Annotated in this window: 58 protein-coding genes, 1 tRNA gene and 2 pseudogenes (2 of these 61 cut by a window edge); 54 read left to right on the top strand and 7 right to left on the bottom strand. The window is 63.0% G+C overall.

Annotated features, from left to right (window positions below; all coding sequences use genetic code 11):
- Together Q9451_RS08335 and Q9451_RS08330 are read right to left on the bottom strand one after the other, a co-directional pair.
- Positions 1-1,136, bottom strand: partial view of a sensor histidine kinase gene (locus Q9451_RS08335; protein ID WP_060514034.1) — the 5' portion only. It extends 244 nt beyond the left edge of the window; 1,136 of the gene's 1,380 nt are visible here — the first part of the coding sequence; its start codon is at positions 1,134-1,136; the stop codon falls past the left edge of the window.
- A complete protein-coding gene (locus Q9451_RS08330; RefSeq protein WP_012273941.1) occupies positions 1,129-1,800 on the bottom strand; it encodes a response regulator in 672 nt (223 codons plus the stop codon). Before Q9451_RS08330 ends, Q9451_RS08335 begins: the two co-directional genes overlap by 8 nt.
- A 200-nt stretch (positions 1,801-2,000) precedes the next feature.
- On the opposite strand from Q9451_RS08330, the gene Q9451_RS08325 reads away from it, so the two are divergent.
- The 5 genes from Q9451_RS08325 (at position 2,001) to Q9451_RS08305 (ending at position 7,502) form a co-directional block, all read left to right on the top strand.
- Positions 2,001-3,290 (top strand): OprD family porin, encoded by a 1,290-nt coding sequence (locus tag Q9451_RS08325; protein WP_012273942.1) that lies wholly within the window; start codon positions 2,001-2,003, stop codon positions 3,288-3,290.
- Between the two features lie 46 nt (positions 3,291-3,336).
- A complete protein-coding gene (locus Q9451_RS08320; protein WP_012273943.1) occupies positions 3,337-4,317 on the top strand; it encodes a tripartite tricarboxylate transporter substrate binding protein in 981 nt (326 codons plus the stop codon).
- A gap of 184 nt (positions 4,318-4,501) precedes the next feature.
- Positions 4,502-4,960 (top strand): tripartite tricarboxylate transporter TctB family protein, encoded by a 459-nt coding sequence (locus Q9451_RS08315; RefSeq protein WP_012273944.1) that lies wholly within the window; start codon positions 4,502-4,504, stop codon positions 4,958-4,960.
- Positions 4,961-4,963: 3 nt separating this feature from the next.
- Entirely contained in the window at positions 4,964-6,478 is a 1,515-nt protein-coding gene (locus Q9451_RS08310; RefSeq protein WP_012273945.1) for a tripartite tricarboxylate transporter permease, read from the top strand.
- Positions 6,471-7,502 carry an AbrB family transcriptional regulator gene (locus Q9451_RS08305; protein ID WP_012273946.1) on the top strand — a complete coding sequence of 344 codons (1,032 nt, stop codon included), beginning with the start codon at positions 6,471-6,473 and terminating at the stop codon, positions 7,500-7,502. Before Q9451_RS08310 ends, Q9451_RS08305 begins: the two co-directional genes overlap by 8 nt.
- A gap of 58 nt (positions 7,503-7,560) precedes the next feature.
- On the opposite strand, the gene ung is transcribed toward Q9451_RS08305, so the two are convergent.
- Positions 7,561-8,253 carry a uracil-DNA glycosylase gene (ung, locus tag Q9451_RS08300; protein WP_012273947.1) on the bottom strand — a complete coding sequence of 231 codons (693 nt, stop codon included), beginning with the start codon at positions 8,251-8,253 and terminating at the stop codon, positions 7,561-7,563.
- Between the two features lie 126 nt (positions 8,254-8,379).
- Here ung and Q9451_RS08295 point away from each other — a divergent pair, with 126 nt between their 5' ends.
- Positions 8,380-9,486: an enoyl-CoA hydratase/isomerase family protein gene (locus Q9451_RS08295; RefSeq protein WP_012273948.1), complete on the top strand. Its 1,107-nt coding sequence runs from the start codon at positions 8,380-8,382 to the stop codon at positions 9,484-9,486.
- 45 nt (positions 9,487-9,531) lie between these two features.
- Here Q9451_RS08295 and Q9451_RS08290 read toward each other — a convergent pair whose 3' ends face one another.
- Positions 9,532-9,981 (bottom strand): hypothetical protein, encoded by a 450-nt coding sequence (locus Q9451_RS08290; RefSeq protein ID WP_012273949.1) that lies wholly within the window; start codon positions 9,979-9,981, stop codon positions 9,532-9,534.
- A 212-nt stretch (positions 9,982-10,193) separates the two neighbouring features.
- Here Q9451_RS08290 and Q9451_RS08285 point away from each other — a divergent pair, with 212 nt between their 5' ends.
- The 32 genes from Q9451_RS08285 to Q9451_RS08130 all read left to right on the top strand — a co-directional run bounded on the left by Q9451_RS08285 (position 10,194) and on the right by Q9451_RS08130 (position 39,751).
- Positions 10,194-11,675, top strand: a complete 1,482-nt coding sequence (locus Q9451_RS08285; RefSeq protein WP_012273950.1) for a sensor domain-containing diguanylate cyclase — start codon at positions 10,194-10,196, stop codon at positions 11,673-11,675.
- On the top strand, positions 11,668-11,880 hold the full coding sequence (locus tag Q9451_RS08280; RefSeq protein WP_012273951.1) for a cysteine-rich CWC family protein: 213 nt from the start codon (positions 11,668-11,670) through the stop codon (positions 11,878-11,880). The genes Q9451_RS08285 and Q9451_RS08280 overlap by 8 nt, the downstream gene beginning before the upstream one ends.
- An 8-nt stretch (positions 11,881-11,888) precedes the next feature.
- Positions 11,889-12,581 carry a 16S rRNA pseudouridine(516) synthase gene (locus Q9451_RS08275; RefSeq protein ID WP_012273952.1) on the top strand — a complete coding sequence of 231 codons (693 nt, stop codon included), beginning with the start codon at positions 11,889-11,891 and terminating at the stop codon, positions 12,579-12,581.
- 448 nt (positions 12,582-13,029) lie between these two features.
- Entirely contained in the window at positions 13,030-13,917 is an 888-nt protein-coding gene (gene phaG, locus Q9451_RS08270) for a (R)-3-hydroxydecanoyl-ACP:CoA transacylase (RefSeq protein WP_012273953.1), read from the top strand.
- A 111-nt stretch (positions 13,918-14,028) separates the two neighbouring features.
- Positions 14,029-14,102: transfer RNA gene (locus Q9451_RS08265), tRNA-Gly, on the top strand.
- A 240-nt stretch (positions 14,103-14,342) separates the two neighbouring features.
- Positions 14,343-16,271: an integrase arm-type DNA-binding domain-containing protein gene (locus Q9451_RS08260; protein WP_014596114.1), complete on the top strand. Its 1,929-nt coding sequence runs from the start codon at positions 14,343-14,345 to the stop codon at positions 16,269-16,271.
- A 564-nt stretch (positions 16,272-16,835) separates the two neighbouring features.
- Entirely contained in the window at positions 16,836-17,591 is a 756-nt protein-coding gene (locus Q9451_RS08255; RefSeq protein ID WP_012205951.1) for a hypothetical protein, read from the top strand.
- 118 nt (positions 17,592-17,709) lie between these two features.
- Positions 17,710-17,922 carry an AlpA family transcriptional regulator gene (locus Q9451_RS08250; RefSeq protein WP_012205952.1) on the top strand — a complete coding sequence of 71 codons (213 nt, stop codon included), beginning with the start codon at positions 17,710-17,712 and terminating at the stop codon, positions 17,920-17,922.
- Between the two features lie 42 nt (positions 17,923-17,964).
- Complete coding sequence (locus Q9451_RS08245) at positions 17,965-18,840, top strand: ParA family protein (RefSeq protein ID WP_026383885.1); 876 nt, start codon at positions 17,965-17,967, stop codon at positions 18,838-18,840.
- Positions 18,824-19,072 (top strand): hypothetical protein, encoded by a 249-nt coding sequence (locus tag Q9451_RS08240; protein ID WP_026383886.1) that lies wholly within the window; start codon positions 18,824-18,826, stop codon positions 19,070-19,072. Before Q9451_RS08245 ends, Q9451_RS08240 begins: the two co-directional genes overlap by 17 nt.
- Complete coding sequence (locus Q9451_RS08235; RefSeq protein WP_345960899.1) at positions 19,065-20,657, top strand: ParB family protein; 1,593 nt, start codon at positions 19,065-19,067, stop codon at positions 20,655-20,657. The genes Q9451_RS08240 and Q9451_RS08235 overlap by 8 nt, the downstream gene beginning before the upstream one ends.
- A gap of 15 nt (positions 20,658-20,672) precedes the next feature.
- Positions 20,673-21,233 carry a DUF2857 domain-containing protein gene (locus tag Q9451_RS08230; RefSeq protein ID WP_026383888.1) on the top strand — a complete coding sequence of 187 codons (561 nt, stop codon included), beginning with the start codon at positions 20,673-20,675 and terminating at the stop codon, positions 21,231-21,233.
- Between the two features lie 3 nt (positions 21,234-21,236).
- Positions 21,237-22,481 carry an STY4528 family pathogenicity island replication protein gene (locus tag Q9451_RS08225; protein ID WP_026383889.1) on the top strand — a complete coding sequence of 415 codons (1,245 nt, stop codon included), beginning with the start codon at positions 21,237-21,239 and terminating at the stop codon, positions 22,479-22,481.
- Positions 22,482-22,798: 317 nt separating this feature from the next.
- Complete coding sequence (locus Q9451_RS08220; RefSeq protein WP_026383890.1) at positions 22,799-23,599, top strand: PFL_4669 family integrating conjugative element protein; 801 nt, start codon at positions 22,799-22,801, stop codon at positions 23,597-23,599.
- The gene (locus Q9451_RS08215) at positions 23,596-24,123 is read left to right on the top strand and encodes a DUF3158 family protein (RefSeq protein WP_026383891.1); all 528 of its coding nucleotides are present in this window, start codon (positions 23,596-23,598) and stop codon (positions 24,121-24,123) included. Before Q9451_RS08220 ends, Q9451_RS08215 begins: the two co-directional genes overlap by 4 nt.
- Positions 24,124-24,196: 73 nt before the next feature.
- Positions 24,197-24,637 (top strand): single-stranded DNA-binding protein, encoded by a 441-nt coding sequence (locus Q9451_RS08210; protein WP_012205959.1) that lies wholly within the window; start codon positions 24,197-24,199, stop codon positions 24,635-24,637.
- Positions 24,638-24,905: 268 nt separating this feature from the next.
- Positions 24,906-26,918 (top strand): DNA topoisomerase III, encoded by a 2,013-nt coding sequence (locus tag Q9451_RS08205; protein ID WP_026383892.1) that lies wholly within the window; start codon positions 24,906-24,908, stop codon positions 26,916-26,918.
- A 523-nt stretch (positions 26,919-27,441) separates the two neighbouring features.
- Positions 27,442-27,687, top strand: coding sequence for a hypothetical protein (locus Q9451_RS08200; protein WP_026383893.1), 246 nt, complete (start codon positions 27,442-27,444; stop codon positions 27,685-27,687).
- A gap of 330 nt (positions 27,688-28,017) precedes the next feature.
- Positions 28,018-28,230, top strand: coding sequence for a hypothetical protein (locus Q9451_RS08195; protein ID WP_003158617.1), 213 nt, complete (start codon positions 28,018-28,020; stop codon positions 28,228-28,230).
- A 21-nt stretch (positions 28,231-28,251) separates the two neighbouring features.
- The gene (locus Q9451_RS08190) at positions 28,252-28,644 is read left to right on the top strand and encodes a hypothetical protein (protein ID WP_026383894.1); all 393 of its coding nucleotides are present in this window, start codon (positions 28,252-28,254) and stop codon (positions 28,642-28,644) included.
- Positions 28,645-28,855: 211 nt separating this feature from the next.
- Positions 28,856-29,593, top strand: coding sequence for a hypothetical protein (locus Q9451_RS08185; RefSeq protein WP_026383895.1), 738 nt, complete (start codon positions 28,856-28,858; stop codon positions 29,591-29,593).
- A gap of 94 nt (positions 29,594-29,687) precedes the next feature.
- On the top strand, positions 29,688-29,966 hold the full coding sequence (locus tag Q9451_RS08180) for a hypothetical protein (RefSeq protein ID WP_026383896.1): 279 nt from the start codon (positions 29,688-29,690) through the stop codon (positions 29,964-29,966).
- 280 nt (positions 29,967-30,246) lie between these two features.
- Complete coding sequence (locus Q9451_RS08175) at positions 30,247-31,059, top strand: hypothetical protein (RefSeq protein ID WP_012205965.1); 813 nt, start codon at positions 30,247-30,249, stop codon at positions 31,057-31,059.
- A gap of 378 nt (positions 31,060-31,437) precedes the next feature.
- Complete coding sequence (locus Q9451_RS08170; RefSeq protein ID WP_026383897.1) at positions 31,438-32,352, top strand: DUF3577 domain-containing protein; 915 nt, start codon at positions 31,438-31,440, stop codon at positions 32,350-32,352.
- A gap of 150 nt (positions 32,353-32,502) precedes the next feature.
- The gene (locus Q9451_RS08165; protein WP_026383898.1) at positions 32,503-33,330 is read left to right on the top strand and encodes a DUF932 domain-containing protein; all 828 of its coding nucleotides are present in this window, start codon (positions 32,503-32,505) and stop codon (positions 33,328-33,330) included.
- 95 nt (positions 33,331-33,425) lie between these two features.
- Positions 33,426-34,124: a DUF3275 family protein gene (locus tag Q9451_RS08160; protein WP_026383899.1), complete on the top strand. Its 699-nt coding sequence runs from the start codon at positions 33,426-33,428 to the stop codon at positions 34,122-34,124.
- A gap of 94 nt (positions 34,125-34,218) precedes the next feature.
- On the top strand, positions 34,219-34,626 hold the full coding sequence (locus Q9451_RS08155) for a hypothetical protein (protein WP_026383900.1): 408 nt from the start codon (positions 34,219-34,221) through the stop codon (positions 34,624-34,626).
- 83 nt (positions 34,627-34,709) lie between these two features.
- Positions 34,710-35,360 (top strand): hypothetical protein, encoded by a 651-nt coding sequence (locus tag Q9451_RS08150; protein WP_026383901.1) that lies wholly within the window; start codon positions 34,710-34,712, stop codon positions 35,358-35,360.
- Between the two features lie 64 nt (positions 35,361-35,424).
- Entirely contained in the window at positions 35,425-36,546 is a 1,122-nt protein-coding gene (locus Q9451_RS08145; RefSeq protein WP_033936261.1) for a DUF6094 domain-containing protein, read from the top strand.
- Between the two features lie 102 nt (positions 36,547-36,648).
- On the top strand, positions 36,649-36,960 hold the full coding sequence (locus tag Q9451_RS08140) for a hypothetical protein (protein ID WP_026383903.1): 312 nt from the start codon (positions 36,649-36,651) through the stop codon (positions 36,958-36,960).
- Positions 36,961-37,029: 69 nt separating this feature from the next.
- Entirely contained in the window at positions 37,030-37,335 is a 306-nt protein-coding gene (locus Q9451_RS08135) for a hypothetical protein (RefSeq protein WP_026383904.1), read from the top strand.
- 136 nt (positions 37,336-37,471) lie between these two features.
- Positions 37,472-39,751: a helicase-related protein gene (locus tag Q9451_RS08130; RefSeq protein ID WP_033936264.1), complete on the top strand. Its 2,280-nt coding sequence runs from the start codon at positions 37,472-37,474 to the stop codon at positions 39,749-39,751.
- A 451-nt stretch (positions 39,752-40,202) separates the two neighbouring features.
- Here the strand turns inward: Q9451_RS08130 and Q9451_RS08125 are convergent, their stop codons facing one another.
- A complete protein-coding gene (locus Q9451_RS08125; protein WP_026383907.1) occupies positions 40,203-40,991 on the bottom strand; it encodes a hypothetical protein in 789 nt (262 codons plus the stop codon).
- A 6-nt stretch (positions 40,992-40,997) separates the two neighbouring features.
- Positions 40,998-41,900 carry a WYL domain-containing protein gene (locus tag Q9451_RS08120; protein WP_026383908.1) on the bottom strand — a complete coding sequence of 301 codons (903 nt, stop codon included), beginning with the start codon at positions 41,898-41,900 and terminating at the stop codon, positions 40,998-41,000.
- 89 nt (positions 41,901-41,989) lie between these two features.
- On the opposite strand from Q9451_RS08120, the gene Q9451_RS08115 reads away from it, so the two are divergent.
- From Q9451_RS08115 to Q9451_RS08100, 4 genes and pseudogenes are all read left to right on the top strand, one after another.
- Entirely contained in the window at positions 41,990-43,183 is a 1,194-nt protein-coding gene (locus Q9451_RS08115; protein ID WP_026383909.1) for a hypothetical protein, read from the top strand.
- Positions 43,180-45,435: a ThiF family adenylyltransferase gene (locus tag Q9451_RS08110; RefSeq protein WP_026383910.1), complete on the top strand. Its 2,256-nt coding sequence runs from the start codon at positions 43,180-43,182 to the stop codon at positions 45,433-45,435. The genes Q9451_RS08115 and Q9451_RS08110 overlap by 4 nt, the downstream gene beginning before the upstream one ends.
- A 45-nt stretch (positions 45,436-45,480) precedes the next feature.
- Positions 45,481-46,551, top strand: a complete 1,071-nt coding sequence (locus Q9451_RS08105) for a hypothetical protein (RefSeq protein WP_026383911.1) — start codon at positions 45,481-45,483, stop codon at positions 46,549-46,551.
- An 87-nt stretch (positions 46,552-46,638) separates the two neighbouring features.
- A pseudogene (locus Q9451_RS08100) lies at positions 46,639-46,752 on the top strand (IS4 family transposase); the annotation flags it as partial.
- Here the strand turns inward: Q9451_RS08100 and Q9451_RS08095 are convergent.
- A complete protein-coding gene (locus Q9451_RS08095; protein ID WP_162176126.1) occupies positions 46,708-47,076 on the bottom strand; it encodes a hypothetical protein in 369 nt (122 codons plus the stop codon). The pseudogene Q9451_RS08100 and the gene Q9451_RS08095 sit on opposite strands and share 45 nt — an antisense overlap.
- A gap of 178 nt (positions 47,077-47,254) precedes the next feature.
- Between Q9451_RS08095 and Q9451_RS08090 the strand changes: the two genes are divergently transcribed.
- From Q9451_RS08090 to Q9451_RS08035, 12 genes and pseudogenes are all read left to right on the top strand, one after another.
- The gene (locus Q9451_RS08090) at positions 47,255-47,833 is read left to right on the top strand and encodes a PilL N-terminal domain-containing protein (RefSeq protein ID WP_026383913.1); all 579 of its coding nucleotides are present in this window, start codon (positions 47,255-47,257) and stop codon (positions 47,831-47,833) included.
- Complete coding sequence (locus Q9451_RS08085; RefSeq protein WP_026383914.1) at positions 47,830-48,471, top strand: hypothetical protein; 642 nt, start codon at positions 47,830-47,832, stop codon at positions 48,469-48,471. Before Q9451_RS08090 ends, Q9451_RS08085 begins: the two co-directional genes overlap by 4 nt.
- A gap of 14 nt (positions 48,472-48,485) precedes the next feature.
- Positions 48,486-49,223, top strand: coding sequence for a TIGR03759 family integrating conjugative element protein (locus tag Q9451_RS08080; protein ID WP_026383915.1), 738 nt, complete (start codon positions 48,486-48,488; stop codon positions 49,221-49,223).
- Positions 49,205-49,810 (top strand): transglycosylase SLT domain-containing protein, encoded by a 606-nt coding sequence (locus tag Q9451_RS08075; RefSeq protein WP_026383916.1) that lies wholly within the window; start codon positions 49,205-49,207, stop codon positions 49,808-49,810. Before Q9451_RS08080 ends, Q9451_RS08075 begins: the two co-directional genes overlap by 19 nt.
- The gene (locus Q9451_RS08070; RefSeq protein WP_026383917.1) at positions 49,807-50,355 is read left to right on the top strand and encodes an integrating conjugative element protein; all 549 of its coding nucleotides are present in this window, start codon (positions 49,807-49,809) and stop codon (positions 50,353-50,355) included. Before Q9451_RS08075 ends, Q9451_RS08070 begins: the two co-directional genes overlap by 4 nt.
- Positions 50,356-50,359: 4 nt before the next feature.
- Positions 50,360-52,543 (top strand): type IV conjugative transfer system coupling protein TraD, encoded by a 2,184-nt coding sequence (gene traD / locus Q9451_RS08065; RefSeq protein WP_026383918.1) that lies wholly within the window; start codon positions 50,360-50,362, stop codon positions 52,541-52,543.
- Complete coding sequence (locus tag Q9451_RS08060) at positions 52,540-53,301, top strand: TIGR03747 family integrating conjugative element membrane protein (RefSeq protein ID WP_012205979.1); 762 nt, start codon at positions 52,540-52,542, stop codon at positions 53,299-53,301. The genes traD and Q9451_RS08060 overlap by 4 nt, the downstream gene beginning before the upstream one ends.
- Positions 53,302-53,399: 98 nt before the next feature.
- A complete protein-coding gene (locus Q9451_RS08055; protein ID WP_012251136.1) occupies positions 53,400-53,783 on the top strand; it encodes an RAQPRD family integrative conjugative element protein in 384 nt (127 codons plus the stop codon).
- Positions 53,780-54,013, top strand: coding sequence for a TIGR03758 family integrating conjugative element protein (locus Q9451_RS08050; protein ID WP_012205981.1), 234 nt, complete (start codon positions 53,780-53,782; stop codon positions 54,011-54,013). The genes Q9451_RS08055 and Q9451_RS08050 overlap by 4 nt, the downstream gene beginning before the upstream one ends.
- Positions 54,014-54,029: 16 nt before the next feature.
- Complete coding sequence (locus Q9451_RS08045; protein ID WP_012205982.1) at positions 54,030-54,389, top strand: TIGR03745 family integrating conjugative element membrane protein; 360 nt, start codon at positions 54,030-54,032, stop codon at positions 54,387-54,389.
- 13 nt (positions 54,390-54,402) lie between these two features.
- Positions 54,403-54,813 (top strand): annotated as a pseudogene (locus tag Q9451_RS08040) (TIGR03750 family conjugal transfer protein).
- Positions 54,810-55,141: the start of a PFL_4703 family integrating conjugative element protein gene (locus tag Q9451_RS08035; protein ID WP_012205984.1), read on the top strand. 361 nt of this gene lie beyond the right edge of the window; 332 of the gene's 693 nt are visible here — the first part of the coding sequence; its start codon is at positions 54,810-54,812; its stop codon lies beyond the right edge, outside the window. Before Q9451_RS08040 ends, Q9451_RS08035 begins: the two are co-directional and overlap by 4 nt.

The following is a 55,141-nucleotide window of genomic DNA, read 5'->3' as shown; positions in this document are numbered from 1 at the left end:
GCTGGCGTATGCGCCAAGGCGTTGTCCACCAGGTTGCTCAACAGCTCGTTCAACAGTGTCGGCTCACCCTTGAGCCACACGGGTGCCTCGGCTTCCAGCGCCAGCGCCACTCCACGCTTGTGCGCCAGGGGCGCCATGGCCATGCCCAGCTCGCGCGCCAACTGGCTTAGGTCCAGGCGTTGCGCGCCACCTTCGGCAATTGCCCGTGCGCCATTCTCGACCCGCGCCAACGACAGCAGCTGGTTGGCCAGATGGGTCAACCTGTCGGTGCCCTGGGCCGCTGACTCCAAGGTCTGTCGCCACTCCTGCGGCTCGGACGAGCGCAAACCCAACTCGACCCGCGCCTTCAGCGCTGCCAGCGGCGTACGCAGTTCGTGGGCGGCGTCGGCAATGAACTGCGCCTGGCGCTCGAACTGGCCACGCAAGCGCTCGGTAAAGTGGTTCAAGGCCCGCACCAGCGGGCTCAGCTCGCGCTGCACCTGCACCACCGGCAAGGCGCGCAAGTCGTCAGGCTGGCGCTCTTCTACCGCTGTGCGCAGGCGCTCCAACGGCCGCAAGGCGGCACTCACGGCAAACCACACCATCACCAGCGCAGCCAACGCCAGCATGCCCAGGCGCAGCAGGGTATCGGCCATCAATCCACGGGCCATGCGCACCCGCGCTTCCTCGGTTTCGGCCACGCGGATTTCCGCCATGCCGTTCATGTTCGGCTCGCTTACCGGCTTCAGCAGGCTCACCACGCGCACGTCCTGGCCCAGGTAAGTGGCGTTGTAGAACCGCGCCAAGGCCGGGTAGTCGTCGGTGCGCGGCGTGCCGGGCGGTGGCGGCGGAAGGTTCTCGTAGCCGGAAATCAGCCGCTGCTTGATGTCCAGTACCTGGTAGTAAATGCGGCCGGCACTGTCGTAGGCGAATGTGTCCAAGGCTACGTAGGGCACATCCGCGCTCAACGAGCCATCGCGTTGCGACAGGCCTGCGGCGATGGTTCGTGCCGAGGCCAGCAAGGTGCGGTCGTAGGCGGTGTCGGCGGCTTCGCGGCCGTTCCAGTAGGCACTCAGGCCGCTGGCCAGCATCAGTACCACCAGCAGCAACGCCAGGTTGCCCAGCAAGCGCCCGCGCAGGCTACCGTTGTCACGCATCGCGGTGCTCGAGCAGGTAGCCAAGGCCACGGAAAGTAACGATAGCCACCGGGTGGCCGTCGAGCTTCTTGCGCAGCCGGTGGATGTAGATTTCGATGGCGTCGGGGCTGGCCTCTTCGTCCAGGCCGAACACCTGGGCAGCCAGTTGCTCCTTGCTCATCACCCGGCCCGGCCGGGCGATCAGCGCTTCCAGCACGCTTTGCTCGCGCGAGGTGAGGGTCAGGTTATCTGCACCGAGGGTAAAGCGCCGGGTGTCCAGGTCATAGACCAGCGGCCCGCAACGCTGCTGGCGCTCGCCACCGAGCACGCTGCGGCGCAGCAAGGCCTTGACCCTTGCTTCCAGCTCAGTGAGCTCGAACGGCTTGGCCAGGTAATCGTCGGCGCCAAGGTTCAGGCCATGAACACGGTCCTTGACGTCGCTGCGCGCGGTCAGCATCAGCACTGGCAAGGTCTTGCCACGGCCGCGCAGACGCGCCAGCACCTCGAAGCCGTCCATGCGCGGCAAGCCGACATCCAGCACGGCCACAGCGTATTCCTCGCTGGCCAGGGCCAGGTCGGCAGCCACGCCATCATGCAGCACATCCACGGTCAGGCCGTGGCTTTTCAAGGCCAGGGCCACGCTTTCGGCCAGTTGCAGGTGGTCTTCGACCAGCAGTACACGCATCGGATTCTCCCTGCTCGGGTGGGGCAGTGGCGCGGAGTGTACCGCTGTCACCCCGCCTGTGAAGCCCCTTGTAACAAACCTTTCTCGCTGAAAGGTTAGCGAAAGGTTCGTTGCCTAGCATCGCACCACGGTCGCCCTTCGCGCCGAAAAAAGCACCAGCAAGGTGCAACGAATAAGAACAATAAACGGAGTCATCGACGATGCTGTCATCGCAGCCGCAGGCGTTCGCGCCTACCCGTTCCTTTGCCGCACGCCCCTCTGCCATCGCCAGCGCCCTCGCGCTTGCCGGTGTCGCCCCGATGAGCCAGGCCGCCTTCTTCGAAGACAGCACGGCCACCTTCGAAACCCGCAACATGTACTTCAACCGCGACTTCCGCGACGGCACCAGCGCGCAGCAGTCCAAGCGCGACGAATGGGCCCAGGGCTTCATCCTCAACTTCGAGTCCGGCTACACCGATGGCACCGTGGGCTTTGGCCTGGACGCATTGGGCATGCTCGGCATCAAGCTCGACTCCAGCCCCGACCGTACCGACACTGGCCTGCTGCCGACCCACGATGACGGCAAGGCTGCCGATGAGTATTCCAAGCTGGGCCTGACCGGCAAGGTGAAGATCTCCCAGACCGAGCTCAAGATCGGCACCCTGATCCCCGAGCTGCCAACGCTGCAGCCCAACGACGGGCGTATCCTGCCGCAAACCTTCGAGGGCGGCCTGCTTACTTCCAAGGAGATCAAGGGCCTGACCTTCACCGGTGGCCGCCTGGACAAGGCCAAGGACCGCAACGACACCAACTGGGAAGACTTGGCGCTGAACAACAAGAACGGCCGCTTCGGTGGCACCTTCAGCGCCGACAACCTGGCCCTGGGCGGGCTCGACTACCAGTTCACCGACCGTATCACCGGCAGCTACCACTTCGCCCAGCTCGACGATATCTACCGCCAGCACTTCATCGGCATGGTCGCCACCCAGCCATGGGGCCCAGGCACCTTGGGCGCCGACCTGCGCCTGGCGGTGAGCGACGACGCCGGCGCCGCCAAGGCCGGCAACATCGACAACACCACCTTCAACGGCATGCTCAGCTACGCCTTGGGCGGGCACAAGGTCAGCGCCGCCTGGCAGCAACTGTCTGGCGACAGCGCCTTCCCCTATGTCGATGGCGCCGACCCGTACCTGGTCAACTTCGTCCAGATCAACGACTTCGCTGGTGCCGACGAACGCTCCTGGCAGGCGCGCTACGACTACAACTTCGCCGCGCTCGGCGTGCCCGGCCTGACCTTCATGACCCGCTACATCAGCGGTGACAACGTCAGCCGTGCGGCCGGCGGTGAAGGCAAAGAGTGGGAACGCAACACGGAACTTAAGTACGTGGTACAAAGCGGCCCGTTGAAGAACGTCGCCGTGCGCCTGCGCAACGCCACCTTCCGCTCCAACTTCGCCCGCGACGCCGACGAAGTGAGGCTGTTGGTCAGCTACAGCGTGGCGCTGTGGTAACCCCATAGCGGTAATCCAATAACAACAACGCTCACGGAGATAGACGATGACCTTTTCACTGCGCCGCCTCGTCCTCGCAACCGGTTGCCTGCTGTTGGCCGGCAACGCCCTCGCTGCAGAACCCAAACGCCCCGAATGCATCGCCCCCGCCTCACCCGGCGGAGGCTTCGACCTGACCTGCAAACTGGTGCAAAGCGCCCTGGTGCAGGAAAAGATCCTCAGCAAGCCCATGCGCGTCACCTACATGCCCGGCGGTGTCGGCGCGGTGGCCTACAACGCCGTGGTCGCCCAGCGCCCAGCCGACGCCGGCACTTTGGTGGCCTGGTCCAGCGGCTCGCTGCTGAACCTGGCCCAAGGCAAGTTCGGCCGCTTCGACGAAAACGCGGTGAAATGGTTGGCTGCTGTCGGCACCAGCTACGGTGCCATTGCGGTGAAAAGCGATTCGCCTTACAAAACCCTCGATGACCTGGTCGCGGCACTGAAGAAAGACCCAAGCAAGGTGGTGATCGGCTCGGGCGGTACGGTCGGCAGCCAGGACTGGATGCAGACTGCGCTTATCGCCAAGGCCGCCGGCATCAACCCGCGTGACCTGCGCTACGTGGCCCTGGAAGGCGGTGGCGAAATTGCCACGGCGCTGCTGGGCGGCCATATCCAGGTCGGCTCTACCGACATCTCCGACTCCATGCCGCACATCCAAAGCGGCAACATGCGCATCCTCGCGGTGTTCTCGGAAAACCGCCTGGACGAGCCGGAAATGAAAAACATCCCTACCGCCAAGGAGCAAGGCTACGACATCGTCTGGCCGGTGGTGCGCGGCTTCTACCTGGGGCCGAAAGTGAGCGACGAAGACTACGCCTGGTGGAAGGCTTCGTTCGACAAGATGCTGGCCTCGGAAGACTTCGCCCAGCTGCGTGATCAACGTGAGCTGTTCCCGTTCGCCATGACCGGTGAAGAGCTGGACGGCTATGTGAAAAAGCAAGTGGCCGACTACAAGGCACTGGCCAAGGAATTTGGCCTGATTCAGTAAGCCTGTCGGACTCACCACCACCCCTGTGGGAGCAGCCTAGTGTCGCGATGGGCCGCACAGCCGATGCAATGCTTCGGACACATCGCAGTGGCAGGTTTTGCGGCCGCTTCGCGCCCGATCGCGACGCAAGGCCGCTCCCACAGGATTTGCATCTCACTTGAGCAATCCCAACGAGGATTCCCCAATGATCCTGCAACGCATCTTCGCCCTGGCCCTGCTGGCGGTGTGCGCCGCCCTGGCCGTGATGGCCTGGCCCTACCAGGCAGCGTTTTCCTATGAACCGGTAGGCCCGCGCGCCTACCCGCTGCTGATGCTCGGCCTGATGAGCCTGGGCCTGCTGTATCTGGTGTTCCGCCCCACCCCCATCGTGCGCAAGGACGACGAGCCGGAGCTGGACCGCGAGACCCTGACCAAGATCGCCGCCTGCGTAGGCCTGCTGATCGTCTTCGCCGCCACCTTCGAGACCCTGGGCTTCATCCTCAGCGCCATCCTCGTTGGCCTGCCCATGGCCCGCCTGTATGGCGGCCGCTGGCTGTACAGCGCCATCGTGGTGGTCGGCATGAGCGTCTTCCTCTACTGGCTGTTCGACCGCGTGATGGATGTGCCCCTGCCCCTTGGCCTGCTGAGCGTACTGGAGAACTGACACATGGATACCTTGAGCTACCTGGGCCAGGGCTTCGGCGTTGCCCTGACCCCCTACAACCTGGTCACCGCCCTCTCCGGCACCCTGATCGGTACCGTGGTCGGCCTGTTGCCGGGCCTGGGGCCAATCAACGGCGTGGCCCTGCTGATCCCCATCGCCTTTGCCCTCGGCCTGCCGCCAGAGTCGGCACTGATCCTGCTGGCCGCGGTGTACCTGGGCTGTGAATACGGCGGGCGCATCAGCTCGATCCTGCTGAATATCCCGGGCGAAGCCTCGACCGTGATGACCACCCTCGACGGTTACCCGATGGCCCGCCAGGGCCTGGCCGGCGTGGCCCTGTCGCTGTCGGCCTGGAGTTCGTTCATCGGCGCCTTCATCGCCACCTGCGGCATGGTGCTATTCGCCCCGCTGCTGGCGAAATGGGCCATCGCCTTCGGCCCGGCGGAGTACTTCGTGCTGATGGTCTTCGCCATTGTCGCGCTTGGCGGCATGGCCGGTGACAAACCCCTGAAAACTTTCATTGCCGCACTGATCGGCCTGTTCCTGTCGGCGGTCGGTATCGACGCCAACAGCGGCGTGTACCGCTTCACCGGTGACAGCGTGCACCTGGCCGACGGTATTCAGTTCGTGGTCCTGGTGCTGGGTCTGTTCTCCATCAGCGAAATCCTCCTGCTGCTGGAAAAGACCCACCATGGCCACCAGGCGGTCAAGGCTACCGGCCGCATGCTGTTCAACTTCAAGGAAGCGGCCTCGGTGTTCGTGGTCAACATCCGTTGCGGCCTGCTCGGTTTCATCATGGGCGTGCTGCCGGGCGCCGGCGCGACGTTGGCCAGCGCCGTGGCCTACATGACCGAGAAGCGCCTGGCGGGTGAAAGCGGCAAGTTCGGCAAGGGCGATGCCCGTGGCCTGGCCGCGCCGGAAACCGCCATTGGTGCGTCCTGCTGTGGCGCCCTGGTACCGATGCTGACCCTGGGTGTACCAGGTTCCGGCACCACCGCCGTGATGATCGGCGCCCTGACCCTGTACAACATCACCCCCGGCCCACTGCTGTTCGAACAGCAGCCGGACATCGTCTGGGGCCTGATCGCCTCGCTGTTCATCGCCAACATCATGCTGGTGATCCTCAACATCCCGATGATCCGCATCTTTACCCGCATCCTCGCCGTGCCGAACTGGGCGCTGGTGCCGGTAATCGCCATCATCACCGCGATCGGCGTGTATGCCGTGCATGCCACCACCTTCGACCTGTTCCTGATGGTCGGTATCGGCATCATGGGTTACATCCTGCGCAAGCTGGACTTCCCGCTGTCGCCAATCCTGCTCGGCTTCATCCTCGGCGGGTTGATGGAGCAGAACCTGCGCCGGGCGCTGTCGATCTCCAACGGTGAACTGGGCATCCTCTGGTCGAGCCCGATCAGCATGGGCGTCTGGGCACTGGTCATGGTCATGTTCGCCCTGCCGCTGCTGCGCATCTGGCGCAAACGTAGCCAGCAGCGCCGGGCCCTGGCTGATGCCTGATCGTTCGTTGCCGTTGTTTGTCGCGACCGGGCTGGTCGGCCTTGCTGGCGGTTTTGCCGCCAGCAAGGTCGGCTGGCCTTTGCCGTGGATGGTCGGCTCATTGCTGGCGATCATCCTGGTGCGCTGCCTGACCCCCTGGCAGCTGTCGGAAATACCCAATGGCCGCAAGTGCGGGCAGTGGATCATCGGTATCGGCATTGGCCTGCATTTCACGCCGGCGGTGATCGAGCAGGTGGCCAGTCATTTCGCGCTGATCTTTTTCGGCGCGTTGTTCACCACCCTGTCCAGTGTGATCAGCGTATGGTTGCTGCGGCGAACCGGCGAAGACCGCGCCACGGCGTTCTTCGCCAGCATGCCCGGCGGTTCGGGGGAGATGGTCAACCTTGGCGCGCGCAATGGTGCGGTGCTCAGCCAGGTCGCGGCAGCGCAGAGCTTGCGCGTGCTGGCTGTGGTGCTGTGCGTGCCTGCGCTGTTCAAGTTTTTGCTGGGTGACGGGGTGCCGCTGAACCACACCGGTAGCGTGAGCTGGGGTTGGTTGGCCTTGATTGCCCCGCTGGGCGTTGCCGTTGCGTTGCTCTGGCAGCGTTTGCGCCAGCCTAACCCGTGGCTGTTCGGGCCATTGCTGGTGGCGGCCACGGTCAGCCTGGCCGGTAACCTGCAGATCGCCCTGCCCAATGGCGCCAGCCAAATCGGCCAGTGGCTGATAGGCAGTGGCCTGGCCTGTCACTTCAACCGCGCGTTCTTCCGCCGCGCACCGTCGTTCCTCGGGCGCACCCTGGTGGCCACGGCATTGTGCATGGCGATTGCCGCCAGCGCCGCATGGGTGCTGAGCGTGATGACTGCGCTGGACTTGCGTTCGCTGACACTGGGGATGATGCCGGGTGGGATTGCCGAGATGAGCCTGACGGCGGAGACACTGCAGTTGTCGGTGCCTTTGGTGACGGCACTGCAGGTGATGCGCTTGCTGTTCGTGCTGTTTCTGGCGGAGCCTTTGTTCCGCTTGTGGAATGCGAACCCGCAATAATCACGTTGCCTTCTGTGCGGGCTTGCCCGCTCAGAAAGCAACGCGGTAGTTCAGGTGATCACAGCGGTGGCAATGCCCAGTTGATCGGCGCCATGCCCCGTTGTTCGAGGAAGCTGTTGGTCCGGCTAAAATGCCCACAGCCGAGGAACCCACGGTAAGCCGACAACGGCGAAGGATGCACCGACTTCAGCACCAGGTGCTTGGTCCCGTCGATCAGCTTCTGCTTGCTCTGCGCATGCGCGCCCCACAGCAGGAACACGACATTCGGGCACTGCTCGCTGACCACCTGAATGACGCGATCGGTGAAGAACTCCCACCCCTTCTTGGCATGCGATGCCGCATTGGCACGCTCCACGGTCATGGTGGTGTTGAGCAGCAGCACGCCCTGCTCAGCCCAGCTCTGCAGGTAGCCGTGGCTGGCAATCGGGATGTTCAGGTCGCGCTGCAGCTCTTTGTAGATATTGACCAGCGACGGTGGCGTGGCCACGCCCGGTTGCACCGAGAAGCACAAGCCATGTGCCTGGCCCGGCCCGTGGTAAGGGTCCTGACCGAGGATCACCACCTTCACCTGGTCCAGCGGCGTCGAGTTGAGCGCGTTGAAGATCAGCGGCCCTGGTGGGTAGATCTCCTTGCCGGCAGCATACTCACCCCGCAAGAACTCGCGCAGCTGATGCATGTAGGGTTGGTCGAATTCGCCGCGCAATGCGGCCTTCCAGCTGGGTTCGAGTTTGATGCGATCGTCGTCAGTCATGGGGCCTTCCGTAAACAATGGCGCGACACTAGGTAAGCCCTTCCCGCTTGTCAAACGATCCGACCGACGACCGGCATGATCGGCCAGGCCAGCCATACTTGAGCGATGACTTGCGAGAGGTAGTCCATGGCCATTCATTGCGAGGTACTTACCGGCGTCGATGGCGCCCGCATCGGCATTGCCACCCTGGATGCGCCCAAGGCGCTCAATGCCCTGAACCTGCCGATGATCGAAGTACTGGGCGAACAACTGCATGCCTGGGCCCGCGACCCGGGCGTCGTCTGCGTGCTGCTGCGCGGCAACGGTGCCAAAGCCTTTTGCGCGGGTGGCGATGTACGGGCGCTGGTGCAAGCCTGCCGCGACCACCCCGGCAGCGTGCCACCGCTGGCGGCCTCTTTCTTCGCCGCCGAATACCGCTTGGACTTTGCCCTGCACACCTACCCCAAACCATTGCTGTGCTGGGGCCATGGGCATGTGCTGGGCGGTGGCATGGGGCTGCTGCAGGGCGCCAATGTGCGTATCGTCACACCCAGTAGCCGCTTGGCCATGCCGGAAATCAGCATCGGCCTGTACCCGGACGTCGGTGCCAGCTGGTTCCTGGCCCGGCTGCCAGGCAAGCTGGGCTTGTTCCTCGGCCTGACCGGTGCGCCGATCAATGCGCGCGACGCCCTGGATCTGGGCCTGGCCGACCGTTTTTTGGGTGAGCACCAGCAGGAAGCCCTGATCGAGGAATTACTGCAACTTAACTGGCAAGAACAGACTGCCGTGCAACTGTACAGCCTGCTCAAGGCCGAGCAGCATCGAGCTTGCGCCGAGCTGCCAGAGGCCCAGTGGCTGCCGCGACGGCAGGAGATCGATCAGTTGCTCGACGTGCCCGATGCGGCCTCGGCCTGGTGTGCGCTGGAAAGGCTCAAGCAGCATGACGACCCCTTGCTGGCAACTGCCGGCCAACGCCTGCACGAAGGCTGCCCGCTGACGGCACACCTGGTGTGGGAGCAGATCCGCCGGGCGCGGTACCTGTCGTTGGCGCAAGTGTTCCAGATGGAATACCGCATGAGCCTGAACTGTTGCCGCCACCCTGAATTCAGCGAAGGCGTGCGCGCCCGCCTGCTGGACAAGGACAACCAGCCGCGCTGGCACTGGCCGGATGTGGCGCAGGTGCCGGCAGCGGTGGTCGAGGCGCATTTTGCCAAGGCGTGGGAGGGGCGGCACCCGTTGGCAGACCTGGCATAGCCTTGTGTCGCGACAGGGGCGCTAGGCGCCCCCGCTTCGATTTACCTACCGCTGCCAGTTTCCTCCCCGGCCCTGCCCCCGCTGCCCCTCCCAGCGCCCGCCGTCATTTCTCTGCCCATTGGAGTGCCAGTCGCCATGCTGGTAACGCTGGCTGTTATTGCGATAGTCATGGCGATCGCGGTCCTGACCGTAGTCTTGCCGCTGGCGGTTGCCATAGTCATAACGCGGGTTACCGTGCCACTGGTTCATCCCTGGCTGCGGATGCGGTCGATAATAAGGCGCCGGTGCCGTCCGATAGTAATAACGTGGTGCCGGCTGGTAGTAGTAGCGCGGCTGTGGCGTCACGTAGTAGCGGTCGTAGCGGTAATACCCCGGCGCTACATAGCGATCGGTGGAGTAGTAGTCCGAACGGTAATAGCCCCCGCTCTCGTAATAAGGGGCGCAGGCAGAAGTCATCAGCCCCAGCAGGGCGATCAACAGAATTCGATAGGACATGGCGGCCTCCTGGACCGCTGGAGTGCCCGAACAGCGGCGCTGGCGAGCGTCGATGCGAAATGCGTTCATCGACACTGAATAAGACAGTGGCGCCAAGGTGCAGTGCCATTTCTGCAACAATTTGATACAGGTGAAATACCCCTGAAAAACTTGCAGTCATTTGCCGGTCATCTCACTAGAATGGGCGGCTGGGCACACATCACGGGAAGATCATGCCATTACGTTCCGCTCTGTTCTCGCAGCGCTCGCTGATCTTTACCCTGTTGCTGCTGCTTGCCTGCGGCTTCCTCGCCACTTCACTGCTCAGCTACTTCGCCTCGCGCAGCGCCATCCGCGACGGCATCGTCAATACCGAATTGCCACTGACCTCCGACACGGTCTACTCGGAAATCCAGAAAGACCTGATTCGCCCGGTGCTGATTGCCTCGATGATGGCCCAGGACACCTTCCTGCGCGACTGGGTGCTGTCCGGCGAGCAGGATACCGGGCGCATGACCCGCTACCTGGGCGAAGTCATGGGCAAGCAGGACACCTTCACCTCATTTTTCGTGTCCGACCGCACGCTGACCTATTACCAGGCCAAGGGCGTACTCAAACATGTCGAGCCGGGCACCTGGCGCGATGCGTGGTATTTCCGCCTGCGTGACCTCAAGGCCCCCTATGAGATCAATGTCGACCTGGACATGGCCAACCACGACAGCTTGACCGTGTTCATCAACTACCAGGTGCATGACTACCAACAGCGCTTCATCGGCGCCGCAGGCGTAGGGCTGAGCGTATCGTCGGTGGTCAAGCTGATCGACCAGTATCAACGCCGCTACCAGCGGGCGGTGCTGTTCACCGATGCCAAAGGCAAGGTGCTGCTGACCGGCTCCGAAGGCGGCCCGCATGGCTTGCGGGTCGGCCAGTCACTGCGCGACAACCCCGAACTGAATGACGTGCTGGCCGAGCAGCGAGTGCCAGGCGAAGGCAGCCACGAGTACCGTGACAGCGAAACCCAAAGCCACTTTCTCAACGTGCGCCACCTGCCCGAACTGGACTGGTACCTGCTGGTGGACAAACGCGAAACCGGCGTCCTCGACCGCATTCGTCACTCCCTGTACCTGAACCTGGCGATCTGCGCCATGATCACCTTGGTGGTGCTGGCGCTGGTGCATGCCATGGTCCGCCGCCACCAGGCCAGCACCGAAGCCTTGGCTACCCTCGACAGCCTCACCGGCCTGCCCAACCGGCGCAGCTTCGACCTGCTCGCCGCCCAGGCACTGCACGAAGCCCAGCGCGACAGTGGCCCGCTGGTGGCCTTGCTGATCGACCTGGACCACTTCAAGGCACTGAACGACACCCACGGCCACCTGGCAGGCGACGAAGTGCTGCGCCAATTCGCCAATGTGCTGCAAGGCAGCCTGCGCCAGTCGGATATACTGTGCCGCTGGGGCGGTGAGGAATTCATCGTACTGCTGCGTGAAGCCGAAGGCCGGCAGGCGGTCGAGGTGGCGGAAAAGATCCGCCGACGCACCGAACAACTGACCTTCAGCTACGACGACCAGCCGTTGCGCCTGACTACCAGCATCGGGCTGAGCAGCCTGCAACCGGAGGATACCCTGCACGCCCTGCTGACCCGCGCCGACCGTGCGCTTTATCGTGCCAAGCAGGCAGGCCGCAACCGTGTCTGCAGTGATGCCAACCATGAATGACAGCCTACACTGCCCCGCTTGCGGCGCTCTCAACCAATGTGCCCTGGCCGACCCGCGCCGCGCCACACAGGCCTGCTGGTGTTACAGCGTGAGCATCGACCCGGCCGTGATCCAGGCCCTGCCTGACGCATTGCGCAACAAGGCTTGCCTGTGCCCGCGCTGCGCCGCTGTCGAAGACCAGCTCCGCTCACCCGCTGACCACTGACTGTTTCCATGCGCCTTGACCGTTTTCTCGCCAACCTGCCCAGCCACAACCGCCAGCAAGCCCGACTGATGCTGGCGCAACGCCGCGTGCGGGTGGACGGCCAGGTTGTCAGCGACCCACTGGCCGAAGTGCGTGAATTCAGCCGCGTGGAGCTGGACGAGCAACTGCTGCAGGCCGGCCGCCCGGCCCGCTACCTGATGCTGCACAAGCCCACTGGCTGCGTCAGCGCCACCCAAGACCCACAGCACCCGACCGTGCTCGACCTGCTGCCCGCAGCGTTGCGGGATGACCTGCACATAGCCGGGCGCCTGGACTTCAACACCACCGGCCTGATGATCCTGACCAACGATGGCCAGTGGTCAAGGCGCCTGACCCAGCCTGCCACCAAGTTGCCCAAGCATTACCTGGTGGACACCGAGGACGAAATTGGCGAGCACTATGTGGCCAGGTTTCGCGAGGGGTTCTATTTCGCCTTCGAAAACCTCACCACCCAACCTGCCCTGCTGGACATCCTCGGCCCGCGCCAGGCCCGGCTGGCGATCGTCGAAGGGCGTTATCACCAGGTCAAGCGCATGTTCGGGCACTTCAACAACAAGGTGGTGGGGTTGCACCGGGAAAGCATGGGCGCAATCTGTCTGGACCCTGGTTTGGCGCCCGGGGAGTTTCGTGAACTGACGGCTGATGAAATAGCCACTGTCTAGACTGCCTGTTCTGGCCTCTTCGCGGGTAAACCCGCTCCCACAGGAGGTCCACTGTCATTGGGTACAGTGTAATACCTGTGGGAGCGGGTTTACCCGCGAAGAGGCCGGAACAGACGGCGCGGAGTCGTCATACGACCGCTCAGCGACAAAAGTCACATTTCTCCCCGAACGGCACTTGCGCGATCCACGACCCACTGCTTGAATCCAAATCGTCAGTCTGCATGTGACTACCAAGTCACGCCCGCAGTCGAAGACACCTTTTTGCCGGCCACCCAAGGCCTCGATGCCTTGGGGCACGGCGAATTGCCCGCCAAAAACAATACCGTCGACGCACGTGCCAAGGATCGACACAGGGCCCCCGGTTTCTCTTCAGGCAAATGCCTACCTGTCATAAAGAACGTGCACCCTAGGTGACGCGAATACCCTTTTTGCGCCAGGAGTCGATGACATGAGGCCAGAAATCGCTGTACTTGATATCCAAGGTCAGTATCGGGTTTACACGGAGTTCTATCGCGCGGATGCGGCCGAGAATACGATCATCCTGATCAACGGCTCGCTGGCCACCACGGCCTCGTTCGCCCAAACGGTACGTAACCTGCACCCGCAGTTCAACGTAGTACTGTTCGACCAGCCGTATGCCGGCAAGTCCAAACCACACAACCGTCAGGAACGGCTGATCAGCAAGGAGACCGAGGCGCATATCCTCCTGGAGCTGATCGAGCACTTCCAGGCCGACCACGTGATGTCCTTCTCATGGGGAGGTGCAAGTACGCTGCTGGCGCTGGCGCACCAGCCGCGGTACGTGAAGAAGGCCGTGGTGAGTTCGTTCTCGCCCGTGATCAACGAGCCGATGCGCGACTACCTGGACCGTGGCTGCCAGTACCTGGCCGCTTGCGACCGCTATCAGGTCGGCAACCTGGTCAACGACACCATCGGCAAGCACCTGCCGTCACTGTTCAAGCGCTTCAACTACCGCCACGTCAGCAGCCTGGACAGCCACGAGTACGCGCAGATGCACTTCCACATCAACCAGGTGCTGCATCACGACCTGGAACGTGCACTGGATGGCGCGCGCAATATCAACATCCCGGTACTGTTCATCAACGGCGAACGCGACGAATACACCACGGTGGAAGATGCACGGCAGTTCAGCAAACACGTGGGCAGAAGCCAGTTCAGCGTGATCCGCGATGCGGGCCACTTCCTGGATATGGAGAACAAGGTCGCCTGCGAGGATACCCGCAGTGTGATGCTGGGGTTCCTCAAGCCAGCCGTGCGTGAACCCCGTCAACGTTACCAGCCTGTTCAACAGGGGCAGCATGCATTGGCCATCTGAGCAGCTCGGCGTCCTGTAGCTGACACCCGCAAGCCATGGGGCGCCGACAAGCTTTTTTATAACTTGGGCTTCTAATTCGTTGAGGGTTCTGGTAAAAAGTCGAGCTCAGATGCGGGTATAGTTTAGTGGCAAAACGAAAGCTTCCCAAGCTTTAGTTGAGGGTTCGATTCCCTCTACCCGCTCCACTTCGACTTTCCAGGGACTTCCACCGAACGCCAGGGAACGTCGTAAGTCATTGTCAGGATTGAGATTTTTACCTGATCTCAATCCACTGACATCCAGCGAAATCCACTCCCAGCCGGTTCTAACTGGTACGTTGAGCGGTACACTGGCAATACGGAGGTCCCCAAAACCGTATTGTTGCTGGAGGAGCCGGGGTTCCGTCGGGAACATGGCATCCAACTCGCTTCGCAGGAGTTGGACTCATGCTTTCAGACCTCCAGGTTCGACAGGCCAAGGTGACCGGCAAGGCGTATTCGCTTGTCGATTTCGACGGTCTCTACTTCTACATCTCCGCCACCGGCTTCAAGGCCTGGCACTTCCGCTTCACTTGGGGCGGCAAGCGCGAGCGCATGTCCTTCGGTGGCTATCCCGCGCTTTCCCTGAAAGACGCTCGCAATCTGCGCGACGAGGCCCGGGCCATGCTGGCCAAGGGCATCAACCCGCATTCGGAGCGCAAGCGCAAGCGCCACGCCATCGTCCTGGCGGGCGAGCACACCTTCCAGGCCATCTACGACAAATGGCTGGCCCACCGCAGCCTCTCTCTGGAAAATGAGGGCCGCCAAAGTACGCCCAAGCAGATCGGGCGCGTCTTCGCCAAGGACGTGTTTCCCGTATTGCGCCACCTGACCATCTACGACGTCACCCGCGCCCACCTGCTGGACATCATCGGCAGAGTGGAAAAGCGTGGCTCGCTGTCGGTGGCCGAGAAGCTGCGCACCTGGTTCAGCCAGCTATTCACCTACGCCTCGGTGGTGGTGCCCAACATGGGCGACAACCCGGCCAAGGATTTGGACGTGGTGGCGATGCCGCTGCCCCCGGTGGAGAACAATCCCTTTTTGCGCATGCCCGAGCTGCCGGCAATGCTGCAGACGTTGCGCAAGTACAGCGGTCGCCTGAATACGCAACTGGGTCTACGTCTGCTGCTGCTCACGGGCGTGCGCACCGGTGAATTGCGCTACGCCACGCCCGATCAGTTTGATCTGGAGCGCGGTCTGTGGATCATCCCGGTTGTCAGGCTCAAGCAACGCAAGCAGCTCACCAAGAAGAAGCGCCAGCGTTTCGCCGACATCCCGCCATACATCGTGCCACTGTCGTTGCAGGCACAAGAGGTCGTTCGTCATTTGCTGGGAAATCTGAAGCCAGCACAGGTGTATCTCATCCCCGGTGATTGGTGCCTGAAAAACCCTCTGAGCGAGAACACGCTCAATGGCGCGCTCAAGCGTATGGGCTATGAAGACCAACTCACTGGGCATGGCGTTCGCGCCACCATCTCGACTGCGCTCAATGAATTGGGGTATCCGCCCAAGTGGGTAGACGCCCAACTTTCGCATGCCGATCCGGATCGGATCAGCGCGACCTACAACCACGCCGAGTACGTCGAGCAACGCCGCGTCATGATGCAGGACTGGGCCGACCGGCTGGACTTGTTCGAGCAGAATCAGGTCGAAGTTGCCAGCACGCACTTGACCATCACGTTGCAGGGCCTGCCCACAATCGCCGGACAGGCGGCAGCGCAGCCGCCCGCCCTGAATCCAAACGCCCCTCAGTTGATCGTTGCGCCTGCACCCGATGCACCAGCGGTTCCAGCTTCCGTCTATCGACTTTCGGCGGTGCATCTGCCCGAGTACGCGCGACCCACGCTGTCAGAGGTGCAGCGCGAGCGCTTGCAATTGCTGGAGATATTCGAGGCATCCCACAACCTGTCGGTGGCCGATTACGCCAAGCTGGTTGGCAAGTCCCGCCGCTGGATCACTTACGAGATTCAGGCCGGCAATCTCCTGTCGATCCATCTGGGTCACCGTGGGCAGCGCGTCCCGGACTGGCAACTCGACCCCATCAAGCGCAAGCTGATTCAGGCTGTCCTGAAGCTGGTGCCGCGCGGTATCGACACCTGGCACATCTATCACGCACTGCTGCGGCCATACGATGCCCTGGGCAAGTGTCCAGTCATCGAGGCCGTCGATCCGACCAACCTGCATCTTGCAGCTCGACTGGTCGCCGCACATGCCATAGAAACCGATGAGCTTGCAGAGCAATCGGAGGCGTCTCCGGTGCTGGCCAGGCAGACTGTAGAGCGCCTGGTAAAAACGGCAATGTTGGTTGATATGCCCGAAGATCCCGTCGCCCGTTGAGCTGAGGCCGGGCGGCAGCACCGTCCGGTCAAGGTCAAAGGAGGGAACGTCGATCGCTTCGCATGGCCGCCCATCCGTCTTCTGCGCGGCCAACTCGCAATTTCCACGTTTTGGCAGGCAGCGTTTAGCGTCGGATCAGCGCTCGGCAGTCACCATAGGCGACTTCTCGGTAATGCTATCTCGCTATATCAGTATCTCGATCGGATATGACACCAGCGGATTTTCGTTGCCAATCTCAAGCCCCGATCAATAGATTCCGAGCGTTCGCCGCTTTTTGAAACCGCTGGCGCATCAGACCATACCGATACGGTTTTGCGAGAGCAGCCACTTCTCACGATCCTGATAGCGCAAGCGTCACTGTCGAGCAGCGACAGACGCTCGGTTTTCTTGTGCCCGATGGATTTTTGCACATCGAGCACACAACGCCTACTCGTTGCGCGAACTGATCAGAAGTCATCAAAAGCGGGCGTCATCACTCGCGTCTTGCGCGGACAACAGGCCGACCATGAGGACGGCTGCAAAAGCAGTCGGCCCTGTAGTTCTTCTCCTGGAAGGAGACGGAGCATGCACGAGAACAAAAATGATGCACCAACATCAAAGGTGTTCTACCGCCCGCTCGAAGCGTCCATCCGCTGGGCCGGACTGCTGCGATACGAGCAGGTGATCCTGGCTTCGGTCTCGTCGCCTATGGATCTGCCGCAGTCGCTGGACTGCCCGCGTTTGGGCGAACTGCGGCTGTACACCGACCGCATCTATGACGGCATCCTCAACGGGGAACTGCCCTTCGGGCAGCATGGCATCACGACACGCGACACCGCGTTGATCGAATCGCCTGATCTGACGGTACGTCATGTCGATCTGAAGTGCTGGATGCGCCAGCACTACCCCGAGCAGCGGCCCGGCTTTCTCTTCTCCCGCAGCGAGCGCATCATCCATCCCTTCATCTCTCTGGAAACAGGGCAAGCCATGCTGGTCGAACGCCAGGGTTTGAAATCCGCCCTGGAACAGACCAAACGTCAGCTTCGCGAGTTGCAGGACAAGCATGACGCGCTGCTCAAGCAGTCCACGGTGATTTCGGCATGCGCGCAGTGTCCGATCAGTGATCGGGCCGAGGCCACCTACCTGAACATCGTTGGCGGCCTGTTAGAGCTGATGCTCGGCCAGTCGCCATCGGGCACGCCGTACTCCAGCTTCAAGACGCAGGAGGCCGTGGTCAGCGCGCTGGTCGCCCATCACAGCGGCGCCATGGGTATCGCGGAGCGGACATTGAACGGCAAGTTCGCCACCGCCAGGCGCCGGTTGCGTAGCGCCTCCCGCTGAGATTTGCCAGCTTGTATGTGCAGTCGCGGAGATTGCATTTGCAATGTCTTTTCGCTGCCGTGTCTATTGAATAGAGGTCACGCCAACAAACGCCACTGAGCGTTCAGGAGTGACCGCCATGTCGCAAACACCTGTACTGCCGCCAAACGAGCGCCGCATCCTGCGCCTGGAAGAAGTCGAAGCGAAATCCGGTTTCAAGCGCGCCCACATCTACAACCTGATGAAGAAACGCCAGTTCCCGCAGGCGCTGCGTCTGGGCGTGCGCGCCGTGGGCTGGGACTCCATCGAAATCGATCAGTGGATCGACGAGCGCGTCAACAACCGGGCCTGACCCGTTCTCCCTCGGACTTTTCATCTTGACACTGAGAACGCCATGCAGGTCGTATCCATCATTTCAACCAAAGGCGGGGTCGGCAAGACCACCACGGCTGCGAACCTGGGCGGTCTCGCTGCGGACGCCGGGCTGCGCGTGCTGTTGCTCGATCTCGATGTGCAGCCCACCTTGTCCTCCTACTACGAACTGGCTCACCGCGCGCCGGGCGGCATCTATGAATTGCTGGCCTTCAACGAGCGCGACCTCGGCCAGCTTGTGTCCCGCACGATCATCGCGGGCCTGGACTTGGTGCTCTCCAACGACCACCGAGGCGAACTGAACACTTTGCTGCTGCACGCGCCGGACGGGCGACTGCGGCTGCGGCACCTGCTTCCGGCGCTCAATCCCCTCTACGACCTGGTGCTGATCGACACCCAGGGCGCGCGCTCGGTGCTGCTGGAGATGGCGGTGCTCGCCTCCGACCTCGCGCTGTCGCCCGTGACCCCGGAAATCCTCGCCGCCCGCGAGCTGCGGCGCGGCACCATGCAGTTGCTGGAGGACATTGCACCGTACCGGCAGCTGGGCATCGAGCCGCCGCCGCTGCACCTGCTCATCAACCGCGTCCATCCGGTGTCCGCCAACGCCCGGCTGATTCAGCAGGCGCTGCGCGATCTGTTTCAAGACCATGCCGACATCCGCGTGTTGGCCACCGACGTGCCGGCCATTGAGGCTTATCCGCGTGCCGCGACGCGCGGCCTGCCGGTGCATCGGGTCGAGTACCGCCAGCCAGTGGGCAGAGTCGCTCCCGCCGCGCTCGCCACCATGCGCGATCTTGCCGGTGAATTGCTCCCGCAGTGGCAGGATCGATTTGCCGCAGTGTCCGGCCGTCCGCCACAGCCTCTTGACACGAGGAGGTCTCATGGCGAACGCACATGAACTGGCCCGAGGCCACAGCCGGCTGCGCGCCCTGATCGAGTTCGCCGTCGGCGAAGGCTGGCACGTCAAGCGCACGGCGGGCGGCCACCTCAAGTTCACCAAGGCAGGCTGCGCCGCGATCTACACCAGTTCGACGGCCAGCGATCACCGGGCAGCCCTCAACGCCCGTGCGCAGATCCGTCGTGCCGAGCGCGAGACCCGGCCCCAAATACAGGGGAGCGGCCATGACTGAGATCACCTCCCAGCAGATAGCCGGCAAACTGCTCGCGTCCGGGTTCGAGCGCAGCGGCCCGTCAGCAACGACCTTGAGCGACCCGATCGCCGACACGCCCATGGTCGTGACGCTCGACCAGTTGCACCCCTACGACCACGACCCGCGCAAGAAGCGCAATCCGGTGTACGAGGAAATCAAGGCATCCATCCGCGAGCGTGGCCTGGACGCGGCTCCGGCCATCACCCGGCGGCCCGGCGACGATCACTACATCATCCGTAATGGCGGCAACACGCGACTGGCAATCCTGCGCGAACTCTGGTCGGAGACCAGGGACGAACGTTTTTTTCGGGTCTCATGCCTGTTCCGCCCATGGCCCGAGCGTGGCGAGATCGTCGCGCTCACCGGGCATCTTGCGGAAAACGAACTGCGCGGTGGCCTCACCTTCATCGAGCGCGCTTTGGGCGTCGAGAAAGCGCGCGAGTTCTACGAGCTGGAAAGCGGCTCCACCCTGAGCCAGTCCGAGCTGGCCCGCCGCCTGGCCGCCGACGGATACCCCGTGCAGCAGTCGCACATCAGCCGGATGGCCGACGCGGTACGCTACCTGCTGCCCGCAATCCCGACCGTGCTCTACGCCGGCCTGGGGCGTCACCAGGTCGAGCGGTTGTCGGTCATGCGCAAGGCCTGCGAGCGCACCTGGGAGCATTACGCCAAAGGCCGCTCACTGGTGCAGGAATTCGACGAGTTCTTTCAGGAAGTGCTGTCGCAATTCGATGTCCAGGCCGACGAGTTCTCTGCGCAGCGCATACAGGACGAGCTGATCGGCCAGATGGCCGAATTGCTGGACGTCGATTACGACGTGCTCGCTCTGGACATGACCGAATCCGAGAGCCGCCAGCGTGCCTTGGTCAGCGAGCCGACGCCGCCCTCGACACCGCCTGCCTTGCCAGAGCCAGAGGCCATCGCGCGCCCACCTGTCGATACCGCGCCACCCGCCGCGAAGCCTGCGGCAATGCCATCAACGGGCAAAAGCGACACGGATGGCAGCCTGCTTCAAGAGCACATCGTCTCCCCGGCGCCGACAACCGAACGGCTTGAGTCCATCCAGCGCATGGTCGCCGACCAGTTGGGCGATGCACTGCCGCGCGACTTCTCGGCGAACGTCTTGCAGTCCATCCCGGTGCAGGCTGGCGGGCTCTATCCGATCTCGGATGTCTGGTACATCGCCCCCGGCCTGGACACACCCGAGCACCTGCGCATCCACGTCGCGCAGTTCGCCCGCGAGATTGCGGTCGAGGCAGACCTGGGCAAGTGCATCGATGACCGCCCAGACGGTATCGGCTTCGCCTGCCGTGCCCATACCTCAAGCCTGGCGCCAAAGGGCCGTGCCGTCCATACGCTGTTGGCTTGCCTGGCCGGTCAGCAGCCCGCCGACGTCGGTCTGGACAACGGGCAAGTCGTCATCGACCTGCCGGCGCTGCTGTACGGCCAGGGCGACGTAACCCGAAGATTGAGCGACACCGCGCTGGTCAAGCTGTTCCGCCTGCTGCGACTGGCCCGCCGCCTGCTCGATCTCGAAGCCGGCGCTGCGGACTCTGGAACCTAAGCGAGGGAGGCCAGCATGTCCACAGCACACCCACTCAACCAGGCTGTCATCGCCCAGGCCCTCTATGACCTGCGCAATGGGCAACTGCGCCGCTGCAAACTGATGGGGTTTGGCGAGGCAGAGCTGGACGCCCTCAAGCATCCCGCGCTGATCAGCGTGCTGGCCAACGCCAACGTCTCCTGGTGCTCAGTGACGGTCAACCGCGAAGTGCTGCGGCGGCTGCTCCAGCAGGCGCAGGACGTGGAGAAGGAAATCGCCACAGTCGATCGCATGCTCAGGCTGGGCGCGAGCACGGAGATGGTCAGCAAGTTCTATGGCTTGACGCATCAGGAAGTAGCGCTTCGCCGTGAAATCCTCGGTCTGCCCAAGCGCAAGGGTCGGCACCCCGTGCTGGGCGAGGAGCAGGACACGGAGCTGTGGCGGCAATGGAAGGCCGTGACCAACAGCAGGACCGTCGATCTCGAAGACGAAACCTCCATCCTCGATGCTGCCATGGACTTGGCCGAAGGCATGTCGCTGCCTCTGTCGGTGGTCTGGGCCTCGATCAAGGGCTGGGTCGATCAGGGATTGGCTTGAGTCATGGCCGTGGACGACACCGCACCACGAGTCCGACGCCAAGGCCCCATCGCACTCACAGAGCTGTTCGATGCTGCGCTGAAAGACCTTGCCCCCAAGCCCGCCCCCAGCGCACCTGCGTCTACACCTGCACAGTCGCCCACGCCCACATCTGGCGATGCTTTCCTGTTCAGTGGCAACCGGCACGAGACGGTGCCACGCAAGTTGTTCCTCGACCGCCGCCTGACGCCGCTGGAACGAAACGCCTGGCAAGTGTTCCGGCTGATGCTCAACGACGATGGCGTAACCGCATTTCCCACCTACGAGCAGTTGCGGCCCTGGCTGGCGTCCATGCCCTGCGCAGGCCAGGCCTCGCATGAAACCGTGGCACGGGCGCTGACACTGATGCGCCTGACCCGCTGGCTGAGCCTGGTTCGGCGACGGCGTGATCCCAAGACCGGTCGCATCCTCGGCAATCTGTACGTGCTGCACGACGAACCCCTGACACCGTTCGAGGCCATGCAGCTCGACCCGGACTACCTGCAACTCGTCAGCCAGGCGCTCGGCCATTCTGCCAAGGCCGTGCAGATCGTGAGCCTGCACACGCTCAAGGAAATCGGTGAAGACCCATTGCTGGCCGGACGCACCCTCCCGTCACGGTTGCAGGTGATGGCCGAACGTCTCGCCAACCAGGACCTCACGGCCAGCGATAGTTATCCACAGGAAGACGCCATTCACGATTCCGAAGAAGGGGCTCCGAGCCTTCTTCGGAATCGTGAACGACCCACTACGGATTCCGAAGCAGGGCTGAAACCCGCGCCAGACGTCTCTCTTCGGAATCCGAAGCAGGCCCGTACAGTACGTAGTAGTTGTATTAATGAAATACGTACTACTGCGCAGGCGCGCGCGCTGGGCGATCTGCAATGGCCCAAGCGCTTTGCGCAACTGAAGGCGGAACAGCAGGCGGGTGCCAAGGTGGCATTGCAGCAGGTTGATGCCTCGCTGAGGCAGGACGTGCTGGACGAATGGGCCGCGCGTTGTAGCAACCACGGCATCCGCAATCCCGCAGGGTATCTGTTCGGCATCATCCAGCGGGCCATCCACGGCGAGTTCAATGCTTGGGTCAAGAAAGACTCGCCACCGGCACCCACCCCGCCAAACGAACGGCGACCACCCGCACCACCACCCCAAGCGCAGGACAAGCCGGTGCCGCCAGAAGTCGCTAGGCAGCACATCGAGCGGCTGCGAGATCTGCTCGCCAGCAAGTGAGCCGACCGACAAGGCGGTGAAGTGGACGCCCATGGATGCCAGTAGAGCTATCCCCTGGGGATAGTTCCACCGTTGGGAAGGATGTCGCGCAGTCGCAGGTCTGGCCTCGAACACCTGCCGCAGCACCGGCGTTGCCCGTCCTGATCCCGACCTGCAGCGTTCGCTGGCGCTCCTTGGAGCTATCCCCTGGGGATAGCTCGCGCCGCAGGCGGCCACCACGCGCTGAACCGGGGTCTGGCTGGTTTCGGTTTGTTGACTGACTGCCTTCCGCTTCCTGCCGATGCTGGCGGCTCCTTGTCCAACAGCGAGCGGTCACCATGGCAACCAACGAACCTCTGCAACTGAATCTCGGCTCCCTGCGCAGCGCGATGTCGCTGACGCTTCACACGCACCACGCTTCGCGCATCTGGCATGGCCGTGCCGCCGCCGAGGGGCGACCGGGCATCGTCGGCCTGAACGGCTACATCGCCCAAATGAACAAGATGCGGCGCGGTTCGGAGCAGGACGACCCGTACTCGGATTGGTGGATGCTGCGCATCGAGGTCAAGCTCGACCAGACCAAGACCACGCTGCAAGCGCTGCGCGAGCAGGTGGATCAGGCGCTGGCAAGCGTACCGCCGGCACTCAGCCTGGGCGAGAACCTCAACGTGCAGCCCGTCAAGTTGCCGCTGTTCGTCAATGCGCAGCTCGGTTTTGCCGCCGTCTATCTGCTGGCCGACTACGACGACATCGCCCGCAAACTGATCCTCGCCCACCACACGGCGCTCATCGACCGCAGCACCTTGGAGCGCTGGCTCAACGAGGGCGCCCATGCACTGCGCAGCCTGTTCTCGCTGGCCCAGCAATACCGCTACTCGGGCTGTACGCGCGACGACTTCGTGTCAAAGAACGCCGCAGCACGGGCGGCGTTGGAGAAATTCGGCGAACTGCCGCAGGACGTGCTGGAAGGCACGCGCCGCTCGAAGTTCGCGCCGCCCATCGTGCGCCGTGGCCTGCAACAGCGTGCCGGGAGTCCTGCTGCAGCGCCTGCCCCCAACGACGAAGCCGCCACCGACGAGCCCACCACTGACGCAGCACCCGAAGTCAGCGCCGGCGAGGTCGAGGACGAGCAGGCATGAGCGATCCGAACCGCGAACCCCGTTACTTCCAGGGCCTGCAACAGGCTGCCTTCATGAAGCTGGAACACGCTGCCTCTCTAAAAGGCCTTTTAAAGCCTTTTAAGGGTAAGGGGGATCTTGAGGCCTGGGCCAGCCAGTGCTTCGCCATGCGCGACGAGTTGATTAGCTTGGCGCAGCGGCAGGTGCTGCAACAGGCAGTCGGGCATCCCTTCCAGCTGCTGCCCGTGGAGTTGGCCCAGCAGACCACTGGCGCAGGCACGGCGTTTTTGCGCTGGCGCAAACACGACCGCTCAGCCATGGGCGTGGCGCTGTGGCAGGAATTGATGGCGAGCACCGGCACGCCGGTCAACCTGTTGGCCGATCTGCACGCGATCGAGCTTCAGCGCATCACGTTGAACATGCAGATCAGCCTGTTGCACACCCTAGGCAGGCAGGCCCAGGAATGCGCCAGCAAGGCCGCCAAGGCGGAAGACGCCTACCTGCGCCGGCTCAAGTCCATCCCACCTGGAATGCGTGATCGGTGATGGCGCCGGACACCCCAGTACGCGCCCGACGCCGACGCGGCACGGGTATTTCAACCACCATGGAGATTGCAACATGAGCACGCATTTTTGGGGCGAAGGCAACATCGGCTCCCCGCCCGAGTACCGGGAATTCCCCAACGGCAACGACGAGCCGCGGCGCTTGCTGCGGCTGAACGTGTATTTCGACAACCCCGTTCCCACCAAAGGCGGCGACTTCGAGGATCGCGGTGGCTTCTGGGCGCCCGTGGAAATCTGGCACCGTGACGTCGCACACTGGAAGGATCTGTACCAGAAAGGCATGCGCGTGCTGGTCGTCGGACGCATGGAGCGCGAACCCTGGACGGACAACGAGGATCAGCCGCGCGAAACCTGGCAGATCAACGCGCGCAGCGTCGGCATCCTACCGTTTCGCATCGAGTCCGTGACCCTCAGTCCGAAGCCGCAGGATGCGGAGGCAAAGTCCCAGGCCGCCCAGGAACCGGCTGCGCCAAAAGAGCCGCGGCGTAGGAAGTGACCCGGCATGGGCCGGCCACTGTTCGCCGCTCCATGCACCCGTGAGCTATCCCCAGGGGATAGCTCCATCAACGTCCACCGGCTTCTACGCGCTCCGAAAATCGCGGCTCCCGGCCCGCACCCCCCGGCTGCACGCCATCTCCGCCCCAGCCATTCCATCCCGTGAAAGAGGTCGCCACCGCTTGCGACTTGTTTGCTGCTGCCCTTGGCGGTGCCCGGCATCCTCGATTCCAGCAACTCAATGAACCACGGAAATCGGATGGACGGACATGCGCCTGTTCTTGTGCGAGAAGCCCTCCCAGGGCAAGGATATTGGCCGGATTCTCGGCGCGACGCAGCGCGGTGAAGGCTGCCTCAACGGCTCCGGCGTCACGATTACCTGGTGCATCGGCCATCTCGTAGAAGCGGCAGCACCCGAGGTCTATGACGCGGCGCTCAAGCGCTGGTCGCTGGAGCAGTTGCCCATCATTCCCCAGCAGTGGCGGGTCGAGGTCAAACCCAAGACCGCCACGCAATTCAAGGTCGTCAAGGCGCTTCTGGCGAAGGCGACCCATCTCGTCATCGCCACCGATGCCGACCGCGAGGGCGAGCTGATCGCCCGCGAGATCATCGACCTGTGCGGCTACCGTGGCCCCATCGAGCGCTTGTGGCTGTCGGCGCTCAACGATGCGTCGATCCGCACCGCGCTCGGCAAGCTGCGACCGTCGTCCGATACGCTGCCGATGTATTACTCGGCGCTGGCACGTTCGCGGGCAGACTGGCTCGTCGGCATGAACCTCAGCCGTCTGTTCACGGTGCTCGGGCGGCAGGCGGGCTACGACGGCGTGCTGTCGGTCGGGCGTGTCCAGACCCCGACCCTGAAGCTGGTTGTGGATCGCGACCGCGAAATCGCGGCTTTCAAGTCGGTGCCGTTTTGGGCCATCGACGTGTCTCTGTCCGCAGAGGGTCAGGCTTTCTCCGCGCAATGGGTTGCGCCCAACACCTGCACCGACGACGCCGGCCGCTGCCTGCAGCAGCCCGTCGCCCAGCAGGCAGCGCAGCAGATTCGCGCTGCGGGCAGCGCCCAGGTGGTGTCGGTCGGGACCGAGCGCGTGCGCGAAGGCCCGCCGCTGCTGTTCGACCTGGGGACGCTCCAGGAGGTTTGTTCCAAGCAACTCGGGCTGGACGTGCAGGAGACATTGCAGATCGCCCAGGCCCTGTACGAGACGCACAAGGCCACGACGTACCCGCGGTCGGACTCCGGCTATCTGCCCGAAAGCATGTTCGCCGAGGTGCCCGCCGTCCTGGACAGCCTGCTCAAAACCGACCCGTCGCTGCGCCCGATCATGAGTCAGCTCGACCGCTCCCAGCGTTCGCGCGCCTGGAACGACGGCAAGGTCACGGCGCACCACGGCATCATTCCGACGCTCGAACCCGCGAACCTCTCTGCTCTGAGCGAGAAGGAACTGGCGGTGTACCGGCTGATCCGGGCGCATTACCTGGCGCAGTTCCTCCCGCACCACGAGTTCGACCGTACCGTGGCTGAGTTTTCCTGCGGCCAGCAGATGCTGGTGGCCACCGGTAAACAGGGGGTCGTCAAGGGTTGGCGTCTGGTGCTGGCCGAACCGCAAGCGGATGAGGACGGCGACGACGCGGCGCGCAGCCAGGTGCTGCCCCCACTGCGTGAGGGCCTGGCGTGCCAGGTGGCCGAGGCCGAGATCAAGGCGCTCAAGACGATGCCGCCCAAGCCCTATACCCAGGGCGAACTGGTCAAATCAATGAAGGGCATTGCGCGCTTCGTAACCGACCCGCGCCTGAAGCAGAAGCTCAAAGACACAACGGGCATCGGCACCGAGGCGACGCGGGCCAACATCATCAGCGTGCTGATCGCCCGTGGCTACATCGTGAAGAAAGGACGCTCCATTCGCGCATCGGATGCGGCATTCACGCTGATCGACGCCGTGCCCGCAGCGATTGCAGACCCCGGCACCACAGCGGTGTGGGAGCAGGCGCTCGACATGATCGAGGCCGGACAGCTCACCCTGGACGTATTCCTCAGCAAGCAGGCCACCTGGATTTCGCAGTTGATCGCGCAGTACGGCAGCATGTCCCTGTCCATCAAGCTTCCCCATGGGCCAGCATGCCCGCAGTGCGGCGCAGCGACGCGCCAACGCACCGGCAAGAGCGGTCCATTCTGGTCGTGCAGTCGCTACCCCGACTGCAAAGGCACGCTGCCGGTCGAATCCGGTCCGCCCAAGCGTGGCGCTTCGCGCTCGCGTAGCAGCGGTCGCAAAGGCGCCTGACCGACTCCGTTTCCCGTGGGCCGCACCCTGTTTCAAAGGCGTGGCCCGTGTCCCGCACGCCCCTGCGGGTCGCCCAGCGCGCAACGCCTTCTTGTTCGTGTGCGCGTCCCGTCCAGCCGTCCCCGGCTGCGGGACCTGAAGGTAGCTTTTCCGCGAACCGTCTCCCGCGTGTTCTGCTGGTCTGTGTTTCTCCCGCCTACTGCGAAGGGTCCCCCGATGGCTTGCCAGGCTGCGCGAGCCACCCGGAGACCCTTTGTGGTCAGCGGTATTCGGTGCCGGTGCCCACCGGCGCAAAAACGGGCTCCCTTTGTGCGCGGATGTGCGCCAGACGATGCCGGCCCCAGCCACGACATGGGCCGGGTGTGATTGCTGATGAGCAGACGGTTCTAGCGACGACCGGGCCTGCAACAGCCCACGGGTGGTTATTCCCTCCCGAGCCGAAGGTCAGCGAGCCTTCGGCACCTTTATCTCGCCGATCAACGTTCCGACCCAATGGCCGGCCACAGCAACAGGAAACCGACGCATGCAACAACCGGAGAAAGTACGAGCCGCGTTCGAGCGCGACCTTGGCAACAAGGTGCTGTTCATCAAGGGCGGCAAGCTGCTGTTTATCGATGGCATCAATCTCAAGGCCATCGCCGACCGTAAGGCGTATTTCGCTTCGCTGCGTGCGCGGCAGGCGCAACCCATTGCGGTCCTGGCCGAACTGGGACAGGACGAGGCATTCGCCCTGTGGAAGCAGCATGTGCTGGGCGACACGCCCGAGTGAGCCAACGCACCCACGCCCCCCCCTGACAGCCCGCACTCGATGCGGGTTTTCTGTCTCTGCGCCCATCAATCCGGGCTGGGCCGAATGCCGTTTTCCAACTGACGCAGCGCGGCCCCCGGACGAAGCTGCCCGCATGTTCGCTGATTCGTCAGCACATGCCAGCAGCCATGGGTTCCAGGCTGCCGTGGGTTCTTCCCGCGTAACCCGCCAGTCCGTATCGCATCAAGTCTGCGGACGCGCGTCCCCGTGACGCCGATGCTTTTTATCCACCGCGTGCGGGAGCTGCCATCCCGTGAGGGACAAGGCCTCGCTTTTCCAAGGAGCCTATCCATGTCCCACAAAGCCTCTTTCGGCCAGTTGGCCTTGACCTATTGCGGCAAGTTCCTGCCGCTCGAAGTCCTGCAAAGCGCCGCCGGCCACTACATCGGCACGCGCGATACCGAAGGTCCCGTTTCGCGGGAGTCGCACGAGTACTTCCGCAGCCATGCGGCGGCTCAACGCGCCCTCGAAAGAGGCGGCTGGTCCCAGCTCGCCATTCCCTGATCCAACTGGAGGAATTACGCCATGAATCAACTGCTGCCGCAGGAAGTCGTCGATCAGATCATGCGGGAAGAGCAGCATTTCGCTGCCGCGCCCCAAGCCTTCTTCGAGGCATGGAAGCGTGGTGCCGAGATCGCTGGCCCTGAATGGTTTGGCGATGGCACCCGTGAAGGTCTGAACCAGGCCAAGAGCAAGTGGGATCTGCGTCCCAACATGCTGCGGCTCAACGATGCCCTCGGTGTCCTGAGCAGCGGGCAACGCATGTTTCTGTCCGCCATGGTCAGCTTCTACAACGCGCACGAGGGCGGTGCCATGCTCAAACGCTGCCACTTCCACGGGCTGTCGGACTTCGACGGTCTCGACCTGGAACGCCGCAAGGTCATTGCCGACTTGATGGTGAACTACAGCGGCTGGTGAATCCGTTTCCGGCACCCCCCGTCTTTTCGTTCCCCACGAGGGACATGCACCCACACGGCCATGTCCCTCGATTTCCTTTCCGTTGCCCAGCGTAAAGCGGCTGAATCAAAGCCAACGATCAGCGCCGACTGACGCATTTTCCCCTTTCAACCCACCGGGTCCAATTCCCGGTGGCGGGAATTGGCTCCATTATTCAATCTGGAGAGTTCCCATGTCTCAGAATCCCAATCCCTTTGTTCGCGGCTACTGGAATTTGAAAATCGTCCGCACGCTGTCCATCAGCTACGAGGACGGAAGCCCGCTTGTCTGGCGAAATATCCACCCGAGCCAGCAACACCTGTCCGACCAGGAACTGATTTCATCGTCCTGCATCGTCACCAGCGATTTTGCGGTGGTCACGAACGGCTCTGAACCTGTGAGTGCCGAAGCACTGGCCGAATGCGATGCCGATGAAGGCGTTAACGGCGAAGGCGTGATCGGTGCCGTGGTCTATGCCATTCATGGCGAGGACTTCGACGGCCGCCTGATCCACGTCGGTGACAGCTATTCGGTCGAAGCCGCGCGGGAAGTTGTGCAGCGCCTGAGTTTCGAGACCGGCTACTACAGCCGATGCTGGGAGATCAGCAGCGCGCACATCAGCCAGGAAACCGGCCAGTACCTCGCCAACCTGGCGGACCTTGCCACGCCGGAGGCCTTTTTGTTCATCGCCTTTCGGGTTCCGTACAGCCCGGCGATCGGCGTCAAGCTGATCTCCACGCCCTGGACGGACAAGAACCTGGAGCACGCCGAGGGCATCACCGCCGAGCAGCTTCGGCAGGAGCACCGCAGCAAGGGCATGCCCGCCGACCTGGCGAACATCCTGGAGCTGGCTGGCCAGGCCGATGTGCGCATCCTCATCCTCGACGCTGACGCGCCCGTGTTGCTGGGCCTGCCGCTGGCCGAGCCCTAGCAAACACACCACGCGCCCACCTTCCTCTTTGCCCTCCATGCCAGCCCGTCTCCTTTCTGGGAGCCGGGCTGGTCCAATTCCATAGGAGCACTTTATGTTCCCCGACCTCATCTCGCCCGCACGCGACTTCGAGCATCAGCTTGGAGCCTGCGTCAACGCCATGGGCCAGGACGACGCCATCGGCCAGATCCTGGTATTCGAGCGCTTGAGCGGCATGCTGCACATGCGCCATATCGCCAGCGCCGATCTGGCAGACACCGACATTGATGCCTACGAAATGGTCGTCTTCGACGGCGGCAATACCGGCGGCGACTCGTGGAAGCACGTGTTCTTTCCACGTCAGCGCGAACACTACTTCGTGTACCAAGCCTGACCACCCAGCCGCTTTCGAGGGGCCTTTTCTTGTCGCGGCGCAGGAAAGCGGGTGCGGCGCGGTGCGGTTTCCTGAGCGCAGGCCGCTCACTCAAGGGCCATCTTTACCCCATGTTCGTCGGCGTTGCCGACACATGCCCAGGCAGCCAAGACCTTCAAGGCTGCAAGCGCGGGAAACCGTGCTGGTTGTTTCTTTCTACGGACGCATCGCGCCCATCCACCCACAAGGGACCTCTCCCTTGCGGGCGGGGAATCCCTTGTTCTTCCTCAAGGAGATTCACATGGATCGCTCTCTTATCAAGACCCTGATGCCTTCGCTGGTCGCAGGCCATGTGCCCCGCAACGTGCGGTCGTTCAAGTACCGCGTGTTCGATGATCAGCCACAGTCCTCGACACTGGGCTTTGTCATTGATCCCCAGCCCTTCGACGGCAAGGTGGTCGCAGCCAGCGAAGACGCCATCGTCGTCAAGCTCAAGCCCAGCGAGTTCGCGGTACTCGATCCCAACCTGGTGACCACCGTTCCCAGCGAGGGCACCAAGGTGCATGTCCAACCCTATGCCCGTCGTCGTTTCGACGGTCTGCGTGCGGACACGCCAGAAGAGCGCACCGAGATGATGTCCGACGGCACGCCCTACACCGTCAAGACACACATCCTCGGCTCCGCGCCGGCCAAGTTGCCCATTCCCGAGCCGCAGTGCATGGAACTGGGTCAGCTCATCGAGCAGTTGGAGGAAATGCCGGCGCCCGACGGGTTCCGGCGCATCACCCACATGCTGGTCGATGCGGGCGCCCACGACTTCACCTGGGTCGATCCGACGCCGTCCAGGATCATCGAAACGCCTCCGGCGATCAGTTTCACGGTTTCGACCGCGAAGTTCGCCGGCCAGGTGACGATCCTCTACCAGCCCGGCAGCGATACCTATGCGGTGGAGCTGCGCCGCGACGGCGAGTTGGTCGATCGGCACGACGAGGTGTATTTCGACATGCTCGGCGAAGTGCTGGAGCGACTCATAGACGACGGGCGCTGGCGCCTGATCGACGTGAGCGTGATCGGCGCGGAGACGTCCCGACGGCGCCGCGCTGTACCGGCGTGACACCACGAAAAGTACCAGGCGACCTGCCCCCACAGGCTCTCCCTCCATTCGGAAGGAGGGCCTTTTTTCTGCCGTGGGAGATTTCATCAAAGGGAATCGATCGGATACCGATTGATGGCTGCCTCGCGCGCGAGGCCTGGCCATGCTGAGCCCATGCCTGCTGACGTTGTCAGCGACATGCCAGGCAACCATCGGTCTTCGAGGTTGCGGCGCAGTTCCCACTGCGTGACCGAGCCAGCTCGCACCGCATCCATCCGCGAGCGGCCACCAGTCTCTGGTGGTGGATGCTTTCGCCTTATCAACCCATCGCGGGGTTACGCACCTTTCCCCGCTGCGTGGGGCCGGTGTGTCTCCGCTTCATCCCTATGGAGATTCACCATGAGCACCACGTCCAACGAGAAATCGTATTTCGACCTCCACACCTCGGGCATCGGTTACATCCAGCGTGCCCGTGAAGTGCCTGTTCGGGGCGGCCGCCGTGCGCAGCCTTTCCTGGCATGCACCATCGCCGCGCTGGTCGGTTCCGCAAAGGATCCCAGCTATCGCTATTTCGACGTCAAGGTCTCGGGTGCCGAGGCCAAGAAGCTGGTCGAGCGCTACATCGGCGTTGACGATCCCAAGCAGCGCCCACTGGTGCGCTTTCGCCTCGGCGACCTGTGGGGCGATGCGTATATCCGCGACAAGGGTGAGCAGAAAGGCCAAGCCGCCGCGTCCCTCAAGGCGCGACTGCTCAAGGCCGAGCCGCTTGACCGGGCCGAACTGGCTTCGATCAGGCAGCACGAGCTGGTCACCCGCGGCATCGGCTACCTCAGCCGTCCGAAGGACGTCACACCCAAAGATGGCGACCCGTTCCTCTCTTGCACCGTCGCCGCTCTGGCCGGGCCTGTCGATGAACCGGAGTATCGGTACTTCGACACCATCGTCACCACCCCTGAAGCCGAGCATCTGGTTCGCCGGTGCGTGCAGGCCATCGAAGGGGACTGCAAGGTGCTGATCGCTTTCCGTCTCAACGACATGAAGATCGATCCGTACATCCGCACCAAGGGTGAGCGCGCTGGGGAACCGGCCGCAAGCCTGGATTCGACACTGATCCACATCGGCCTGATCAAGATCGACGGCACCAAGGTCTATCCGACGAGCCCCGCGCAAGCAGATTCGCCGCCGGCCCAGGACGCTCCCGCGCCCGAAGCCGAGGACGCCGCCCCCGCTGCAGATCAGCCTGCCGAGCCCGCCGAGTGCGAGCCCGAAGGTGAAGTCGAGGAGCAGGAGCCGGCATTGGCTGCTTCGTTCTGATCCGGCATGGCCCCTCATGGGGCCTTGCCGCTTCTCCTTGCTGCATCTGCAGCGTCCTCCATCCGCATAGCGCGCTCGCGCATTTCTTCCCCCGAGTTCCGCGTGGTCAGACGGCCGCGCGGTTGTCGCATTTTTCACAGGAGAACAGCCATGTCTCTGGCATCCCGTTTTGCTCCGCAGTCCCCGATCCTGCGCTCAGATCGCCCGCTCTCGGACGACCGCATTCGCGCCATTGCTCCATCAATCTTCGCCGACGCTCCGCATGGGAGCCGATCCGAGCGGTATGCCTACATACCGACCTCGACCGTGCTCGCCAAGCTGCGCCAGGAGGGTTTCGAGCCCTTCATGGTGTTCCAGACGCGCGTGCGCAACGAGGATCGGCGCGAGCACACCAAGCATCTCATCCGACTTCGCCATGCCAGCCAGATCAACGGCGACGAGGCGAACGAGATCATCCTGCTCAACAGCCACGACGGCACGAGCAGTTACCAGATGCTGGCAGGCATGTTCAGATTCGTCTGCCACAACGGCCTGGTCTGCGGCGATACCACCGCCGACATCCGTGTCCCGCACAAGGGGGATGTGGCCAGCCAGGTGATCGAAGGCGCCTACGAAGTCCTTGAAGGCTTCGAGCGCGTGAAGGACTCGCGCGATGCGATGCGCACCATCACCCTCGATGAGGGCGAAGCAGAAATCTTCGCGCACTCAGCGCTGGCACTCAAGTACGACGATCCTGCCAAGCCGACGCCTGTCACGGAGCGTCAACTGCTCGCGCCCAGGCGCTGGGACGACCGCAGGGATGACCTGTGGGCCGTCTTCAACCGTGTCCAAGAGAACCTCGTCAAGGGGGGCCTGAATGGACGCTCGGCCAATGGCCGCAATCAGCGCACCCGCCCGGTGCAAGGCATCGACCAGAACCTGCGCCTGAACCGGGCGTTGTGGCTCCTGGCCGAAGGCATGCGCCAGCTCAAGGCGTGATGCCAAGTGGACCTTGCCCACCTCGGGCGAGGTTCATTTCCTCTCATCCACCGGCTGCCACCAGCCGTCCGTCATTCATCATCAGGAGTACCACCATGACAGCCAAATCGGCATCCGAGCAATCGGTTTCGCCCATCATCGTCCCCGGCCAGCTCACGCTGCGTACCATCCGCGGCAAGAACGGCCCCTTCACGGTCGGACGCCTCGCCACGCACCTTGGTACGTTCGAGGTCAAGGACCCGGAGCTGGAGCAATACCCCGAAGGCAAGTACGACGGGGAGTTCATCATCAGGTACATCTTCCCGAAGTCCTACCCGGTCGGTGGCGGCATGCGCTTCGAGATCCGCGCCAGCCTGGACGGAATGACGCTCTACGACATCGACAAACTGAGCCGTGACGAGGCACGCAGCTTCGCCACCCAGGATCTCGATCCACTTGATGAAGAGTTGGGCGCACAGCCTGCAATAACGCCGGCAACACCGGCCAAGCCCAGCAAAACTTCCAGGCCCGCCAAGCCCGCACCAGTGCAGGCATCCACGGACCCGCTGGTTGATACCACGCCCTTCGGCGTGGATGCGCCGACGCCCTCTGCGGCAACTGCTCCCGGCAGTACCGAAGATGGCGACGCCGCGCTGTTCAGCCTGCTCTGGCCGCTGGGCGAGTCCGTCAAACTGGATTCGACCATCGACCGCCGCACCTTGCGCGCGCAGATCTTCCGCCTGGGCGAGCTGGGCTACGCGCTGGACTTCAAGACGCAGGAGTGGAGCCGCCAGGCCGAACTGCAACCTGCGTAGTACTGGACACAGCATCTGCGGTGTACTTCATCCACCCGCTGGGGGCCTTCCCCACCGGGGAGGCTTCTGGCTCAATTTTTCCAGGAGGCCTCTCATGGGCTGGTATTTCTCACCCCAATCGCGGTCTGAACTGATCGCGGAGTTGATTGCACCGCAAGAGACCGAGCGCGCCAGCGTTAAGGTCATCGCCCACGCGCTGCGTGGCAACGTCCTCTGGTCTGTTACGCAAGTCACAGCCAAGGCCGAAGGCGTACACCGTGATCTCGCACCGGGCCAGTCCCTGTGCACCATCCGCTGCGATCTGCTGGAGCGCAGCGGCGGCCAGTGGGGCTACAAGCCGCTGGACGAATCCATGCACCCGTACTACTACTCGTGCCCGCTGTCCTATCTGGACCTCGCACCGGAGCAGTCCGCCGAATGGCGTGCAGGCGTTCGCGCCTACCACGCAAAGCGGCGCACACCCAAGGCAAGCACAGCCCCAGCTACGGCGCTGACGGTCTGAACCAGGGCGTTTTTCTTTCCACCCCAAGGGGCAGTGCTTGCCCCTGCGGGCGGTGCTGTTCCCTCTCATCCGAGGACATCACCATGCCCGCAAACACTTCCTCCACCACGCTGTACCGCATCGACGAATGCCCGGACGTGATGGCCGACGCTTGCGTCGGCGATGACCAGGGCAACCTGATCTTCCTGTCGATCTGGGCGCGGGACACCGCCGTCCAGCAGTTCCTGGCTCGCCTGACCCTCGGGCGCGACGAGCAGGGACTGGAGCAGTTCCACCTCATCACCGACCAGGGTGGCAGCGTTCCGGTGTTCGTCGGCAACGTCGATCGCCTGGAAAAGCGCATGACCCGCGCCTACCGGCGAACGCTGTTCGGTTCGCTGTCCAACGTGTGGCTGTTCGATCGGCGCTGCGTCAAGCCCGACAAGGCCAACGCCAGCGCACTGGCATTGCTGCCCCGCGATAGCGACCACCGATTTGACCGCCTGTGGCCGTTGGTGCAGGACACCTGCCCACTGCCACTGCTCGACCACTGGCGCGAAACCGTGCTGGAACTGCTGCAAAGCCGCGAGATGCTGACCCGTTTGCCATTCGCCCTCGGGCCTTTGGTGGGCCATCGGCTCGCCATCGACGTGCCGGCGCTGACCCAGGCGCTCGGCTCGCTGATCCGCAGTGACGTGCTCACCGCCTACCCATACCCGGCCAAAATTTGGACGCCGGAAACGGTAGCGGCTTGAACCACCTGCGCAGGTACGCCAAGGCCCGCCTGCGCCATTTATCCCCGCCAACCAGGAGACTTCCATGGCTCTCATGTTCCCGCGGCTCGCCCGCAATTTCGTGAAGAACGGGTACTTCCCGACCGACGAACCGACGCTCGAAAGAGCCCTCAATGCACTGATGCCCAGTGCGCCTGAATCCAATGGACCGATGTGCATCCTCGATCCCTGCGCCGGCGAAGGCGTGGCGATTGCCGAAGCGGCTCATGCCCTGGGGCGCGAGCAGGCCAAGGCGTTCGCCGTCGAGTTCGACGCAGAGCGGGCGCGCCATGCCCGCAGCCTGGTCGATCACTGCCTGCACGCGGATCTGATGGATACGATGATCTCCAAACAGTCCTTTGGGCTGCTCTGGCTCAATCCGCCGTATGGCGACCTGTCCAAGGACGTCAACGGCAACATTGGCTATCAGGGTCAGGGCCGAGCCCGCCTCGAAAAACTGTTCTACCAGCGCACGCTGCCCCTGTTGCAGTACGGCGGCGTGCTGGTTTTCATCGTTCCCGGCTACGTGCTCGACGCCGAGCTGGTCGGCTGGCTGACGCGCCACTACACCGACCTGCGCATCTACCGAGCGGTGGAAACGCAGTTCAAGCAGGTGGTGATCTTCGGACGCCGGGTGCGCCAGCGCGAGCAGACGCCCGATGGCGTCAAGGCCGTGCGCAATCTGCTGCTGCAGGTTGGGCTTGGCGAAGTCGAAGCCGAGGAGCTGCCGAGCGAGTGGCCATTCCTGCCGTACATCGTCCCCGCCAGTCCGGCCGAGCCGGGGCATTTCTTCCGCGTGACGATGGAGCCGGAGCAGTTCGCCGATGAGGTTGGCAGGCTGCAAGGCCTCTGGCCGTCGCGGGATACGCAGTTGGGAGCCGCGCAGCAGACGCTGCGTCCTCCGGCGCGGGCCTTGTCCCACTGGCATCTTGCCCTCGCTCTGGCCGCGGGCGCGATCTCGGGAGTTGTGCAATCCAAGACGGGTCGCGTGCTCGTCGTCAAAGGTGACACCCACAAGGACAAGACGCTCCAGCGGGAATTCACCGAACGCGAAGACGGCTCGATTGCCGAGACGCGCATCCTCACCGACAAGTTCGTTCCCGTGATCCGCGCGTGGGACATGACGCCTGGCTCCCCGACACGGGGCGAGGTGTTGACCATCCGCTGATCGTTTCTCCACCGCCGACAGTTCGCCGTCGATTTTTTCCACCCACCGGGGTCCAGTCGCCCCGATGGGGTGCCGTGGCCCCTCCATCTCCAGGAGCCTTCCATGGCAGCCCAAGCACTTTCCATCAGCCAGACACCGAGCCTGCGCTTCTCGCCAGGCCAGGTGGTTATGACCATCGGCGTCGATGACCTGGTCCAACAGGGCCGGCTCAACCCGACGCCCTATCTGCGTCGCCACCTCGGCGGCGATTGGGGCGATCTCGACGACGGCGACAGGCAGCAGAACGATGCCGCGCTGAAGTCCGGTGAGGATCGCCTGTTCTCTTCCTACCAGGTCGCACCCGGTCTGAAGCTCTGGATCATCACCGAATGGGATCGCAGCGTCACCACGCTGCTGCTGCCCAGCGGGTACTGATCTTCTCCAACGCGGGGCCACCGACACCCCGCAAGGGTGCTGTAGCCCCTTCACTCTGAAGGAAGCCACATGACCTCCAACCAACATGACAGGCATCGCCGCAAACGGCTGTTCGAGATCGGTGCACTGGAGTTCAGCGAAGGCGTCGAACGCCTGATGAACGAAGGCCGGCTCGATCCCATGCCGCTTTTCGAACGCCACATGCGTGGCGACTGGGGCGACGTCGCGGACTACCAATGGCAGCAGAACAACGCTGCGTTGGAGTCTGGCGAACGCCTCGACTCGTTGTACGTCGTCACCCGTGACCTGAGCATCCATATCTTCACCGAAGCAGATCGCAGAGCGACCCGCATCGTGCTGCCGTCCGAGTACTGACCGCGAGTTGTCACCGCAGGCCACGAGCGCCTGCACTGTCCAAGCACCGACGGTTCGCCGTCTCTCTTCCCACCACGGGGCATGTCATCGCCCCGCTGGGGTGGTGCATGCCTCATTCTTTTTTTGGAGCACCACCATGTCTACCGATCTTGAAACCACTGCCATCGAGACTGCACCCGCACAAGGCGATCTGCTTGAAGCGGAATCCAACCATCTCACCCTGAGCCTTCAGGATTTTGTCGGCGAGTTCGGCGACGAACTGCTCGATTCTCTCAACCGCGCCAACCCGCCGGTCTATGTTGGTCAAGCACAGGCGCTGCGACAGCTCGTCGTTGCCAGCCTCAAGCGCAAGCTGTTCCAGGCCCAGGCCGACGTTGTCCATGCCGCAGCCGAGCTGCTGGTCGATCAAGGCGAACGCGCTGCGATCGTCAATGGCGAAATGGGCTGCGGCAAGACGACCGTCGGCATCGCCACGGCCGCGGTGCTCAACGCCGAAGGCTACCGCCGCACCCTGGTGCTTTCGCCTCCCCACCTGGTCTACAAGTGGCGGCGCGAGATCCAGGAGACGGTGGCCGGTGCCAAGGTCTGGGTGCTCAATGGCCCGGACACGCTGGTCAAGCTCATCAAGCTGCGCGAGCAGTTGGGTGTGCCGCCCACGGGCCAGGAGTTTTTCATCCTGGGGCGCGTCAGGATGCGGATGGGGTTCCACTGGAAGCCGGTCTTCACCCAGCGACGCACCCGCCACGGCGACGTGGCAGCGTGCCCGGACTGCGGCACGGTCATCACCGACCTCGACGGCGAGCCGGTCAACCCGGTCGCGCTCGAAGCCGAGGAGTCCCGCAGGAAGTGCAGCCACTGCGCCGCGCCCCTGTGGACGCTGATCCGCCCGCGTAGTCTGTCCGGCAGCGACCAGTCCTCGGTCGTCCTCAAAGCCTTGAAGCGCATCCCGACTATCGGGGAGGTTACCGCGCAGAAGCTGATGCAGAAGTTCGGTGACGGTTTCCTGGCGTCGATGCTCGGCGACAACATCCACGAGTTCATCAACCTCATGGATGGCAACGGCGAGCTGGTGTTTTCTGACCGTCAGGCCACGCGCATGGAACGTGCGATGGCCAACATGGAGTTTGGCTTTGGCGAGGGCGGCTACCAACCGTCCGAGTTCATCAAACGCTACCTGCCGCAAGGCACGTTCGACCTGCTCATCGCCGACGAGGCACACGAGTACAAGAACGGTGGCAGTGCCCAGGGCCAAGCCATGGGCGTGCTGGCGGCGAAGGCTCGCAAGACCTTGCTGCTGACCGGCACGCTGATGGGCGGCTACGGCGATGATCTGTTCTATCTGCTGTTCCGGGCATTGCCTGGACGGATGATCGAAGACGGCTACCGCCCGACCACGAGCGGCAGCATGACCTCGGCTGCGATGGCGTTCATGCGCGATCACGGCGTCCTCAAGGACATCTACTCCGAGAGCGCCGGCACGGCGCACAAGACGGCCAAGGGCACCAAGGTATCGGTGCGCACGGTCAAGGCTCCCGGCTTCGGCCCGAAAGGCGTCTTGCGCTGCATCCTGCCGTTCACGATCTTTCTCAAGCTCAAGGACATCGGTGGCAACGTCCTGCCGCCGTATGACGAGGAGTTTCGTGAAGTCCAGATGGACGTGGCGCAAGCTGCGGCCTACCGCGATTTGGCGGGTCGGCTGACCGCAGAGCTGAAACAGGCTCTGGCGCGACGCGACACGACCTTGCTGGGCGTGGTCCTCAACGTGCTGCTGGCCTGGCCGGATTGCTGCTTCCGGTCGGAGACCGTGGTGCATCCACGCACGCGCAACACCTTGGCGTTTGTCCCGGCTCAGTTCAATGAGTTCGAGATCAGTCCCAAGGAGCGTGAGCTGATCGATATCTGCAAAGCGGAGAAGGAACAGGGCCGCAAGGTTCTGGCATACACGGTCTATACCGGCACGCGCGACACCACGTCGCGCCTGAAGGGGCTGCTGGAGCAGGAAGGCTTCAAGGTGGCGGTGCTGCGCGCAAGCGTGGATGCCAGCCGCCGCGAGGACTGGATCGCCGAGCAACTGGATCGGGGCATCGACGTGCTTGTCACCAATCCCGAGCTGGTCAAGACGGGACTGGATCTGCTGGAGTTCCCGACGATTGTGTTCATGCAAAGTGGCTACAACGTGTACTCGCTCCAACAGGCAGCACGCCGCTCCTGGCGCATCGGGCAAAAACAGCACGTGCGCGTGATCTACCTCGGCTACGCCGGTTCCTCGCAGATGACCTGCCTGGAACTGATGGCCAAGAAGATCATGGTCTCGCAGTCCACCTCGGGCGATGTGCCCGAATCGGGGCTGGATGTGCTCAACCAGGACGGCGATTCCGTCGAGGTCGCACTGGCCCGGCAACTGGTCGCTGCCTGATTCCCACGCCCGCCGGCCTCGCGCCGCCGGCTTTCCGTTGTTCCCATCTTGCAGCCCCAACCGCGTTCTTCGTGGGCGGGGCTGCGTTTTTTATTATTCACGATCACTCCAGTACCGCAATTTACTGGACTGCGCCGAGGCTCGATACAGCAGGTGTATCAATAACATAGGCTAGCTCAACATATGCCGGTGCTTTCCGAAGCTTGACCCGGCTTCCCCTCGCGTGGCTCCCATGCGGCTCTTGGAAACCGGGCTTTCTGAGGAGTCATCATGGCGAAGATCAAGCCGAAACGGCTGGCCGAACCGATCAACAGGTTGATCGCGGTAGTTTCGGACCTGCATCGCAATCACACGACTGCCAGCCAAGAGGCATGAACATCTCCATGCCTGAACTCATCTTGCGGGCAATTACTCAGCGGCGCTAAGAGCCAGCTTGAAGATGGAATGAGTCTCAGTCCATAGCCGTTTTTAGTGCTCTTTTCCGCGGGACCGAAGAAGACAAAGACGGCAAGCACTCGAATAGGCGTTCTGCGTAGACGAAGCCCATCCGTCTGACCGAATCCTGATCGAAATACAGCAGCCAAGCCGCAAGTAACGCCAGCGAAACGAGCAGCGTCAAGCCTGCGGCGAGTCCTGGATCAGCAAAATGCATAGGGTTGAAGTGGGGAGGTGCGACCTGTAGAACCTTTGCAATCAACAATCCGTAGAGGATGCCCAGGAGACACGACACGATACCGACGGGCTTCATCGCCAGCATGTTGCGATGAAATCCATAAGCGATGTTCTCTTTCAGCAAGAGCTGCTTGTTTGAGCGCGTGAGTTCGCGAAGTCGTTTGGTTGCTCCTATGTACGTGTCGTCTGCCTGCTCGGGATTGGCCGACTCTTCTTCCGCTGTTGGCATCGCGATGCCGAGCTTGCCTGTGATTGCCGTGTGGTAGCGCTGCTTGCTGACACCATCGAGAAACCTGTCGCGATGGCGCAGCGCAATGGTGGTGGGCATGCCGCCCCACTTGGCAACTAAGATTTCTTCGAGTTTTTTACCGCGCCCACGGGCCACACTCGCAAGCGCATAAATAGCCCCGCAACCACCAAGCAAGCCGATCACGCCCGTAAGAATAGGGTGCTTGGCTCCGTAGACGCACAACAACGGCACTAGTACCGGCAAGGCCACAAGAAGTCCAGGAACAACGCGTGCCTTACGCTCGTAGGGGTCCTTGACCAGTTCAAAAATTGTTGTCATGTGAAGTCAAGCCTGTGCCGTCAAGGCATCAATGTATGGTTGGATTTCATCGCGATTTTTCAGCGTAATCTGTTGCGCGAGCGGGTCGGGGGCTTCCTTGGTATGCAAGCCTAAACGCCTCAGCGTGTAGTACAGAAACGCTTGGCGGCATGGAAGTTTGGCCTGTCCGTCTTCCATGCCGTAGTCCAGTTCCAAGACCCGTTTCTTGGCCGCAGGTAAATCGGGATGAGGTGCAAGCACCAGCATCAGCACCGTATGCCAATGTGCATCCTGGCTGGCGTCCACTTGGCTCGATTCGAAGCCTTCAATGCGCAGGATTCGGGCCAGGACGAAATCGCTGAAGCGTCGACGCTTGTGGCAAAACGCGCGCATGTGCCAGCGAAAACCATCGTTGCCAAGGGCGTGCGGGGATAGCAGGCGTATCGACTCGTCCAAGGACGTCATGGACTGGTAGCTCACCCGAATGGCTTCCTGTTGCCGAATCGCTCGGACCACTGCTTCGACGGTCTGTTCATTGATCGTGCGCCAGGGGGAAGGTGCCCAATCTGTCTCCGGTGCAGAACCGATGAAGCTGGCCGTCGGCTCGACAACTCCCATCTTGGTCGCTAGCAGCTCTGCTAGATAGCGTTGCGCCGAGCTTCGTTGATAAAGCGGGTGAAAACTCGGCGCTGCCGTGTAGGTCTTGGAACTGCGGTCGTAAGTCAGGTTGCTCGGCGCCAGTTCCGTGTACTTGGCAATGTCCAGTGATGCCTGCGGGACCGAAATGCCAAAGTGCTCGGTGAGATCCATCCGGTTGATGCGCCGCTCCCAGCGCAGACGGAAATCGATGAATTGAAGTCTGCTCTCCAACCCCCAACTTAGCCCCTTGGGCTCAGCAGGTTCGGCGGCAGGAACGGAAGGCTCTTGCATCAGTAGCGCCTAAAAAGTAGACGGGTATAAAAAATAGTCGTACATTAACTATACGCGATCACCCTTCGGTCGTCTACCCGGAGACTCCAGTGCCCACAACCATCACGTTTTTTCCCGTCGACAACGGGGACATGACCCTCATCAAGTTCGGCGATCTCGATGCAACAACCCTGCTGATCGACGTAAACATCAGGCAAGACGCCGATGACCCTAACGGGGAGGCGCGCGATGTCGCCAAGGATTTGCGCGAACGACTGAAGAAGGATGAGAACGGCAGGCCGTATGTCGATGCGTTCCTGCTGAGCCACCCGGACCAAGACCATTGCCGAGGGCTGAAGCGACACTTCCACCTAGGGCCACTCGACAAGTACCCGGACGACAAGAAGGACGACAAGGACAAGAAAATCGTGATCCGCGAGATGTGGTCGTCCCCGATCGTGTTTCGACGCACCAGCAAGACGCACACCTTGAGCGACGACGCCAAGGCATTCAACACGGAGGCGCGTCGGCGCGTGCAACTGAACCGTGACAAGAATTTCGCCGTCGGGAACGGTGACCGCATTCAGATCATGGGCGAGGACATCGACGGAAAAACCGATGATCTCACCTCGATTGTGCGGAAGGTGGACACGCGCTTTTCAACGATCAATGGCAAGAGTTCCGCATTCTTTTCTGCGTTTCTTTTGGCCCCACTGGACGCCCAGGATGACGAGGAAGAGGAAGAGTGCCTGGTCAAGAACCAGTCCAGCGTTATTCTGAACATCACGTTGGCGGCTGACGCGCAGACGCCGGATGGTGCGAAATTCCTTACTGGTGGCGATGCTGAGGTGTTCATCTGGAACCGCCAGTGGCAACGCCACAAGGCTGAAGCAGATGTGCTTGAGTACGACATCATGCAGGCGCCTCATCATTGTTCCTGGCATTCGCTGTCCTATGACAGCTGGTCCGACTACCGTGAAAAAGCCAAGCTCGATGCTGATGCCCGCAAGGCGCTTTCGCAGACCCGTGACGGCGCCGTCATCGTCGCCAGCTGCAAGCCGATTGCAGACGATGACAGCGATCCGCCCTGCATCCGTGCGAAGCGTGAGTACGTGACGATCGTGGACGAAGCAAAAGGCGAGTTCTACTGCACAGGCGAGTACCCCAGCGAAAAGTCCGTGGAACCGCTCGTTTTCACCGTAACCGCTCAGGGTGTGCAGCCTCCCTCGAAGAAGGAGTCCGGATCGAAGGCCGCTGCCGTGGTGACCTCTGCGCGCACCCCCATGCCGCACGGAGCATCATGACGGGCACCATCGCAGACGCACTGCATCAACTTCAGCGGCATCGAGGCCTTATCCGCGTTGGCGAGCCAAGGACAACTGGTGCATCGACGGAGATTGAAGTCGATGTTGCGGTCCAACTGCCGAACAGGTCTCGGCGCAATGGTATCTCTGAGACCGGAGTGCGCACCGTCGAGACGTGCGTGCTGGTATTCGGTAGTGACTGGCCCCTGTCCGCACCCGAGCCCTTCTTACGTGCGGACTTCCCGCTCAACTTGCCGCACATCAACCCCCATCGCCAAGGCGAGTTAGTCTCGCCGTGCCTATTCGAAGGGTCGTTGAACGAGCTGCTGCATCGGTTTGGCCTGGACGCCGTTGTCGATCAGTTGATCGACTGGCTGCACAAGGCCGCGGCCGGAACACTCCTGGACCTGGAGCAGGGGTGGGAACCAACGCGCCGAGACAGCTGTCCTTCGACCGTTGTATTCAGTGCCGAGAAGGTCGCGGCCGCCGCTCCCACTGACGGCACGATTCTGGTGGTTCCCGCAGGTTACGTGACGATCGATGGCGGTCTGTACGCCATCATCAACGCCGAACTGACCGCACAAGTCGATCCTGTGTTTTATCAGGATGTTCACAACGACAAGCTGGGCAAATGGGGGAACGGCCATACCGCGGCCTTCATCGCGCGCGCTCCGATGACCGACGGCCTCCCGCATGTGATCGGACGCTATCAACCAGAGACAGTTGTCGATCTCGCGACGCTGCTCGATCGAGCAGCGCAGCTTGGTATTGATCGCGACGCTTTGGCCCAGGAAGTGGACGGTTATTTCGGACGCTCAATCTTGGATATGCGACAGGACTCGCATGGCTGGGTGCATGGTTTGTACGCGATTGTGATTCTGGCTGTGCAAAGGCCCGCGTCGCTTGTGGGCTCGCCAGGGAGGAGTGTCGAGGTATTGCCCTATGTGGTGCGCTATGAACTCAACGCTCAATCGCTCCTGGAGCGAAACGCCACGGTTCACCCGGCCTTTCACGCGCATGCGTTGTCTCCTGAACTGCTGGCAAGGACGTCTGGCATTCCATACGCAGCCACATCACAGCCGCTGGTCGTGCTCGGCTGCGGAAGCGTGGGATCGAAAGTCGCGATGCAACTTGGGCGAGCGGGCTTTGGTTCGATGACTTTCGTCGACAACGAACCCATGTCGCCTCACAACGCCGCGCGGCATGCACTCATTGAGCGGGCATCAGTTCTGGTTCCGCCTCGGAAGTCGGCGCTGATGAAGACAGCCTTTGAATCGCTGTCGCATCTTCAATCGCGAGCGTTCGACACCGACGCAGTGACTCTTTTGGTCGATCCGGAACAGTTTGCGGCAACCGTTCCGCAGGATGCGGCCCTCATCGTGGATGCGACGGCGTCACTTCAGGTGCTGGCTGCAGAAACACAATCGGCAGCGTTGGATCAATCCCCTGCCCGATTGGCACGGATCGCGATGTATGGTCAGGGGCGCTGTGTGGCGGTATTGCTCGAAGGAGCTGGCCGCGCCGGCCGAGTTGACGACCTCACGGCGTTCTTGTTCGAGTGCTGCCGGTTTGCACCGGAACTGCGTGCGTCGATTGCAGGCGATACGTCTGAGCCGACTCGGATTTTCGTGGGTGACAACTGTCGTTCGCTGACGATGCCTATGTCTGACGCCGTTGTTTCGCGGTCGGCGTCACTGGTCGGCCTGCAACTGGAACGATGGCTCGTTGATGGGCTTCCGAAGGAAGCGACGCTTTGCGCCGGAATCTCAGATGCCGAAGGCCTTGGAATGGCATGGACCCGCGCCAGCCTTGGCCCGACCACTGCGCTTGAAGTCGCAGACGATGGTGGCTGGAACATTCGGGTCCTGTCCCCAGTTGCGCAAGCAATCCATGCTGATGCGCTGCGCTGGGGTGCTCTGGAAACAGGCGGCGCCTTGATCGGCCGCATCTCGTTTGAAAATCGAACCATCACCATTGCAGGCCTTGTTGAGGCACCACCTGACAGTGTTCGAGAGACCGCCCGCTTCGTCCTCGGAACCAACGGGCTTGTTCAAAATTTGCGCGCCGCAAATGCGGCCTCTTTGGGGTATCTCGCCTTTATAGGAACGTGGCACAGCCACCCGAAAGGCGGCGCACATTCGGGTATCGACCGAAATACATTGCGCGGCATCGCCGAGGATGCTGGCGGCCTTCCGGCCGTGTCGTTGGTATGGACTCCGACAGGACTCACGTGTGCGGTGGATCGCTGGTAGGTGCAAAGCCACCGGCACTTTGTTGGCATAAAACAAGAGGGATGTATGGCTGACTACTTCGAGATCGACTTTCTTGGCGTCGAAACAGCGAAAAGCGGGGACGCGATCACGCTGCGCTACTCGGTGAATGGCACCGAGGGCGTGCACGTTGTTGACGGAGGGTATCTGGATACGGGTGATGAGATAGTCGAGCATCTGAAGACGTACTATGGAACAACAGTCATCGACCATGTGATCCTCACGCACCCAGATCGCGATCACGCCAATGGGCTACGAAAAGTCCTGGAGCAATGCACAGTCAGGAATCTTTGGATCAACCGGCCGTGGATATACGCGGACCAGTTGATCGATCGCTTTGAGACCTATGAATCGATTGAAGCCCTGCGACGGAAGTTGCGCTCAATCTACGATGCCACGGCAATTCTTGAGGATATTGCGGTGGAGAAGGGAATTCCAATCCATGCCCCCCTTCAGGGGCAGAGCATCGGTCCGTTCGCGGTCATGGCACCTACCCTGGGGCGCTACTTGGACCTGATCGTGGACTCCGCGAAGACACCGGAAGCTGTCGAAGAAAGTGCTTTTGATAGCGCGCTGAGCAGCATATTCCGGGCAGTGAAGGCTGCGACCGCCTACATCAAGTCCCTGTGGGGCGAGGAATATTTCCCGCCTGAGCCGACCAGTCGTGAGAATGAAATGAGTGTGGTGCAGTCGGCTGTCTTGAACGGTCATCGCGTCATGCTTACTGGCGATGCCGGGCGTGAAGCACTGCAGGAGGTGATCGACTACGCGCCTTTCGTGGGACTCGCGCTGCCAGGTATTCGGTATTTCCAAGTGCCCCATCACGGCGGGCGACACAACGTTTCGACCGAAGTCTTGGATCAATTGCTTGGCCCACGGTTGAACAGTATGCCGGACAAGCACCATTGGAATGCCATATGCAGTTCTGCCAAGGCGGATGAGGATCATCCGCGGAAGTCGGTGATTCGCGCTGTATTGCACCGGGGTGGGCACTGGGCGGCAACTGAAAGCCAGAACATACGCATCGGTGCGGGCATCACCCGTGATGGCTGGGTGCCGATTCCTCAAGTGCCATACCCCGAAGATCAAGAAAATTGACTCCGGCAGAAGGACGAAGGTCAGCACCGTTCTGCGCACTTGCTGTTCGACCAAGACGAGTGGCAGGTGACGTACGTGCTCAACAAGAAAAAGCCGCCCAAGGAGGCTCCGGCGCTGAACACGGTGGTGCGCCGGATTGCTAAGCCTGGAGGTTTCCTAGGCCGCAAGGGCGATGACGAGCCCGGAGCCAAGACGCTGTGGCTGAGCATGCGCGATGTGGCCGTGTTCGTGCAGGGGCTGCGATTTGCTCGGATGGCGCTTTGAGATGTGTGTAACTGGATGCATAAAGAACGGCAGGTCAGGCCGCAGCAGCGTGTCCATATCGCGGCGAAAGCCTGCCTTGCCAAGGCGCGCGAGATGCGCATTGGCTTCTTGCGCACTGAGCGTGCCTTTCGTCAGGTGGGCTTGCTGCATTATGTAGTGGCGCCTTGCTGAGGCGGAACCCATGGTTTCGCCACGAATCTGCAATTGATTTGCGAAATACACCGTTTTCCGTCCCGTATTGCGACTTAACTGCAGATCCATCCCTTGATCCATGAGCTACTGGTTGTGCGCAACAGCGGGTGCGTCTGTACCGCCTGGACGATACGCAGTAGGCATCCGGGTTGCCCCTGAAACCGGGCACCACCCAGTTCGCATTTCTGGCTGACCGCGCTGCGGCGCGCCGCCAAGGTATCGGCATCGCAACAGAAGAGCCGATGCCATGCCCGCAATCCATGTATCCCGGCGTCTGGTCGGCGCTGGTCTCCTGGCCGCAGCGCTGGCCAGCGGCTGCGCCACCACGACCGCGCCGCTGGTGCCAGACGCCATAGAAGAAGTCGCCTCCATTCCCCAACCCGAGGCCCCCGAGTTCATTCCCGTCGTGCGCTATGGTCGCTACACGCTGGTCGAGCTGGCACCCACGGCGGCGCAGCGTGACTTGCTGTTGCAGACCATCGACGTGTCCATGCCCGAGGATGCCCGTGCCACGGTCGGCGATGGCCTGCGGCATGTGCTCAAACGCAGCGGCTACCAACTTTGCGAGGCGCCTCGCGCCGTGACCGAGTTGTATGCGCTCCCGCTGCCGGCAGCGCACCTACATCTTGGCCACATGACCTTGCGCGATGCGCTGCTCACCCTGGCTGGCCCGGCCTGGGAACTGCACGCGAATGATCGGGCACGGCAGATTTGCTTTGAGCAGCCTGGAGGCAGTGCGACCGCCGAGCACGCACACGAGCCGCCTGCTGCCGAGGGGGTACAGGCGTTTCCGCTAGTGCCTTCGGTTTTGGGAGGCCAGCCATGAATGCCGCGCAGTTTCCCCGCCGCCCAATCACCGCCGTGGTGTTGCAGAGCCTGATGTGGCTCTGGCTGATCGGCCTCAGCGTTTTCGCTGCCCTGAGCTACCAGACCATGAACGACCAGGCCGACCAGAAGCGGCTTGATTCCCGCCTGCAAAGTCTCGAAGCGCAGGCGACGGGTCTGGCCGAGACGATCGAAGCCATCCAGCAGCGTCCAGCCGTCGCAACAGCGGCAGACTTCAAAGAAACTCGCGAACTCCTGGAAGCACGCGCTGCCCTGGTCGAGACAACGCTGAGCGGCTATGCCGCTGCTGACGACCTTCAGGCTCTTCGTGCGGAAGTCGAGCAGATCAAGGCACGCCAGAGCGCCCTGCGTGCCGCAGCACCCGCTCAGCCGCGCGCACCGAGCAAGCCCACCGCCAAGCGGGAACCGCCGCCACTGCCGTTCCGCATTGTCGGCGCCGAACTTCGCGCCGGCCAGCGCAGCCTGTCCGTCGCGCCGAACAACGGGAACTTCACGCCCGACCAGCTTGAGGTGCTGCTTCCCGGCGATGCCGTCGGCCCGTGGCGCTTGCAGGCGGTCGAGGGCAACTCCGCCGTGTTCCAGACCGGCGACCAGACCCATCGCATGGCGATTCCCTGAGCGGAGCACGTTACATGAGGCCGTCCATCATCCTTTCCGCGCTCCTGCTGGCGTCTGCCCAGTTGTCCGCCTGGGCGCAGCAGCCGGCCACGGCTCCCACCCGCAATACACAAAGTCAGGAGCGCTCGCTGATCGCCCGCTCCGTGGACGACCGGGTGGCAAGCGACTGGGGCCTGCAACCGCAGGAGTGGGCGCGTTATCGCGAACTGATGGACGGGCCGTTGGGCATCTACTCACCCAACCTGGACCCACTGTCCGCCCTGGGCATCGAGGCGCGCACAGACGAGGAGCGGCGCCGCTACGCCGAACTGCAGGTGCAGATCGAAGCGCGCCGTGTCGAGAGACTGCTCGCCTACCAGCGTGCCTACGACGCGGCCTGGCGGCGCCTGAATCCAGGCATGCAGCGGATGAACCTGCCTGACGACAAGCCCGACACCGGCACAAGCGCCAATCCCTTGCGCGGCTCCGGCCGCACGGCGGTGTTCGTCAAGGACGGCTGCGCGGCCTGCGGGCAGCTTGTGCAGCGCCTGCAATCCTCTGGCACCGAGTTCGACCTGTACATGGTTGGTAGCCGCCAGGACGACACACGTATTCGCGACTGGGCCAAGCGTGCGAACGTCGATCCGGCGCGCGTGCGCAGCGGTGGCATCACGCTCAACCATGATGGCGGGCGGTGGCTGTCGCTGAGCTTGCCCGGCGAGCTTCCAGCAGTCGTGCGCGAGGTGAACGGCCAATGGCAGCGCCAGCCTTAGTGGCCACCTCCGTTTCGCAGTGCTTGCGCACACTGGCGCTCGCGGCGGGCCTGTGCGCCTGCGCCGCCCATGCCCAGGAAGTTCCGCCACCGGCTTACCAACTCGCCGCCCAGCGCGCGGGCGTTCCCTCGACGGTGCTCTACGCCGTGGCCTTGCAGGAGAGCGGCATCCGCCGCAACGGGCGCATCGTCCCGTGGCCGTGGTCGCTCAACGTCGCCGGCCAGTCGCACCGCTTCGCTACCCGTGCCGACGCCTGCGCCGGACTGCAGCAGGCGATGCGCTCCACGCAGCACACGCGCATCGACGCGGGCCTCGGGCAGATCAACCTCGGTTACCACCAGCAGCGCTACGCCAGCCCGTGCGACCTGCTCGATCCATACCGCAACCTTGCCATCGCCGCGGAAATCCTGAAGGAGCAGCACACCACTGGCGAGGACTGGTTACTGGCAATCGGTCGCTACCACCGCCCTGCGGGCGGAGAGCCTGCCGCCCGCTACCGGCGCAGCGTGTCGCGCCACCTTGCCCGTGTGCAGGGCACGCGCCCAACCGCTGCGGCACTCGTCGCGCACCAGGAGAAATCCCCATGACGAAGTTCCAACTGACCAATCTCACGCTGAAGGGCCTGCTCGTGCTGCTGGCGGCTCTGCCACTGGCCTCGCGCGCCGGAGAGCCCCTGATCGTCGTCGAGGACCGTGGCGGCACGTCGGCGCTGCCGTACTACGAGGCTCTGAACCTCCAGCCGCGCGCCAATGCCCCGGCCCGACCGCCCATCCCGATGCTCCCGGTGCCCGCCACGCCCATGGACGAAGCCGCGATGTTGCCGGTGCGCAGTGCCAAACTCACGCCTGGCACCGTCGCGCGGCGCGTGATCGAAGCGCCCGGCCTGCGGCCGTTCGCGGTCATCGGCGACGACGAGGCTTCCCGGGCCTGGCTGCAGCGGCGCGCCGCGGCTTTGCGCGAACGCGGCGCGGTCGGCCTGGTGGTCAACGTCGAAACCGCGCAAGGCCTGGCACGGCTGCGTGCCCTGGTGCCGGGCGTAGCCCTTGCGCCTGTGGCCGGTGACGACTTGGCCGAGCGCCTGGGTCTGCGCCATTACCCGGTGCTGATCACAGCCACCGGCATCGAGCAATGAAGCCATGTCGGGGAAACAGCCGGTCGAGGTTTTGCTGCGCCCAGCGGTGGAGTTCTATACCGTCGCGGCGTGTGCAGGCGCCGCGTTTCTGTCCCTGGTGGCCCCGTGGTCGCTCGCGCTGAGCCCCGCCATGGGCGTCGGCAGTGCGCTGGCGTTCTGCGTCTACGGTGCCATCCGCTACCGCGATGCCCGCGTCATCCTGCGCTACCGGCGCAACATTCGCCGCTTGCCGCGCTACGTGATGACCAGCAAGGACGTGCCGGTCAGCCAGCAGCGTCTGTTCGTGGGGCGCGGGTTTCTGTGGGAGCAGAAACACACCCATAGGCTTATGCAGACGTACCGACCGGAATTTCGCCGCTACGTCGAGCCAACGCCGGCCTACCGGCTGGCACGCAGGCTGGAGGAACGACTGGAGTTCGCGCCGTTCCCGCTGTCCCGGCTGCCTGCGCTCACGGGCTGGGATGTGCCTTTCAACCCGGTGCGCCCGCTGCCGCCTGTGGGCGGCCTGCCGCGCCTGCACGGCATCGAGCCCGATGAGGTGGACGTCAGCCTGCCGCTGGGTGAGCGCGTCGGGCATTCGCTGGTGCTGGGCACCACGCGCGTGGGCAAGACGCGGTTGGCCGAGTTGTTCGTGACCCAGGACATTCGGCGCAAGAACGCCGACGGTGAGCACGAGGTCGTCATCGTCATCGACCCCAAGGGCGACGCCGATCTTTTGAAGCGGGTGTACGTCGAGGCCAAGCATGCGGGCCGCGAGAGCGAGTTCTATGTCTTCCATTTGGGCTGGCCGGACATTTCCGCGCGCTACAACGCCGTGGGCCGCTTTGGGCGCATCAGCGAGGTGGCCACCCGTGTTGCAGGACAGCTCTCCGGGGAAGGCAACAGCGCGGCATTTCGCGAGTTCGCCTGGCGCTTCGTGAACATCATCGCCCGTGCCCTGGTGGAACTGGGGCAGCGTCCTGACTACATGCTGATCCAGCGGCATGTCATAAACATCGACGCGCTGTTCATCGAGTACGCCCAACATTACTTCGCCAAGACCGAGCCCAAGGCCTGGGAGGTGATCGTCCAGATCGAGGCCAAGCTCAACGAGAAGAACATCCCGCGCAACATGATCGGGCGCGAAAAGCGCGTGGTGGCGCTGGAGCAGTATCTCTCGCAGGCGCGCAACTACGACCCGGTGCTCGACGGCCTGCGCTCGGCGGTGCGCTACGACAAGACCTACTTCGACAAGATCGTTGCATCGCTGCTGCCGCTGCTGGAGAAGCTCACAAGCGGCAAGATCGCCCAGCTTCTGGCCCCGAACTACTCCGACCTGGCCGACCCGCGTCCGATCTTCGATTGGATGCAGGTGATCCGAAAGCGCGCCGTGGTCTATGTCGGCCTGGATGCGCTGTCCGATGCCGAGGTCGCCGCAGCGGTCGGCAATTCCATGTTCTCCGACTTGGTTTCGGTCGCTGGCCACATCTACAAGCACGGGATCGACGACGGCCTGCCGGGCGCCTCGGCTGGCTCGCGCGTGCCGATCAACGTCCATGCCGATGAGTTCAACGAGTTGATGGGCGACGAGTTCATCCCGCTGATCAACAAGGGCGGCGGCGCTGGCCTGCAAGTCACCGCGTACACACAGACGCTCTCGGACATCGAAGCACGCATTGGCAACCGCGCGAAGGCCGGTCAGGTGATCGGCAACTTCAACAACCTGTTCATGCTGCGCGTGCGCGAGACGGCTACCGCTGAATTGCTGACCCGGCAATTGCCGAAGGTCGAGGTCTATACGACCACCATCGTCAGCGGCGCGACCGACAGCTCCGATATTCGTGGAGCGACAGACTTTACGTCAAACACCCAGGACCGCATCAGCATGTCCAGCGTGCCGATGATCGAGCCATCGCACATCGTCGGCCTGCCCAAAGGCCAGTGCTTCGCGCTGCTGCAGGGCGGTCAGCTTTGGAAGGTGCGTATGCCGTTGCCGGCGCCAGACCCGGATGAAGTGATGCCGGCGGACTTGCAGCAACTGGCCGGGCACATGCGCCAGAGCTACAGCGAGGCCACGCAGTGGTGGGAGTTCACCAGCTCCCCGGTCTTGCAGGACGCGGCCTTGCCGGACGATCTGCTCGATGAGACGGCCATCGCCACACCCATCACCGGCACGGGCGACACGGCCAGCGAAGAGGCCGCGCCATGAGCGATGCCGCCTCGACTGCGCAGCGCGAGCAGAACCGCCGCCAGGGCTTGATCGTCGGCACCATCACCTTGCCGCTCCGGCTGCTCGGGGTGCTGGTCGGCTCGCTGCTGTTCTCGATCCTGATGGAGTGCATCGGCATGCACCTGTTCTGGAAAGACCAGGGCTGGCAGCACTCCCAGCAAATGTTGCAGTACGAGCTGGGGCACCTGTCCAAGCATTTCACGCGCAGCGTGGTCGTGCAGGAGCCGGGGCGAACGGCGCACGAGCTGGTGGACACGGGTTATGAATGGGTGTTCGTGCGATCAGGGCTCCTGGAGCGCATGAGCCAGACCGCCGAGCGCGCCCGCGCGCCCAGCCAGGGGAAAAACCAGGACGGAGGGCGCAACTTCCGCTACTTCATCAGCCAGGTCTATGTCTGGACGGAGAGCTACCTGATCGCCGCAGCCTTCACGACGCTTACTTTCCTCGTGCGCCTGCTGGTCCTGGCGCTCACGCTGCCGCTGATCTTCACGGCCGCTTTCGTCGGCCTGATCGACGGTTTGGTACGGCGGGATGTGCGCCGGTTCGGCGCAGGCCGGGAATCCGGCTTTATCTATCACCGAGCGAAAGCGAGCCTGATGCCGCTGGCCGTGCTGCCCTGGGTCACGTACCTGGCGCTGCCGATCTCGGTGCATCCGCTGCTGATCCTGCTGCCCAGCGCCGGCTTGCTGGGGCTGGCCGTGAGCCTGACTGCAGGGAGCTTCAAGAAGTACCTCTAGGCCATCAATCCGGTCATCCGCAGGTTCTTATTGTTTGCGGCCTGATACGCCTTTGATCGCCACGATCAAGCCATTGCTTATCACACAGGAATGGCGCGATGTTGGCTCCGATCTGGCTGCGCGCCGCGCATCGCGGCGTGCCCACTTTTCTCGTGACGGCCCTGCTGATGGGTCAGTTCCCGGTTGCCTTGGCCGAATCCCCGGCACAGCGCCAGGAGCTGGTTGCCGCGCTACGCCAGCTCGACGCGCTGGAGCGCACCATCGCGGATGGCGCTGCACACGCACCCATCCAGCCGGGCGAGCGCTACCACTTCGATTACCCACGACTGCTGGCTGATCTGGCGCGTGTGCGCGCCGGCATCCAGGCCCATCTCACACCGTCGCGCGCCCAGCCACGCGACCTCTCCGAACTGGCTGGTGAGTACCGCACCGAGCGGACCGCCCCGCCATCGCTGCCGACGACTGCGCAGGGCAGACCATGAACGGCGCCCAGGTCTCGGCATTTCAAGCCAACAGCGGTATCGCGCCGTCCGCGATGGCGACCGTTCTGGTCGGCATCGTGTTTGCGGTTCTGCTCGTCTGGGGCGTCTGGGCCATCCGAACGGCCTACGTGGGGTGGGCCGAGAACCGCCTCAACCAACGCCAGTTCCTCGGCGTCTGCATCCGCTTCGTCGCGATGTACCTCGTCATGACGTTCTTCCTCCTCTCCTGACCTGAAGGGATTGACCATGCCAAACCGCATCCTCACTACTCGTTTTGTCCAACGCGCCGCCGTCGCCCTGGGTGCCGCCGCGCTGCCCGCGCTGTCGTTTGCGCAAGGTCTGCCGCAGCTGGAAAACCCGACCCGCGGCGCCGGCAGCGGCATCATGGAAACAATCAGGAACTACGGCTACGACATCATCATGCTCGTGGCCCTCCTGGTGGTGGCGTCGATGTTCATTGGCGTGTGCTACCACGCCTACGGCACCTACGCGGAAATCCACACCGGTCGCAAGACTTGGGGGCAGTTCGGTCTCACGGTCGCCATCGGCGCCGTCCTGCTCGTGATCGGCATCTGGCTGCTCACCGAAGCCACCGGCATCCTGTAAGCGAGGACGGGCTATGTCCGAGCAACAGCATGTCCGTGCCGATGGGACAGTCACGTTCCTTCCACACCGGCTCAACAGGCACCCGGTGGTCGTGCGCGGCCTCACTGCCGATGAGTTGTGGATTTGCTGCGGCCTGTCCGGCGCTGCCGGCCTGGTGGTTGGCGCGCCGCTGTCCTGGGTGTTACGCACCATTGCCATCGCGCCGACCTTCGTTGTCCTGGGCGTGGCGCTGGGCGTTTTCATCGGCGGCGGCATCCTGCGCCGTCTCAAGCGTGGGCGTCCCGACACCTGGCTGTACCGGCAGTTGTAGTGGCGCATTGCCACGCGCCATCCGCTGATGGCCGGTTGGGTGGGCGGCCATGTGCTGATCTCGCGCTCCGGCTTCTGGACCATCCGCAGGGGCATGCACGGGGGCGCGCGATGAGCCGTTTCAAGAACGAGATCACCCACCTGCAGGCGCACATCAAGACGCTGCGCCTCGGCGCGGGTGCGCTGGTCATCGTCGCCCTGGTCATGGGCGGCGGCTGGTGGAGCGCACCGCGCGATCTGACCATCCACGTCCCGCCTGACCTACGCTCCGGCAGTACCCGCAAGTGGTGGGAAGTGCCGCCCGAGTCGGTCTATGCGTTCACGTTCTACGTGTTCCAGACCCTCAACCGCTGGCCGACGAATGGCGAAGAAGATTACCCGCGCAACCTCCATACGCTCTCGCCGTACCTCACCCCGTCCTGCCAGGCATTCCTCAAGGCGGA

The sequence above is a fragment of the Pseudomonas sp. NY8896 genome, from assembly GCF_039634505.1.
The sequence above is the reverse complement of the archived record's forward strand: the minus strand, read 5'-3'. Positions and strand labels throughout refer to the sequence as shown.

Excerpts from the sequence above, each read along its gene's own strand:
- Q9451_RS08130 (WP_033936264.1), top strand. The coding sequence starts at position 37,472 with ATGTCTACCGATCTTGAAACCACTGCCATCGAGACTGCACCCGCACAA.
- Q9451_RS08140 (WP_026383903.1), top strand. The coding sequence starts at position 36,649 with ATGGCAGCCCAAGCACTTTCCATCAGCCAGACACCGAGCCTGCGCTTC.
- Q9451_RS08070 (WP_026383917.1), top strand. The coding sequence starts at position 49,807 with ATGACGAAGTTCCAACTGACCAATCTCACGCTGAAGGGCCTGCTCGTG.
- Q9451_RS08305 (WP_012273946.1), top strand. The coding sequence starts at position 6,471 with ATGCCTGATCGTTCGTTGCCGTTGTTTGTCGCGACCGGGCTGGTCGGC.
- Q9451_RS08200 (WP_026383893.1), top strand. The coding sequence starts at position 27,442 with ATGCAACAACCGGAGAAAGTACGAGCCGCGTTCGAGCGCGACCTTGGC.
- Q9451_RS08280 (WP_012273951.1), top strand. The coding sequence starts at position 11,668 with ATGAATGACAGCCTACACTGCCCCGCTTGCGGCGCTCTCAACCAATGT.
- traD (WP_026383918.1), top strand. The coding sequence starts at position 50,360 with ATGTCGGGGAAACAGCCGGTCGAGGTTTTGCTGCGCCCAGCGGTGGAG.
- phaG (WP_012273953.1), top strand. The coding sequence starts at position 13,030 with ATGAGGCCAGAAATCGCTGTACTTGATATCCAAGGTCAGTATCGGGTT.
- Q9451_RS08155 (WP_026383900.1), top strand. The coding sequence starts at position 34,219 with ATGGGCTGGTATTTCTCACCCCAATCGCGGTCTGAACTGATCGCGGAG.
- Q9451_RS08060 (WP_012205979.1), top strand. The coding sequence starts at position 52,540 with ATGAGCGATGCCGCCTCGACTGCGCAGCGCGAGCAGAACCGCCGCCAG.
- ung (WP_012273947.1), bottom strand. The coding sequence starts at position 8,253 with ATGACTGACGACGATCGCATCAAACTCGAACCCAGCTGGAAGGCCGCA.
- Q9451_RS08075 (WP_026383916.1), top strand. The coding sequence starts at position 49,205 with ATGGCAGCGCCAGCCTTAGTGGCCACCTCCGTTTCGCAGTGCTTGCGC.
- Q9451_RS08205 (WP_026383892.1), top strand. The coding sequence starts at position 24,906 with ATGCGCCTGTTCTTGTGCGAGAAGCCCTCCCAGGGCAAGGATATTGGC.
- Q9451_RS08195 (WP_003158617.1), top strand. The coding sequence starts at position 28,018 with ATGTCCCACAAAGCCTCTTTCGGCCAGTTGGCCTTGACCTATTGCGGC.
- Q9451_RS08165 (WP_026383898.1), top strand. The coding sequence starts at position 32,503 with ATGTCTCTGGCATCCCGTTTTGCTCCGCAGTCCCCGATCCTGCGCTCA.
- Q9451_RS08325 (WP_012273942.1), top strand. The coding sequence starts at position 2,001 with ATGCTGTCATCGCAGCCGCAGGCGTTCGCGCCTACCCGTTCCTTTGCC.
- Q9451_RS08180 (WP_026383896.1), top strand. The coding sequence starts at position 29,688 with ATGTTCCCCGACCTCATCTCGCCCGCACGCGACTTCGAGCATCAGCTT.
- Q9451_RS08150 (WP_026383901.1), top strand. The coding sequence starts at position 34,710 with ATGCCCGCAAACACTTCCTCCACCACGCTGTACCGCATCGACGAATGC.
- Q9451_RS08320 (WP_012273943.1), top strand. The coding sequence starts at position 3,337 with ATGACCTTTTCACTGCGCCGCCTCGTCCTCGCAACCGGTTGCCTGCTG.
- Q9451_RS08080 (WP_026383915.1), top strand. The coding sequence starts at position 48,486 with ATGAGGCCGTCCATCATCCTTTCCGCGCTCCTGCTGGCGTCTGCCCAG.
- Q9451_RS08240 (WP_026383886.1), top strand. The coding sequence starts at position 18,824 with ATGGCGAACGCACATGAACTGGCCCGAGGCCACAGCCGGCTGCGCGCC.
- Q9451_RS08230 (WP_026383888.1), top strand. The coding sequence starts at position 20,673 with ATGTCCACAGCACACCCACTCAACCAGGCTGTCATCGCCCAGGCCCTC.
- Q9451_RS08160 (WP_026383899.1), top strand. The coding sequence starts at position 33,426 with ATGACAGCCAAATCGGCATCCGAGCAATCGGTTTCGCCCATCATCGTC.
- Q9451_RS08295 (WP_012273948.1), top strand. The coding sequence starts at position 8,380 with ATGGCCATTCATTGCGAGGTACTTACCGGCGTCGATGGCGCCCGCATC.
- Q9451_RS08090 (WP_026383913.1), top strand. The coding sequence starts at position 47,255 with ATGCCCGCAATCCATGTATCCCGGCGTCTGGTCGGCGCTGGTCTCCTG.
- Q9451_RS08185 (WP_026383895.1), top strand. The coding sequence starts at position 28,856 with ATGTCTCAGAATCCCAATCCCTTTGTTCGCGGCTACTGGAATTTGAAA.
- Q9451_RS08085 (WP_026383914.1), top strand. The coding sequence starts at position 47,830 with ATGAATGCCGCGCAGTTTCCCCGCCGCCCAATCACCGCCGTGGTGTTG.
- Q9451_RS08215 (WP_026383891.1), top strand. The coding sequence starts at position 23,596 with ATGAGCGATCCGAACCGCGAACCCCGTTACTTCCAGGGCCTGCAACAG.
- Q9451_RS08315 (WP_012273944.1), top strand. The coding sequence starts at position 4,502 with ATGATCCTGCAACGCATCTTCGCCCTGGCCCTGCTGGCGGTGTGCGCC.
- Q9451_RS08135 (WP_026383904.1), top strand. The coding sequence starts at position 37,030 with ATGACCTCCAACCAACATGACAGGCATCGCCGCAAACGGCTGTTCGAG.
- Q9451_RS08260 (WP_014596114.1), top strand. The coding sequence starts at position 14,343 with ATGCTTTCAGACCTCCAGGTTCGACAGGCCAAGGTGACCGGCAAGGCG.
- Q9451_RS08145 (WP_033936261.1), top strand. The coding sequence starts at position 35,425 with ATGGCTCTCATGTTCCCGCGGCTCGCCCGCAATTTCGTGAAGAACGGG.
- Q9451_RS08235 (WP_345960899.1), top strand. The coding sequence starts at position 19,065 with ATGACTGAGATCACCTCCCAGCAGATAGCCGGCAAACTGCTCGCGTCC.
- Q9451_RS08095 (WP_162176126.1), bottom strand. The coding sequence starts at position 47,076 with ATGGATCTGCAGTTAAGTCGCAATACGGGACGGAAAACGGTGTATTTC.
- Q9451_RS08330 (WP_012273941.1), bottom strand. The coding sequence starts at position 1,800 with ATGCGTGTACTGCTGGTCGAAGACCACCTGCAACTGGCCGAAAGCGTG.
- Q9451_RS08045 (WP_012205982.1), top strand. The coding sequence starts at position 54,030 with ATGCCAAACCGCATCCTCACTACTCGTTTTGTCCAACGCGCCGCCGTC.
- Q9451_RS08055 (WP_012251136.1), top strand. The coding sequence starts at position 53,400 with ATGTTGGCTCCGATCTGGCTGCGCGCCGCGCATCGCGGCGTGCCCACT.
- Q9451_RS08285 (WP_012273950.1), top strand. The coding sequence starts at position 10,194 with ATGCCATTACGTTCCGCTCTGTTCTCGCAGCGCTCGCTGATCTTTACC.
- Q9451_RS08255 (WP_012205951.1), top strand. The coding sequence starts at position 16,836 with ATGCACGAGAACAAAAATGATGCACCAACATCAAAGGTGTTCTACCGC.
- Q9451_RS08105 (WP_026383911.1), top strand. The coding sequence starts at position 45,481 with ATGGCTGACTACTTCGAGATCGACTTTCTTGGCGTCGAAACAGCGAAA.
- Q9451_RS08210 (WP_012205959.1), top strand. The coding sequence starts at position 24,197 with ATGAGCACGCATTTTTGGGGCGAAGGCAACATCGGCTCCCCGCCCGAG.
- Q9451_RS08175 (WP_012205965.1), top strand. The coding sequence starts at position 30,247 with ATGGATCGCTCTCTTATCAAGACCCTGATGCCTTCGCTGGTCGCAGGC.
- Q9451_RS08050 (WP_012205981.1), top strand. The coding sequence starts at position 53,780 with ATGAACGGCGCCCAGGTCTCGGCATTTCAAGCCAACAGCGGTATCGCG.
- Q9451_RS08190 (WP_026383894.1), top strand. The coding sequence starts at position 28,252 with ATGAATCAACTGCTGCCGCAGGAAGTCGTCGATCAGATCATGCGGGAA.
- Q9451_RS08225 (WP_026383889.1), top strand. The coding sequence starts at position 21,237 with ATGGCCGTGGACGACACCGCACCACGAGTCCGACGCCAAGGCCCCATC.
- Q9451_RS08245 (WP_026383885.1), top strand. The coding sequence starts at position 17,965 with ATGCAGGTCGTATCCATCATTTCAACCAAAGGCGGGGTCGGCAAGACC.
- Q9451_RS08250 (WP_012205952.1), top strand. The coding sequence starts at position 17,710 with ATGTCGCAAACACCTGTACTGCCGCCAAACGAGCGCCGCATCCTGCGC.
- Q9451_RS08220 (WP_026383890.1), top strand. The coding sequence starts at position 22,799 with ATGGCAACCAACGAACCTCTGCAACTGAATCTCGGCTCCCTGCGCAGC.
- Q9451_RS08275 (WP_012273952.1), top strand. The coding sequence starts at position 11,889 with ATGCGCCTTGACCGTTTTCTCGCCAACCTGCCCAGCCACAACCGCCAG.
- Q9451_RS08110 (WP_026383910.1), top strand. The coding sequence starts at position 43,180 with ATGACGGGCACCATCGCAGACGCACTGCATCAACTTCAGCGGCATCGA.
- Q9451_RS08310 (WP_012273945.1), top strand. The coding sequence starts at position 4,964 with ATGGATACCTTGAGCTACCTGGGCCAGGGCTTCGGCGTTGCCCTGACC.
- Q9451_RS08125 (WP_026383907.1), bottom strand. The coding sequence starts at position 40,991 with ATGACAACAATTTTTGAACTGGTCAAGGACCCCTACGAGCGTAAGGCA.
- Q9451_RS08120 (WP_026383908.1), bottom strand. The coding sequence starts at position 41,900 with ATGCAAGAGCCTTCCGTTCCTGCCGCCGAACCTGCTGAGCCCAAGGGG.
- Q9451_RS08170 (WP_026383897.1), top strand. The coding sequence starts at position 31,438 with ATGAGCACCACGTCCAACGAGAAATCGTATTTCGACCTCCACACCTCG.
- Q9451_RS08290 (WP_012273949.1), bottom strand. The coding sequence starts at position 9,981 with ATGTCCTATCGAATTCTGTTGATCGCCCTGCTGGGGCTGATGACTTCT.